Origin of the sequence: Marinomonas sp. A3A (assembly GCF_018336955.1) — a bacterium.
Classification (GTDB): domain Bacteria; phylum Pseudomonadota; class Gammaproteobacteria; order Pseudomonadales; family Marinomonadaceae; genus Marinomonas; species Marinomonas lutimaris.
The window spans coordinates 2,570,644-2,628,314 of record NZ_CP025532.1 but is presented as its reverse complement, the minus strand read 5'-3'; the positions used below and the strand labels follow the sequence as shown (position 1 = coordinate 2,628,314).

At 40.4% G+C, this 57,671-nt stretch carries 53 protein-coding genes (1 of these 53 running past the window's edge); 31 read left to right on the top strand and 22 right to left on the bottom strand.

From position 1 onward, the window contains the following. The 4 genes from CYL31_RS12340 to CYL31_RS12330 form a co-directional block, all read left to right on the top strand. Window positions 1-340, top strand: partial view of a non-ribosomal peptide synthetase gene (locus CYL31_RS12340; RefSeq protein WP_212915539.1) — the 3' end only. The gene continues 13,811 nt to the left of window position 1, outside the view; 340 of the gene's 14,151 nt are visible here — the last part of the coding sequence; the start codon falls outside the window, past its left edge; the stop codon is at window positions 338-340. Window positions 341-453: 113 nt separating this feature from the next. After that, complete coding sequence (locus CYL31_RS12335) at window positions 454-645, top strand: transposase (RefSeq protein WP_212915538.1); 192 nt, start codon at window positions 454-456, stop codon at window positions 643-645. A gap of 508 nt (window positions 646-1,153) precedes the next feature. Then, window positions 1,154-1,279, top strand: coding sequence for a hypothetical protein (locus CYL31_RS20910; RefSeq protein WP_502845431.1), 126 nt, complete (start codon window positions 1,154-1,156; stop codon window positions 1,277-1,279). Window positions 1,280-1,467: 188 nt separating this feature from the next. Next, on the top strand, window positions 1,468-2,769 hold the full coding sequence (locus CYL31_RS12330) for an OmpP1/FadL family transporter (RefSeq protein WP_212915537.1): 1,302 nt from the start codon (window positions 1,468-1,470) through the stop codon (window positions 2,767-2,769). 120 nt (window positions 2,770-2,889) lie between these two features. Here CYL31_RS12330 and CYL31_RS12325 read toward each other — a convergent pair whose 3' ends face one another. The 6 genes from CYL31_RS12325 to CYL31_RS12300 all read right to left on the bottom strand — a co-directional run bounded on the left by CYL31_RS12325 (window position 2,890) and on the right by CYL31_RS12300 (window position 10,892). Next, complete coding sequence (locus tag CYL31_RS12325) at window positions 2,890-5,142, bottom strand: sensor domain-containing protein (protein WP_212915536.1); 2,253 nt, start codon at window positions 5,140-5,142, stop codon at window positions 2,890-2,892. A 112-nt stretch (window positions 5,143-5,254) separates the two neighbouring features. Next, entirely contained in the window at window positions 5,255-6,373 is a 1,119-nt protein-coding gene (locus CYL31_RS12320) for a DUF1513 domain-containing protein (RefSeq protein WP_212915535.1), read from the bottom strand. 6 nt (window positions 6,374-6,379) lie between these two features. Further along, window positions 6,380-7,438 (bottom strand): imelysin family protein, encoded by a 1,059-nt coding sequence (locus CYL31_RS12315; RefSeq protein WP_212915534.1) that lies wholly within the window; start codon window positions 7,436-7,438, stop codon window positions 6,380-6,382. Next, window positions 7,438-8,817: a di-heme oxidoreductase family protein gene (locus CYL31_RS12310; protein WP_212915533.1), complete on the bottom strand. Its 1,380-nt coding sequence runs from the start codon at window positions 8,815-8,817 to the stop codon at window positions 7,438-7,440. The genes CYL31_RS12315 and CYL31_RS12310 overlap by 1 nt, the downstream gene beginning before the upstream one ends. 92 nt (window positions 8,818-8,909) lie before the next feature. Further along, entirely contained in the window at window positions 8,910-10,205 is a 1,296-nt protein-coding gene (locus CYL31_RS12305) for an imelysin family protein (protein WP_212915532.1), read from the bottom strand. 102 nt (window positions 10,206-10,307) lie between these two features. Beyond that, window positions 10,308-10,892 carry a hypothetical protein gene (locus tag CYL31_RS12300; protein ID WP_212915531.1) on the bottom strand — a complete coding sequence of 195 codons (585 nt, stop codon included), beginning with the start codon at window positions 10,890-10,892 and terminating at the stop codon, window positions 10,308-10,310. Window positions 10,893-11,237: 345 nt separating this feature from the next. Between CYL31_RS12300 and CYL31_RS12295 the strand changes: the two genes are divergently transcribed. Then, the gene (locus CYL31_RS12295; protein WP_212915530.1) at window positions 11,238-12,416 is read left to right on the top strand and encodes a BaiN/RdsA family NAD(P)/FAD-dependent oxidoreductase; all 1,179 of its coding nucleotides are present in this window, start codon (window positions 11,238-11,240) and stop codon (window positions 12,414-12,416) included. A gap of 54 nt (window positions 12,417-12,470) precedes the next feature. On the opposite strand, the gene CYL31_RS12290 is transcribed toward CYL31_RS12295, so the two are convergent. From CYL31_RS12290 to ltnD, 6 genes are read right to left on the bottom strand one after another with little or no spacing between them, the layout of a single operon-like run. Beyond that, window positions 12,471-13,955: a GntP family permease gene (locus CYL31_RS12290; RefSeq protein WP_212915529.1), complete on the bottom strand. Its 1,485-nt coding sequence runs from the start codon at window positions 13,953-13,955 to the stop codon at window positions 12,471-12,473. Between the two features lie 36 nt (window positions 13,956-13,991). Further along, entirely contained in the window at window positions 13,992-14,939 is a 948-nt protein-coding gene (gene denD / locus CYL31_RS12285; protein WP_212915528.1) for a D-erythronate dehydrogenase, read from the bottom strand. A gap of 33 nt (window positions 14,940-14,972) precedes the next feature. Next, the gene (gene otnI / locus CYL31_RS12280; RefSeq protein WP_072839711.1) at window positions 14,973-15,749 is read right to left on the bottom strand and encodes a 2-oxo-tetronate isomerase; all 777 of its coding nucleotides are present in this window, start codon (window positions 15,747-15,749) and stop codon (window positions 14,973-14,975) included. Beyond that, window positions 15,749-16,381: a 3-oxo-tetronate 4-phosphate decarboxylase gene (otnC, locus tag CYL31_RS12275; protein ID WP_072839712.1), complete on the bottom strand. Its 633-nt coding sequence runs from the start codon at window positions 16,379-16,381 to the stop codon at window positions 15,749-15,751. Before otnC ends, otnI begins: the two co-directional genes overlap by 1 nt. Beyond that, window positions 16,381-17,634 (bottom strand): 3-oxo-tetronate kinase, encoded by a 1,254-nt coding sequence (otnK, locus tag CYL31_RS12270; protein ID WP_212915527.1) that lies wholly within the window; start codon window positions 17,632-17,634, stop codon window positions 16,381-16,383. Before otnK ends, otnC begins: the two co-directional genes overlap by 1 nt. Window position 17,635: 1 nt before the next feature. Next, window positions 17,636-18,538 carry an L-threonate dehydrogenase gene (ltnD, locus tag CYL31_RS12265; RefSeq protein ID WP_212915526.1) on the bottom strand — a complete coding sequence of 301 codons (903 nt, stop codon included), beginning with the start codon at window positions 18,536-18,538 and terminating at the stop codon, window positions 17,636-17,638. Window positions 18,539-18,819: 281 nt separating this feature from the next. On the opposite strand from ltnD, the gene CYL31_RS12260 reads away from it, so the two are divergent. Continuing rightward, window positions 18,820-19,578 carry a DeoR/GlpR family DNA-binding transcription regulator gene (locus CYL31_RS12260; protein WP_012070246.1) on the top strand — a complete coding sequence of 253 codons (759 nt, stop codon included), beginning with the start codon at window positions 18,820-18,822 and terminating at the stop codon, window positions 19,576-19,578. 106 nt (window positions 19,579-19,684) lie between these two features. On the opposite strand, the gene CYL31_RS12255 is transcribed toward CYL31_RS12260, so the two are convergent. The 6 genes from CYL31_RS12255 to CYL31_RS12230 form a co-directional block, all read right to left on the bottom strand. Continuing rightward, window positions 19,685-20,545 (bottom strand): NAD(P)-dependent oxidoreductase, encoded by an 861-nt coding sequence (locus tag CYL31_RS12255; RefSeq protein ID WP_212915525.1) that lies wholly within the window; start codon window positions 20,543-20,545, stop codon window positions 19,685-19,687. 106 nt (window positions 20,546-20,651) lie between these two features. Next, window positions 20,652-21,422: a DUF3307 domain-containing protein gene (locus tag CYL31_RS12250; protein WP_249411775.1), complete on the bottom strand. Its 771-nt coding sequence runs from the start codon at window positions 21,420-21,422 to the stop codon at window positions 20,652-20,654. Next, complete coding sequence (locus tag CYL31_RS12245) at window positions 21,422-22,087, bottom strand: hypothetical protein (RefSeq protein WP_212915523.1); 666 nt, start codon at window positions 22,085-22,087, stop codon at window positions 21,422-21,424. The genes CYL31_RS12250 and CYL31_RS12245 overlap by 1 nt, the downstream gene beginning before the upstream one ends. Before the next feature lie 267 nt (window positions 22,088-22,354). Next, window positions 22,355-22,984, bottom strand: a complete 630-nt coding sequence (locus CYL31_RS12240) for an OmpA family protein (protein WP_212915522.1) — start codon at window positions 22,982-22,984, stop codon at window positions 22,355-22,357. A 119-nt stretch (window positions 22,985-23,103) separates the two neighbouring features. Continuing rightward, complete coding sequence (locus CYL31_RS12235; protein ID WP_212915521.1) at window positions 23,104-23,526, bottom strand: VOC family protein; 423 nt, start codon at window positions 23,524-23,526, stop codon at window positions 23,104-23,106. Between the two features lie 108 nt (window positions 23,527-23,634). Continuing rightward, window positions 23,635-23,952, bottom strand: coding sequence for a hypothetical protein (locus CYL31_RS12230; RefSeq protein WP_212915520.1), 318 nt, complete (start codon window positions 23,950-23,952; stop codon window positions 23,635-23,637). An 85-nt stretch (window positions 23,953-24,037) separates the two neighbouring features. On the opposite strand from CYL31_RS12230, the gene CYL31_RS12225 reads away from it, so the two are divergent. After that, complete coding sequence (locus tag CYL31_RS12225) at window positions 24,038-25,066, top strand: nucleoid-associated protein (protein WP_212915519.1); 1,029 nt, start codon at window positions 24,038-24,040, stop codon at window positions 25,064-25,066. A 50-nt stretch (window positions 25,067-25,116) separates the two neighbouring features. Here the strand turns inward: CYL31_RS12225 and CYL31_RS12220 are convergent, their stop codons facing one another. Further along, window positions 25,117-25,761, bottom strand: coding sequence for an HAD family hydrolase (locus CYL31_RS12220; protein ID WP_212915518.1), 645 nt, complete (start codon window positions 25,759-25,761; stop codon window positions 25,117-25,119). Between the two features lie 150 nt (window positions 25,762-25,911). Continuing rightward, window positions 25,912-26,103 (bottom strand): hypothetical protein, encoded by a 192-nt coding sequence (locus CYL31_RS12215; RefSeq protein ID WP_212915517.1) that lies wholly within the window; start codon window positions 26,101-26,103, stop codon window positions 25,912-25,914. A gap of 165 nt (window positions 26,104-26,268) precedes the next feature. Here CYL31_RS12215 and CYL31_RS12210 point away from each other — a divergent pair, with 165 nt between their 5' ends. After that, complete coding sequence (locus tag CYL31_RS12210; protein ID WP_212915516.1) at window positions 26,269-26,751, top strand: DUF2947 family protein; 483 nt, start codon at window positions 26,269-26,271, stop codon at window positions 26,749-26,751. 58 nt (window positions 26,752-26,809) lie between these two features. Here the strand turns inward: CYL31_RS12210 and CYL31_RS12205 are convergent, their stop codons facing one another. Further along, window positions 26,810-27,520 (bottom strand): tRNA-uridine aminocarboxypropyltransferase, encoded by a 711-nt coding sequence (locus tag CYL31_RS12205; protein ID WP_212915515.1) that lies wholly within the window; start codon window positions 27,518-27,520, stop codon window positions 26,810-26,812. Window positions 27,521-27,589: 69 nt separating this feature from the next. Further along, window positions 27,590-29,164: a serine/threonine-protein kinase gene (locus tag CYL31_RS12200; protein WP_212915514.1), complete on the bottom strand. Its 1,575-nt coding sequence runs from the start codon at window positions 29,162-29,164 to the stop codon at window positions 27,590-27,592. A 468-nt stretch (window positions 29,165-29,632) separates the two neighbouring features. Between CYL31_RS12200 and tagH the strand changes: the two genes are divergently transcribed. From tagH to CYL31_RS12085, 23 genes are all read left to right on the top strand, one after another. Continuing rightward, window positions 29,633-30,973: a type VI secretion system-associated FHA domain protein TagH gene (gene tagH / locus CYL31_RS12195; RefSeq protein WP_212915513.1), complete on the top strand. Its 1,341-nt coding sequence runs from the start codon at window positions 29,633-29,635 to the stop codon at window positions 30,971-30,973. Further along, complete coding sequence (gene tssJ / locus CYL31_RS12190; RefSeq protein ID WP_212915512.1) at window positions 30,939-31,457, top strand: type VI secretion system lipoprotein TssJ; 519 nt, start codon at window positions 30,939-30,941, stop codon at window positions 31,455-31,457. Before tagH ends, tssJ begins: the two co-directional genes overlap by 35 nt. A gap of 11 nt (window positions 31,458-31,468) precedes the next feature. After that, complete coding sequence (tssK, locus tag CYL31_RS12185; protein WP_212915511.1) at window positions 31,469-32,797, top strand: type VI secretion system baseplate subunit TssK; 1,329 nt, start codon at window positions 31,469-31,471, stop codon at window positions 32,795-32,797. Window positions 32,798-32,819: 22 nt separating this feature from the next. Continuing rightward, the gene (gene tssL / locus CYL31_RS12180) at window positions 32,820-34,103 is read left to right on the top strand and encodes a type VI secretion system protein TssL, long form (protein ID WP_212915510.1); all 1,284 of its coding nucleotides are present in this window, start codon (window positions 32,820-32,822) and stop codon (window positions 34,101-34,103) included. Between the two features lie 11 nt (window positions 34,104-34,114). Next, entirely contained in the window at window positions 34,115-37,624 is a 3,510-nt protein-coding gene (gene tssM / locus CYL31_RS12175) for a type VI secretion system membrane subunit TssM (protein WP_212915509.1), read from the top strand. Then, window positions 37,606-38,340: a type VI secretion system-associated protein TagF gene (gene tagF, locus CYL31_RS12170; RefSeq protein ID WP_212915508.1), complete on the top strand. Its 735-nt coding sequence runs from the start codon at window positions 37,606-37,608 to the stop codon at window positions 38,338-38,340. The genes tssM and tagF overlap by 19 nt, the downstream gene beginning before the upstream one ends. Beyond that, entirely contained in the window at window positions 38,327-39,133 is an 807-nt protein-coding gene (locus tag CYL31_RS12165) for a PP2C family protein-serine/threonine phosphatase (RefSeq protein ID WP_212915507.1), read from the top strand. Before tagF ends, CYL31_RS12165 begins: the two co-directional genes overlap by 14 nt. A 225-nt stretch (window positions 39,134-39,358) precedes the next feature. Continuing rightward, window positions 39,359-40,468, top strand: coding sequence for a type VI secretion system protein TssA (gene tssA / locus CYL31_RS12160; protein ID WP_212915506.1), 1,110 nt, complete (start codon window positions 39,359-39,361; stop codon window positions 40,466-40,468). A 14-nt stretch (window positions 40,469-40,482) separates the two neighbouring features. Then, a complete protein-coding gene (tssB, locus tag CYL31_RS12155) occupies window positions 40,483-40,986 on the top strand; it encodes a type VI secretion system contractile sheath small subunit (protein WP_212915505.1) in 504 nt (167 codons plus the stop codon). Beyond that, window positions 40,983-42,473 (top strand): type VI secretion system contractile sheath large subunit, encoded by a 1,491-nt coding sequence (gene tssC, locus CYL31_RS12150; RefSeq protein WP_212915504.1) that lies wholly within the window; start codon window positions 40,983-40,985, stop codon window positions 42,471-42,473. The genes tssB and tssC (CYL31_RS12150) overlap by 4 nt, the downstream gene beginning before the upstream one ends. A gap of 45 nt (window positions 42,474-42,518) precedes the next feature. Further along, window positions 42,519-44,045, top strand: a complete 1,527-nt coding sequence (tssC, locus tag CYL31_RS12145) for a type VI secretion system contractile sheath large subunit (protein ID WP_212915503.1) — start codon at window positions 42,519-42,521, stop codon at window positions 44,043-44,045. Between the two features lie 3 nt (window positions 44,046-44,048). Continuing rightward, complete coding sequence (locus CYL31_RS12140; protein WP_212915502.1) at window positions 44,049-44,840, top strand: type VI secretion system accessory protein TagJ; 792 nt, start codon at window positions 44,049-44,051, stop codon at window positions 44,838-44,840. Between the two features lie 2 nt (window positions 44,841-44,842). Further along, a complete protein-coding gene (gene tssE, locus CYL31_RS12135) occupies window positions 44,843-45,328 on the top strand; it encodes a type VI secretion system baseplate subunit TssE (protein WP_212915501.1) in 486 nt (161 codons plus the stop codon). After that, the gene (gene tssF / locus CYL31_RS12130; protein ID WP_212915500.1) at window positions 45,325-47,151 is read left to right on the top strand and encodes a type VI secretion system baseplate subunit TssF; all 1,827 of its coding nucleotides are present in this window, start codon (window positions 45,325-45,327) and stop codon (window positions 47,149-47,151) included. Before tssE ends, tssF begins: the two co-directional genes overlap by 4 nt. Further along, window positions 47,148-48,134 (top strand): type VI secretion system baseplate subunit TssG, encoded by a 987-nt coding sequence (tssG, locus tag CYL31_RS12125; RefSeq protein ID WP_212915499.1) that lies wholly within the window; start codon window positions 47,148-47,150, stop codon window positions 48,132-48,134. The genes tssF and tssG overlap by 4 nt, the downstream gene beginning before the upstream one ends. Window positions 48,135-48,157: 23 nt before the next feature. Then, window positions 48,158-50,761: a type VI secretion system ATPase TssH gene (gene tssH / locus CYL31_RS12120; RefSeq protein ID WP_212915498.1), complete on the top strand. Its 2,604-nt coding sequence runs from the start codon at window positions 48,158-48,160 to the stop codon at window positions 50,759-50,761. 258 nt (window positions 50,762-51,019) lie between these two features. Beyond that, entirely contained in the window at window positions 51,020-51,499 is a 480-nt protein-coding gene (locus tag CYL31_RS12115; protein WP_212915497.1) for an Hcp family type VI secretion system effector, read from the top strand. A gap of 84 nt (window positions 51,500-51,583) precedes the next feature. After that, the gene (gene tssI / locus CYL31_RS12110) at window positions 51,584-53,437 is read left to right on the top strand and encodes a type VI secretion system tip protein TssI/VgrG (RefSeq protein ID WP_212915496.1); all 1,854 of its coding nucleotides are present in this window, start codon (window positions 51,584-51,586) and stop codon (window positions 53,435-53,437) included. Between the two features lie 15 nt (window positions 53,438-53,452). Then, the gene (locus CYL31_RS12105) at window positions 53,453-53,812 is read left to right on the top strand and encodes a hypothetical protein (RefSeq protein WP_212915495.1); all 360 of its coding nucleotides are present in this window, start codon (window positions 53,453-53,455) and stop codon (window positions 53,810-53,812) included. Between the two features lie 32 nt (window positions 53,813-53,844). Continuing rightward, window positions 53,845-54,132 (top strand): PAAR domain-containing protein, encoded by a 288-nt coding sequence (locus CYL31_RS12100; protein WP_212915494.1) that lies wholly within the window; start codon window positions 53,845-53,847, stop codon window positions 54,130-54,132. A gap of 9 nt (window positions 54,133-54,141) precedes the next feature. Beyond that, entirely contained in the window at window positions 54,142-55,158 is a 1,017-nt protein-coding gene (locus CYL31_RS12095) for a hypothetical protein (protein ID WP_212915493.1), read from the top strand. A gap of 2 nt (window positions 55,159-55,160) precedes the next feature. Continuing rightward, window positions 55,161-56,009 carry a hypothetical protein gene (locus CYL31_RS12090; protein ID WP_212915492.1) on the top strand — a complete coding sequence of 283 codons (849 nt, stop codon included), beginning with the start codon at window positions 55,161-55,163 and terminating at the stop codon, window positions 56,007-56,009. Continuing rightward, window positions 56,009-57,671 (top strand): DUF6531 domain-containing protein (locus CYL31_RS12085; protein ID WP_212915491.1); only part of this gene is annotated, 1,663 nt, incomplete at its 3' end. The genes CYL31_RS12090 and CYL31_RS12085, both read left to right, overlap by 1 nt.

Genomic DNA, 57,671 nt, shown 5'->3' with positions numbered 1-57,671 from the left:
TAAATACGCCTTTGAGACACTGGTCAAACTGCTGGATGAAAGGCAAGACACCTTCTCAGGCGAGGGCGAACAGGACTTACGTTTTATGCAGATGCAGCTCTATATGAATAGTCATAAGCAAATGAGAAAGCATGTATTACAACCAGTACAAGCTTCGCTGCATGTTTTTTGGTCCAGCCAAACTTTGAATGGCTCTATGTATCAAAAAGGAGCTATGAAAGGTGAATGGGATAAATATGGTGATACGAACAAAATAATATTAGAAGGAGATCATGACAGTATTGTAAGAGATAATCGTGTATCAAGTTATTTAATACAGCTTGTAGATATAGCTGTATGAAGTAACGTAATTTCAAAATATTAATAGTTCATAAGCTTGGTGCTTAATCGGTATGGACCCACTTTTGTAGACATCTCATAGCTATATAATAATAGGTAAAAATGAGGTTAATTATGAGTGGAAAACGTTATACCGATGAGTCCAAAATTGAAGCTGTTAAACAAGTCACTGAGCAGGGCTATAAAATTGTAGAAGTGGCTGAGCGACTTGGCGTTAGTTGCAAAAGTATGCACTATTGGATTGCCCGATACAGCAAATCTGAAACGAGTCGAAAAGCGGAAGATTCGGCTTTGTCAGAGATCTAACGGCTCAAAGCTGAACTTAAACGGGTGACCGAACAGAGGGGATATTTTAAAGGAGGACGCCGTGTACTTTCCCGGTGAGTCAAAGAAAAGTACACGTCCATAAAATTACGGCTCAATGATTATTCTATTGTTGTATTGTGTCGAGCGCTGCAAGTCTATAAGAGCGTTTTTTATGCTTGACTAAGTTGTCCAAAAAGTCGACGAGAACAAGAGGATGACTAGCTTGCTATTGCCATTAAACCGCATTGGCTTGAAAGAGGTTGTGTTTATGGCTACCGCAAAATCACCACAGACCTAAAGGGATAAGGTCAGTCTTGTGGGAAGAATCTTGTGCTAAGGGTGATGCGCCGCGAGGGTCTAAAAGCGCTAATAGGCTACAAACGCCACCCTGTTTTTTATCGTGGATCTGAACGTAATACAGCCCCTAATACACTCGATAGAGCGTTTGTTGTCCCAGAACTAGATCAAGTATGGGTGACCTATTTTACGTACATCCGGACAAATTTACGTGACCGTCGTTGTTGATCTATTTTCTAGATTGGTCGTAGGGTGGTCAATGAGATCAAGGGCTACAGCGGAGTCCGTTATTGATGCTTTACTCATACCATTTCCTGAGTTCACTTATTCCAAATAAATTTACAATGTAAGTATGTCTGCGACCCCTCACTATTTTTCCTTTTTAGACTAATATTGTGTAAATAATCTATTGCGCAAGAAATACTTGCTGGTAATATCACCCTATGTGCTTCTATACTTGAAGCGTATAAGTGGTTTAATGATAGAAAATAAAATTTCCAATAAAAATAACAATGGAGCTTATTTATGACTACCTCCTCAAAATTCTTGTTTAAAGCAAGTCTTGTTGCCGCCTCTGTAGCAGCGTCATCAGCTTATTCAGCTGGTTTTGCTTTAAATGATCACAGCGCCACAGCTTCAGGTAAAGCCTTAGCCGGTGTAGCAGCTTCTAATGAAGATATTTCTGCCAGCTTCTGGAACCCTGCGCTCTTTGTAAATGCTAAAGATACAACTGTCTATGTGTCAGGAGCTTATGTCATGCCGAGTATGGATGTGACTGATATTTCTGCTAATAATGCTTCTGCAGCCGGTGGAGCTGCTATTACTGGTTCTACAACAAACAGTGATTCTGTAGATAATACACTTGTACCTTCGTTTTATTTTGCTAAACCTCTTTCAGATAAAACTGTAGCGGGTATTTCTCTGAACGTACCTTTTGGCTTGTCTGGTGATTATGGAGATGACTGGGCTGGGCGTTTTCATGCAACTGAAACATCACTTCAAGATATTGCTTTGAGTTTTGCGCTAGCGCACCGTGTTAATAGTTGGGCATCAGTTGGTGCGAGTGTACAAATACATCGTGCAGAAGTGGTTTTAGGTTCTGCTGTTGGGATTTCTGGTGTAGAGGGTGATGGGCGCATTGAAGCGGATGATACTGGTTATGGTTACAGCTTCGGTGTGGCATTGGAGCCAGTTAAGGGTACACGTTTGGGTTTAGGTTACCGTAGTGAAGTAGATTTCGACTTTAAAGGTGATGTAAAGTATAAAAATGTTGCAACTTTGAATGCTAGTGCACTTACTCCTGGATATGACCTAATTAATACAACAGTATCGGATTCAATTACTCTGCCCTCAGTTCTTACTTTAAGTATAGAGCAAGAATTAACGAAAAAATTGATTTTAGGATTGTCTGCTATTAGAACAGGTTGGGGGTCTATGGATGGTCTGAACATCGATTTTGATAGTGACCAACCAAACTCTGTTCTTTCCTTTGGTTTTGAAGATCAATGGATGTATTCTGCAGGCTTAACCTATACATATTCAGACCAGCTGACTTTGCGTACTGGTGTTGCAATGGATAACTCTCCTGTCACGGATGAATATCGCTCAGCTCGCACACCAGATGGGGATCGTAAGTGGATCTCTGTAGGGGCTACTTATGACTTCAATGATATGACATCGGCTACATTTGCCTTTACCCATGTGATGATAGATGATGTGTCTGTTAGTCGTGATGGAACTGGTGAGGATCGTGCTCGTGGTAATATAGATGCAGACTATAGCTCCTCAGCAAATGTCATCTCTGTTGCAATGAACATGGCGTTCTAACTTATCCCTTTTGAGTGGCAACGCTTTAAAAAACCAGAGTTCAATTCAATTTGATCTCTGGTTTTTTGTATCCTGGGGTAGGTAATTCTTTGAAACTGCTGATGTCTTACTCTATTTGACTTAATACACCATTCGTAGCTCTTTCGCTTTGGCGTTGTCTTTTGCTGTCCAGTCGCTGAGAGGTGATGGCTTAGCGAAATAATAACCTTGCAGTGTTTGGCAGCCTAAGGCGGCTAGTAAATTAGCTTGCTCTTTCGTTTCGATTCCTTCCGCGATTACTCTCATGCCAAGTGATTCAGCAAGCTGTATAGTTGATTTGACAATGTCTACATGGCGTTGGTCATCTGGTAAGGGTGAAACAAAACGACGGTCTATTTTTAGTATGTTAGCAGGGATGTCGACAAGCTGCCCCAGCGAGGCTTGGCCCGTACCGAAGTCATCAATGGCGATTGAGTAGCCATATTGCGATAAACTTCTTAAACGCTTGTGTATGAGAGGGTGTGTCATTACTGGGCTGGTTTCTGTTATTTCTAGTTCCAGCATACTACCTAGCCATGGATTATCAGCAATTAATGTCATCAACAAAGCAAAAAATGCATCATTCATCAGTTCTTGTCCAGCCAAGTTAAAGGCTATTGGTGTATGAATGTGTTCTTTATGCCATTCCGATAGGGTCTCTACGAGTTCGCGTACTAGGTTTTCGGCTAGTAGCGGAAGTAGGCCTAGTTTTTCTGCTATTTTGATAAAGGTTGTAGGAGGAATGAATTTTCCATCGCATTGCCATCTGGCAAGTGCTTCGAAGGAGCGTATTTGTCCATTGGGTGATACTTGTGGTTGTAGCCAGAGTGCGATTTTTTTATTTTTAATGGCAGCGCTGAGTTTCAAGCCAAGCTTGTGTTCTTCAATGAGCTTATGTTCAAGACTATGATTGTAGTACGAGAAGCGATCTGTACTGGTCGAGTACTCCAATGCCATTTCACAGTGTTCTAATAGTTCTTCTGCTGTTTTGCCATCAGTATGGTAGTAAGCGATGCCTACCTGATAGTCCATATTCAATCTACTGCCATCGACGGTTATTTGGCTAGGAAGTACAGAGTGAATGAGAGCTGATAGGTTTTTTTGAATTAAATAGGCTTGCCCTAACGGTACAAAGCAAGAAAATTTTACGCCCCGTAAGCGGCCAATGATAGCGTGTTCAGACAGTTTATTTTGTAATGTTTTTGAGAAATTGAGAATGACTTTATTGGCACTATCTTTTCCGTATTGTTTGTTGAGTAGTTTAAATTGGCTAATACGAATAATGAACATAGCGCCAGTCAAATGACTATCTTGATCGTCAATGCGTTGGTTTACTTGACGACAGAAGTGTCGATGGTTAGGCAAAAGTGTGAGCAAATCAAAATGGGCTAAGCGGCTATTAGTTTGTTGTGTATTTTCAAGCTCTTGCTGTATTGCTTTTAGTTGAGTTGTGTTTTGTAAATGAAGAACATAATAACCATGCTGGGTTAATGATGCTCTGCGTATCTCAATGTGTATGTTTGTTTTTTTCTTTAAAGTGCATTCCGCTATGTTCGATTGCCAAAAAAAGCGACCTGTCTGACCAAGCGGTGACAACCAGTCAGTAATTGTGGAATCAGATATGTGCTTGTTGGGAGAGTTGGTAAGTAACTCGCGAACCAATTGATTGGCTTTAAGGATTTTGCCTCGTTGATCACAAAGTAGGGTTGGCGTCCCTGTGTTCTCAAAGAATTCTTCATACATCGCGTAATTATCGTTTAGCTTGCGATAAAGCAATCTCATATGTGAGGCGTTGTTTTCAAGCGTTTGAATGATTCTTGAGACCGCTAGAGGTAAGCCGATGTTGAGCGTGACGAAAGTCAGCAATTGAAAATAAAAAGACGACGCAATATCTATTTGGTCGTTATTCAGCCCGTCGTTAGTCATTAGATAAAAAGGATAAAGGTTAACAATCATTGCTACTAGAGAGGCTTTGAAGCTGAAGAGTAGGCGAGTAATGAGTGGTAACGAGTATAACGATACTAATGCATATTTTTCTGCATGAAATTCATCGCTGAGTGTGAGTAATAGAAAGCTTGTGGTTATTAGAGTTATAAGAAAAAAAACGGCTGTAGTTTTTGTGTACTTGTCACTGAAGTAAAGTAGGGCACCAAGAAAGCATAGGTACGCACTGTTTATGCCTAAGAAAGAAATCTCGCTGGGTATAAAGAGAGTGTGGATTTCTGAGACAGCAAAAATACAAATTGTCAGCGCGAGTAAAATTCGTAAGGCGCTTTGCTGGAAGGCTTTTTCGTCTCCCCCTGTTGAGGGATCTGAATCTACTAGAAAGTAATTTTTAAGAAAATCAATAAACATTAATAAACTTCATAATGCGAAAAAAATAAGCCGCAGTTATTTGCGGCTTTCAATAGACAGTACCTAAAAATCAAGAATTTGACTACGTTAGTTTATAGTTTTAATTAAAAAATCATGTGTTGATTTGTCGCAAATGATTATCCCAATGTAAGTCTGGGTGTTTTTTAATCAATTTTCTGACGTTTTGTACAGGATTGCTTGTTAGCTGAGAGCCAATGCCGCTGGTTAATAAAAATTCGTGGGCATTGTCTGTAGCAACAAGGCCACAAACATCACGACAATTTTCTACTCCTAAAAAGGTTTTTGACCCCACGTGCCAATAGGCGACCAGCCCGCCTCTAGGTGTACTTATTGCAAGTATTTCACCTGAGTTATCGAAGCAAACGCTGCCGCAGTATTGTTTAAAACGAACTCTCACCTCTTCCGGAATCGGTAAATATTCTAATTCTTCTTGATCAATGCGCGATAAGGCAACCAGTGGAACTTGATCCCACATTGCCCCTTGATATTGAAAACCTAAAGCAACGGTTCCATGCTGGTTTACGTCAAGATGCCGAATGCTTAATTGGTGCAGCTCATCGTTATTGCCAGACTGATTTAAGACACTGCCATCTTTTAGATTCAAGTAAGTAACGTTTGGTTTCATGGTATCCAGATTTAAGATTTTTCGGTCTTCGTCTGGATGAGTCATCAATCCACCATTGGCAATCACTAATACTTGGTCGTTTAAAAGTACGGACTCATGAGGTCCAATACCATTGCTGCTAAAAGATTGAACCACCTGACCACTTGGCCATTCGCGCACAAATATTTTACCTTGTCCTGAAGGATAGTGGTTTTCTTGAGTAATCAAGCGCTTTCCATCAGTAGTGAAGAGAGCGTGCCCATAAAAATGATGGTCTTGAGTTGGCTCTATGCGCATTATATTTTGATGTGTTGATACATCAAAAAAATCCATAAAAAAACCAGGTCTTCGGGCGACAATACCTACAATACTTTGGTTAGGATGAACAACCGGAGCGTGTGCTCTATCTAAGAGCTTTGTGTCCCATATCATCTCTCCCTTCTCATCAAACAGGCCAAAAAAGTGCTCTTGTTTATTGAGAGAATAGGCCGAAGCATAAAGTTTCTTACCTGCATTCTGTTGGGCTAATGTTGCCCAAGATGGTGCAGTAATGATCGCGCCACTCAAAGCGCTACTCATCGTAAGGAAAGACCGTCTTGAAAGCATCTGTAGTTAGTCTCCGTCTCTACTATTAAAGCCAATTTGGAAGCCTAGTTGAGTCACCATGCTGGCGAGATAAGATTGGCTATTAGATATGGACTTCACCAACGGCTTTGCTAGAGCAACACGAGCTTCTTGCGTGTAGTCGGCATGGAAGAAATCACTTGGTAATTGAAGGGCTAATTTAATATTCTGCGTGAGTTGCTCTTCAAACTGTTCAGCTAGTGCAGGATTGGTTTGTTTGGCAATTTCGTATAAAGATGGTGAACCTGCATGATAAATTTCACGATAAGACTGCAAATTCTTTTGTATGGCTCTTAAGGAAAGATCGCTTCGGTAAAATTCGGCAAGTTTTAGGTTTTCACGGCTGTTATAGCCTATCGGGGTTTCGAGCTTGGCGTCTTTAACCGCCGACATGTGTTCGATCCATTGTTGTAAAAACAATTCTAGCGCGACTTTTTCTGGATCAAAGCCAGTACCTTCTTCGTCAAATACCCAATCTTGTGCTTTTCCATCTTGCCATTGTTTGGCTACAGCGTTGGCACTTTCTAGATGATGAGCGGTGACTTTCCCTAGTAATCGGCAGTGCTCAACGGATTGTGTTGGCTCGAAATCAGGATGGTAAAGCAAACTTTCAATTGCTGTTAGTCCACGCACAGCAATACTTGCCGAGGTCCAAAATTTCGGTGCATCCATGACCGCAGGATCGCCTTGTGCTAGCGCTCTTAGCTGACGTTGAGTAACGCCTTTCTTATCTGGCCAATATTCAAAAGCGTAATAACGCATAAAGTAAGTGACAGGGCCAAAGTTCAGCCATTGAACCTGTTGCCAATCTAACACATTGGTTTGAAAGGCCTCTTGCGCGTCATGAAGAGTTGTTTTAGATGGTGAAGCACAGAGTGCATCTGTGCGTTGTTGTAATGTCTTTGATGATTCAGAATAGGATTCATAGCCTTGTTTGACCACGTTGGCTACGATGCCGTTGAGTGGACCTTCCCACTGACCGGCTGAAGCAAGCAGAGGTGTGGAAGCGCTAATGGCTAGGGCAATTAGCTTTGGAAGATATTTCATTAAAGCGACTCCAAAAAGTAGATGAGTTTTTGACGTTGTTCTTTGTTTAGATTCTTATAATATTGTTGACTGCGTTTAGCTTCTCCGCCATGCCAAAGAATGGCTTCTTCGATGGTTTGAGCTCGGCCATCGTGCAAAAAACTCACACGGCCTGACACTTTTTTCGATAGCCCAATTCCCCATAAGGGCGCTGTTCGCCACTCGCTAGGACTTGCGGAAAAGCTTGGAAATCCACTGGCCAGCTCAGGCCCCATATCGTGTAATAGCATGTCTGTAAAAGGGTAAAAAGTACGATTATTTAATACTGCAAAATCTGAATTATTGCCTGTTTTCATTTTGGGAGTGTGGCAGCTAGCGCATCCTCCATCCTCAAAAAAACGTTTACCGTCTAAAAAAGTGCTGCTGGTTAGATTACGCATAGCGGGGGGTGAAGACAATGATACAAAAAGATCGACCAATCTCGCTTGCTGTTTATCTACTTCTAAATTATCTAAATGTGGACTGTTACCATTTGGGCTTTCCATGCAATCGCGTTGAAACGCAGTGCAGTCGCCTGACGGTGACGGGTTAAGCGGCGTCGATAGACCTAAATCGCTATTAAATGCAGACTGATTTTGCGCGCTAACACTTGCCACAGAAGCTTTATAGCCAAAACGGCCAATGACTTTTTCTTTGTCACTGAAAACCCAACTGACGCGACCGCTAATACCATCATTATTTTTATCGTCAGGATCAGCGCCAGACATAATTATTTCGTCCGGAATGTTATCTAATAGTCCCATTCCCACTAATGCTGGTGAAACCAACATGGTAAAACCAGTGCTGTCTTCGAAGTTGCCATAATTAAGCGTTTTCCAATGAAGGTTTGGCTTTCGTAGCTCTACTTGAGTTCCATCCTTTAGTGTTTCAATCTGAGTGCTGTAGGTAAGGTAATAATCGCCTTCAGGCAAAATTCCAGGAGAGCTTTGACCTTGAAACTGATGCCCGTAGCGTTTATCGCCAATGTGAGGGTAGATTTTATTACTCTTGTTGTTGACGATAGGGTAAGACTTTCCAAGCCTAATTAAAAAAGACGGAACGGATGTACCACTTATATTTGCTTCTGGTGCATGGCCGCGTCCATTGTTGACATGACAATTGTTGCACGAGCGAGTATTAAATAACGGGCCTAAGCCGTCGCTGGCAGTCGTTGAAGAGGGTGCTGGTACCCAGAATTTTTGAAAAACACCTTCACCGATATGAAAGTCGAGTTTGTCTTCAACCTTAATACCTGCAAGCGGAGTTGAATAATCACTGGCAATAGCTTTGTTCTGAAAACAAAAAAAGCTGGCGTAAACGCCAGCTACTAGAAAAATACCATTTCTTAAATTTGCTGTCATAAATAGACAAATACCATTAACTGACTAAATGACACATCTTCCTTGGCATCCCATTTGTTAATCTTATAGGTAGCAGATTATTATTCTACTTTCTATTGAAATACCGCACTTGGATTATCTAGACTATCAGATCCTTCAAGAGCAATGCCTTCAAGATTTAGCTCATGAATGACTTCTTCAGTGGTGCGTGTTTCGTTTACCAATGAATCAACAAAGGTTTGTACTAGTTGATTACCTTTTGTGTTATTCATTGCAATGAGAACATCAAAGGTTTGACCTTTTTTCGCAGCATCTACCATTGCTTGAGCAGCGGCTTCTGTTTCATTCAGCTTTTGCTTCATTTCTGTGTCTAATTGTGGATTTTGCTTAGCAACAAGATTAGATAGAGACGCACCTTTTACCCAGCTACCATCAACACGTTTGTATTCACCTAAATACGCATTCTTGATGCCTTTAGCATCATAATAATGTGACCAATGGGTATTGTCAGAGAAACAGTCATGCTCTTCTTCTGGGTCGTGTAGCATCAAACCAAGCTTAGTTCTTTCGCCACCCAGCTCTCCATATGCCAAACTGCCCATACCGGTAAGAATAGTAGAAAGGCCTTGTTCTGGTGATTGTTCTAATAACGCAACGCGTGCAGCGCCGCCTTCTTTCCAATTATTCGCCATTTCTTCTAAATCAGAAATTAACAAATCGGTAGCCGCTACTAAATAATCACGACGGCGATCGCAGTTTCCATTGGTGCAATTGTTTAGGTCAAAATCTGTGGCAGGACGTTCGCCAGCACCAGGATTAGTGCCATTTAGATCTTGGCCCCACAATAAAAATTCAATCGCGTGATAACCGCTAGCAACGTTTGCTTCTACACCATCGGCTTCTTGAAGGTTGTCGGAAATTAGTTCAGGAGTAATGCTGGTTGTATCTACTTTTACGCCGCCGATCATCAAGCTTGTTGACGCGATAACATTCGCAGCATAGAGAGGATTAAGATCGGATTCTGTACCGTAGCTGTCTACCGCAACGTAATCGATCAGACCTTCGTCCAATGGCCAAGCGTTAACTTTGCCTTCCCATTCATCCACAATTGGATTGCCAAAGCGATAGACTTCGCTTTGCTGATAAGGAACGCGAGCTGCAATCCAAGCAGTCCGAGCGGCTTTCAAGTTTGCTTCTGTAGGATTAGCTAAGAATGTATTAATAGAGGAACGAAGTGTTTTTGCAGTTGTTAAAGAGTCACCGTATACAGCTTCGGCAATGTCAGCATAATGAACGACGACGGAATCTGCAGTGATAGCGTTAGATTCTTGTTTTACGGTAGCAGGTCCGCATGCAGTAAGCATCGCACCTGTAACGCAAATTGCGATGGGGGTTAACAATCGTTTCATGTCTGAAGCTCCAATATTATTTTGTGCAAGCATAATATTAGAAATGAAAACGATTATCAATGAATGTCTTTGCACATTTTTTACATTAATAGTGGGGAACTATTAATTCCCGCACTGATATTGAAAAGAATTGCCTGCCGTATTGTGAAGATCATATTCACATGCTTTATCTCTTAAAAGATTCTGCCCTTCCCAAGAAACACTCATACTGATAGGTGATTTGTTCTTATAGCTAGGAATAAATCGATATGCCGCAACGACATCAATACTGCTGTTGGCCCCTAACTGAATTGACTGCCCAATAAGTCGCTGACGAGTTTCGGTGTTGTATAAGGTGTAATCCGTAGTGTATTCCTGATCACCGTTTGCGTGAGAGAAATTTAACCAAATCTTACGGTAGGTTTGTGGCTCAGACGTCGGATTAGTAAAGCGTAATTTTGTATAGATAATTTGAGAACTGGATAAGCTTGTTTGTGCATTTTGGCTGACTTTTACATAAGAAGAGCTTGCTTCCTGCCAAGGCATATTAGTACCAAATGATGCATCAACAATTTGAATGCTTTCTTTTGCAAAATATGCTTCTGCAAATTGAGCAAGGTCTTTTGCTGGTGCGTACAAAGCTAAAGCCATAATGGCTAAAAGTGCAACTTTATGAATAGTATGAGTAGGGCTTAATAGCTTGATCATATCCACTTCCTTAAAATATCTTTACTGTTTATTTATACAGTACTGTATATCCAGACAGTTATTTTGTACAGAGTCTTTTTTAAAAATAGTTTGCATTTCTCAAAAAAATTCTGGGTATTGACGTATATAGGATTTTTTTAAAATATAAAAAATAATGTTTGATTTTATTTAGTGTATTGAATTTTAAGGGGATTTTAATGATTCCCACAGCCTTCTTAACGGTTTCTGTGGACAAGATTTGGCAATTCTATTTTTGCTTTTATTTGATACAAAACGCAGCTCATTCGATGGCAATAAATGTCCCAGACACTATAATGCAGCCACAAATAAGTAATGAGGTAGGTTGTGGATAAAGTTGATGTGATCGTAATTGGTGCCGGAGCGTCTGGTTTAATGTGTGCGGCAACTGCGGGCTACCGAGGTAAAAAGGTGGTGGTGTTGGATCACGCGAATAAAGCAGGCAAAAAGATTCTTATGTCTGGCGGAGGACGTTGTAACTTTACTAACATGGATGCTGCACCAAAGCATTTTTTATCTGACAATCCATATTTTTGCATTTCTGCGCTACGCCGTTTTTCGTCGCAAGACTTTGTTGATCTAGTTGATCGACATGGTCTGGATTATGTAGAGAAGACGCCAGGGCAATTGTTTTGTGAGCACTCTGCAAAAGACCTGCTTGATATATTGCTGACAGAGCTTGAATGGTCTGGTGCAGAGCTAAAGTTAAACACAAAAATTCATAATATTGATTTTCAAGACGGGCAGACCCTTGTTAAAACTAATCAAGGGGACTTTGCTTGTGAATCCCTTGTGGTAGCCACGGGTGGTTTGTCAATTCCAACCATGGGTGCGACAGGCTTTGGTTACGACATCGCTAAACAAGTCGGACACAATATTCTACCAACTCGTGCTAGCTTGGTACCTATTACGGTACAGCCAGATAGAAAAGTACAGCTTGCTGAATTGTCTGGTATTGCTTGCGAGATCTCTGCAACAGCAAGTGGTGTGACTTTCCAAGAGCCAATGTTGTTTACCCATCGCGGTGTCAGTGGCCCATCTATTTTGCAAATAACCAATTTTTGGCAACCGGGCGAAACGCTTGCCATTAATATTGCACCGACCCTATCGTTAGACGACTTACTTGACGTTCGCCAAAGTACTCCGAAAAAAAGCTATGAAGGCTTTTTATCAAACTTATTACCAAAGCGATTAGTAGAGCTGGTCAAAATAGAATTCCCTTGGTTAACCGAGCGAAGCGCACAAACGTCTAACGAACAGATCGACAATCTGTTTCATTATCTTGCCAACTTTGACATCGCTCCTAATGGAACCGAAGGCTATCGCACCGCAGAGGTAACCTTAGGCGGCGTAAATACCAACGAAGTATCCTCGAAAACCTTCGAATCACAAAAGCAACCAGGGCTCTACTTTATAGGTGAAGTACTAGATGTGACGGGTTGGCTTGGAGGTTATAACTTCCAGTGGGCATGGGCGAGCGGGTTTTGTGCAGGGCAGTATGTTTAAAAAAAGGGCCGACATTTCACTGTCGGCCCTTTGATGCTTATTTACTTATATCCATTAAGCTGTCTTGATTTGTGGCTTGCTTTGGCTTTTCACAAACAAGATACAGCCAGCTAATACGAGTAACGGTAATACAGGATCGTAGATGCTTCCTAGACTGCCGAATATTAGGTTCAAGATCATGATAAGTGATCCGCCAATAGCCCAAGCTATCGTTGTTGGAACAGTCCAGATTACCAATTGCTTTTTCACTTCAGTAACGCCCATCAAACGGTTAACAATGTGGAATAGGCTGTCATTAAAGTAACCAGCGAACAAACTCCCCATAGTTGCGGCAGACGCAGCAAACAGCATGTTAACGCCTTGCATTTCTGCTAGTACTGGCGCTGAGATAGAGGCTGCAGTGATCATTGAAACCGTGCCGCTTCCTTGGATGATTCTAACTAAGGTCGCAATAATGAATGGGATCATGATTGGCGATATAGAAAGAGCAACAATTTGGTTAGCAATTTCTGCACCTGCGCCAGATTCACGTAATACGCTGCCTAATGCACCACCTGCGCCTGTTACCAAAAGAATGATGCCACAAGTAGATATGCCTTCTTCTAGTTTCCGGGTTGTTGTCTCTTTATCCAAATAAGGCGTTAGCGTATACACAGCAAGTAATGTACTGATTGAAAGCGCGATAATAGGATTACCAAGGAAGTTAAAAGCAACACCAACGATGCTAGTAGATAAGCCTTCCATACCAAATTGTTTCTCGGCAAGACTCATAAGCGACTTAATCAAAATTAGGACGATTGGAACCACAATCGGCATGATTGATTTAATCAGCGAAGGAAGTTCTTTAGACTCTTTAGAAGCCATGTAATCATCATGGATTTTCTTAAGATCGTCATCAGCGGCTAAAGTTGGTGAAACCGCAAATTCAGGGAAATGCTTTTCCAACCAGCGTGCATACAAAACAATGCCATATACACAAGGAATGGCGATTAACAGACCAAAACCAAGCATAGAAGCCAAGTCGACATTAAAGATACTTGCTACGCCCAATGGGCCTGGTGTTGGTGGAATACAATGATGGGCAACAACCAACCCACCAGCAAGCGCTACTGTTAAGGTTAAGATAGAGCGATCGGATTTTTTTGCTAAAGACTTAGCAATCGGGTACAAAATTATCAGTGCGCTGTCCACAAAAACAGGAATACTGACGATGTAGCCGGTAATGGCTAAAGCCATTTCCTCTTTTTTCTTCCCTAGCCATTTGATGAAGTGGTAGGCAATTGATTCACCGGCACCAGAGGTTTCCAAAATTGCTCCCATCATAACGCCCAAACCGATAACAATACCGATACCGCCTAATGTTCCACCAAATCCTTTGCTTATGGCAGACATGGTTTCATCAACACTCAACCCACCGATTAAACCGGCAATGCATGCTGCAATTAGCATGGCAATTAACACATGAACTCTCGTTCTTAATACTAAAAATATTAAAACGAATACAGCTATTATTAAGCCGATTACAGATATAGGTAGCATGGTTTTATTTCCTTTATTTTTATTAGAGGTTGTTTTTTATTTTACTGATTCTACATATTCACTGAATATCGAATTGAAGTTTTTGTCTTTTATAAAACCTAGAGATAATTCTTTTTCGTTATTAATAGATTTTGGCCAGCTTGAAACGATTTTTTCGATCTTCGAGTCTTTTTCATAAGAAATAAAATCAAGATAAGATTCGTCATGTTCGCTGGAAAGGCACTCAATCATTTCTTTTGGAGATGTTTGTAAGCCCGGTAGATTAATGGTTCTAAATCCATCTAAACGATCTGTATTGATCTGGCTGGCATGAACAATATTTTTAATGACAGTGTTTGGGCTGGATACCCACAGCGGTAGATTTAGATCGACTGGACAGTTGGTTTTCTCATGCTTTAGTGGTTCGCGAATGATGCCACTAACAAAAGAAGATGCTGCTTTATTTGGTGCTCCTGGGCGTATGCAAATGGTAGGTAAGCGCACAGATACAGCATCAACAAAGCCTTTTCGCGCATAGTCATTCACTAATAATTCACAGATGGCTTTTTGAGTGCCATAAGATGAACTAGGTTGCATCGCTGTCATGTAATCGATTTTTTCTGGTAGTTGTCCGCCGAATACAGCAAGAGAACTTGAAAAAACAAATCGAATATTTGTGTTGGCTTCGCGGCAACGATCCAATAAAAGTTGAGTCGCTTTTAAATTAACCAACATACCAAGTTCAAAATCTTCTTCCGCATGGCTTGATACGATTGCCGCAAGATGAAAAACATGAGTTGTTTCTTTATCAATGATCTTTTTAACTTCTTCTGCAGCGGTAATGTCAGCAATAATAGATTGGATTTTGTTACTTGTTATCAAATCTGGATTTAATGAAACTTTATCAACAATTTTAATACTGTTTATTGTAGGGAAGTTTTCCAGTAAATTTTTTAATAGTTCAGTGCCTAAAAAACCAGCTCCGCCAGTAATGACAATATTCATATTTTTATCCTTATACTTTTTATTTTGACTTTTTTATAAATAAGGCTTGACCCAAGCTAAGCCACTTTCTGTGGTGTTTTTTGGATTGTATTCACAGCCAATCCAGCCCTTATATCCAGACTCGTCCAATATGTTGAATAAATGCGGATAGTTGATTTCGCCTTCAGATGGTTCATGTCTTTTAGGGACAGAAGCAATTTGAATATGACCGGTGACATCGGCAAGATCTTGAATTAGGTGGGTTAGATCACCATCCATAATTTGAGCGTGATAGATGTCGAGCTGTAGTTTGACGTTTGGTCGATCTACTTGTCTTATTAGCTCGGCAGCTTCTCTTTGATGAGCAATAAAATAGTTAGGAACATCACGGTTATTCAGTGGCTCAATCATGAGCTCGATACCGTGCGTAGCAAATTCGTCTGCGGCAAAGCGAATGTTATTTATGAATGTGTTGATATGTTCTTCACGGGTGAAGTTTTGATCAACAATGCCAGACATAGCATGTACTTTTTTGCAGTTAAGCGCTTTTGCGTAGGTTAAAGCGGTTTCTACACTTTGTTGGAATTCTTTTTCACGTCCTGGAATCGCTGCAAAGCCTCGTTCACCTGCATCCCAGTTGCCAGGAGGCATGTTAAACAAAGCCTGTTCAAATCCATATTGCTCTAATTTAGACGCTAAGACATCAGCGTCAAAAGCATAAGGAAATAGATATTCAACGGCTTTAAAGCCCGCATTATGTGCTCGTTCAAAGCGTTCTAAGAACGGCACATCGGTAAATAACATGGTTAGATTTGCTGCAAATTTAGCCATTATTTGCCTCTCCCTTTTAGATCAGTTACTTCGTCATCGGTTAAATAACGAGTAGGTTTGTTTGCTAATAAAAAGAACAATTTAGCGGTTTCTTCTAGCTCTTCTGCATTATCAACAGCATCTAAAAAATCGCTACCAGTGATGATTGGCCCATGATTAGCTAACAAAAACGCTCGATATTTGCCCGCCAGTTTTGCAAGGTCTTCAGCAATATGTGGGGAGCCTGGGCGATAGTAAGGGACGACCGGAAGCTCACCGACTCGCATCACGTAGTAAGGCGTAAATGCTTTGATGGCGTTACTAGGATCTAAATTCTCTAGACAAGAAAGTGCCGTTAAATAAGTAGAGTGCAAATGCACGATAGCGTTGCAGTTTGGATCTTTCTCATAAATGGCTAAATGAAAAGCCACTTCTTTAGAAGGTCGTTTACCAGATAGATGGTTACCGTCTTTATCAACGACAGACAGGTCTTCTGCAACTAAGCGACCAAAAGACGACCCCGTCGGCGTCGCTAAAAAATGACCATTAGGTAATTTCAACGATAAATTACCGGCACCACCTGTTGCGTAGCCACGATCGAACATAGAGCGAGCTAAGTCGACCATCTGTTGTCTCAATTCAGCTTCATTCATTAAAAGTACCCCTGAGCCGTGGTGAAAAAGTTCTCGTCGCCAAAATTGCCAGATTTAAGCGCCAGCGATAAATCTTGATTGATGGCTTTTACCCAAGGCACGCCAGGGGCAATTTGAGGACCGATGTGAAAGCTATCGACTTTTAGGCTTTGAGTTACAACGCCTGACGTCTCGCCACCTGCAACAATAAAATTACGTATGCCGAAATCTTGCAGCTTGATAGCCAACAAACTAAAGAGAGTCTCAACTGCTTGACTGGACGCCTCTGCACCGTATTGCTGCTGAATTGTTTTGAGTTTTTCAGCATCCGCCGTGGCATAAACGATAGGTGCCAATGACTCGTTAGCGTGGCTGACAACCCAGTCAAATAACACGTTGACGTAGTTTTCATTGCTCATGCACTGCTCAATATCAAGGGCAAAGAAAGGCGCTTTGGCTTTATAAAGCTCAACTTGCTTGTTGGTCATGACAGAGCATGAGCCTGAAAATATGACGGTTGGTACTTTAGCTGGGTGACCTGCTTGTTTTGCTTGGGTTTGGTCTTGTAAGTGTTCTCCCCAGTTTTTTGCAATACCTGCTGCTAACCCTGAACCGCCAGTTACTAATTTCAATGAGCTAACTGCTTTGCCAATCTCATTAAGGTGTTCCGCTGTAAAAGCATCGACAACGGCGTAACGTTTTCCTTGCGCTTTTAGCTCAGCAAATTCACCAATAATGGCGTCTGCGCCTTGCTCAATACTTTGATAATTAATCAGTCCCGTTTTGCCTTTAGATTGCGCGTCCATCAAATCCATAAGATTAGAATTAGTCATTGGAGTGACTGGGTGGTTACGCATACCTGATTCACTGAGCAACTGACCCAGCACAAAAAGATGGCCGTTAAAAACAGTGCGTCCGTTAACTGGAAGGGCAGGGCAGACAATAGTAAAGTCTTCGCCTAATACATCCAGAAGCGCATCCGTTACTGGACCGATGTTACCTTTAGCTGTGCTATCAAAGGTTGAGCAGTATTTAAAATAGAATTGCTGACAGCCTTGTGCTTGAAGCCATTTCAGAGCCGCAACAGACTGTTCAATCGCTTGTTCGGTCGGGCATGAGCGCGACTTTAGACTCACAACAACTGCGTCTGCATTTATCTCCATATTTGCCGAAGGGATACCGTTCACTTGAATAGTTCGCATGCCATTTTCAACAAGAAAACCTGCAATATCGGTAGCACCAGTAAAGTCGTCAGCAATAACACCTAATAACATATTACTTCTCCACGCCTGGTAAATTGATGCCATCAAAGATCTTGATAACCGCGCTGTCATCTTCTTGGCCGAAACCTGCGTTACTAGCTGAAAGGAACATATTTAAAGCGGTGCTAGATAAAGGAAGAGGGAACTTCAATTCTTTGGCAGTATCTGCAACAAGGTTTAAGTCTTTAACAAAAATATCCACCATAGATTTAGGTGAATAGTCGCCATCGACAACATGTTTCATGCGGTTTTCAAACATCCAAGAGTTGCCTGCGGCATTTGTGACAACGTCATACATAAGATCAAGCGGGATGTTTGCACGAGCAGCAAGCGCCATCGCTTCTGCACCAGCAGCAATATGTACACCAGCGAGCAGTTGATGAATGATTTTAACCGTCGCACCAAGGCCAATCTCTTCGCCAATGTTGTAGACTTTAGCCGCTGTCGCATCTAGGACAGGCTGTAGTTTCTCGAAGGCTTCTACTGATCCGGATGCCATGACTGTCATGTCACCTGTTGCCGCTTTCGCTGCACCGCCAGACACGGGCGCATCGAGCATCAATAATTGGTATTGAGAAAGTTTTTGGTGGATGGCTTTAGCATCTTCAGCGGAAATAGTTGCAGACACCATGACGGCAGTTTGTGGTTTTAGTGCGGTGGCTAAGCCGCTGTCAAAAAGAACAGCGTTTACTTGTTTTGCGTTTACAACAAGCACTAAGACAGCGTCTAATTGCTCGGCAAAATCTAAAGCGCTGCTAGAGACTGCTTTAGCTCCTGCTAGGCTTAGTTCTTCCAAGGCTTTAGGGTTTAAGTCAAAACCATAGACGTCCAATCCTGCGTTAATACAAGACTTGGCCGCGCCCATGCCCATTGAGCCTAGTCCGATCACACCGACGGATTTCGCTTTATTTGTCATACAATACCTACTGAATTATTGTTAGTTTATGTTCAGATTTGTGATTTTATAATTGATTGGAATGATTAAAACGCTTTATTTCACATATTTCAACATTATTTAACACTCAGTCTGAAAGGTTTTTGTGTTTTTTGCCTATGTGCTGTGTTGCTACTGTTATTGAGGGCGTTAAAAATAGTGCTTTCATGCAATGTATAGATACTTTTTCACATAAATTCACATGGCGGTTTTTTTTTGTTAAGCTGCAGTGAAAGTAATTTTGTGAATTGGACGGCGGAAAGATGATTCCAGTAGAGCGGCAAAGAAAGATCCTGACATTATTAAAGAATCAAGAAGTAGTGAGTATTTCAGAGCTGGTTGATTTATTTAATGTGTCTCATATGACTATTCGCCGAGACATTGAAAAACTTGAGGCTATTGGCAAAGTTAGTTCAGTTTCTGGAGGTGTGCAGCTAGCAAGAAACATTCATATTGAGCTCTCGCATGATATTAAAATTACCCAGTTTGCCACTGAGAAAGAGCAAATTGGCAAGTTGGCATCGAGTATCATTGCTCCAAATATGACGATATACCTTGATGCAGGCACCACAACGTTAGAAATTGCTCACCAAATAACCCAAAGAAATGACCTGCTCATTATCACTAATGATTTTGCTATATCGGCTTACTTAATGGCGAATTCGGCTAACGATATTTACCATACAGGCGGAAAAATCGACCGACAGAACCAGTCTACCGTTGGATCAAAAGTAGCTGATTTTTTATTAAGCATGAACATTGATATCGCCTTTATCTCGACCTCGTCTTGGAATTTAAAAGGGCTATCTACGCCGAATGAAGATAAAGTCATTGTTAAGCATGCTATTGCCAAATCATCGAAAACTGTCTGTCTAGTTTCCGACACCTCTAAATATGGGAAAATTGCCGCCTTTCATGCATTGGATATGGAGCGAATTGATACCATTATCACCGACTCAGGTCTGCCAGAAAGTGCGTTCAATGAATTGAGAGATAAAGGTATTGATATTTTAACTGCTTGATTTTTCGGTTACCGCTCTCTAATCAGGAAAAGAAAAATAGGAGAGGGAAGAAAGACTGGCATTTGAATGCCTATCTTTTTCTCTCCCTCTTATCCTTAAACAGTCATTACTTTATCACTTTATAAACCGCGGCAATATCTTCATCCGCAAAGCCTGCTTTTATCGCTTGTTTGAACGCTTCATTGGCAATCGCGGCGGTTGGCACAGGTTGCTCAAGTTGATCGCCTAGGGCAATTGCAAGGCGCAGGTCTTTTTGCATATGTTTAAGCGGAAAGCTGGTGGTGTAGTTCTCATTCAGCAGCATGGCGCCTTTGCCTTTAAACATCGGATTCGACATGGCGCCAGCATCGACTATGTCTAAAATCTGCTGACCATCTAAACCGGCTTTTTGTCCCAAAGACATGCCTTCGCTGAAAATGCTCAGCATTCCGCTCATCATCATATTAACGACTAGCTTCATATTTGCGCCTTGGCCGACGTCGCCAAGGTAGGGCGACATTTTACCCATCACCTCAAACGCGGGCTTAACATCGTCATAAAGGGATTGATCACCCGCGGCGAGAATGATCAAAGTACCATCTTCAGCGGGCTTCTTAGTACCAGAAACCGGCGCTTCCAAAAAGCGTCCGCCCACTTGGCTTATCAAAGCAGCGATTGTTTTTGATGTGCCGTCGTCAACCGTCGACATATCAACATAACCGCGACCAGCGCCAATACCTGCTATAACACCATCCGGACCTTGGCAAAGCGCTAACGCCGCTTCAGGGTCCGACACCATGGCAAAAGTAACATCGCAATTAGCAGCAACGTCTTTCGGCGTCGAGCCTTGGCGAGCGCCTAACGTAATGAGATCCGCGCATTTGTCGGTATTACGGTTCCACACGGTGACATCAAATCCCGCTTTTATTAAATTGGCTGCCATGGCTTTGCCCATGATGCCTAAACCCAAAAAACCAATACGTTTCATAAATTACTCTCTTAATCGGTGTTGTTTTCTATATGTGAATCAGTAGCAGCCGTTTTAGTAGATAAAAATCCCAATATCGCAGCGCTCGTTTTAACCATAGAGATGGTTATGACAGTAGCTTCAAGACAATAAAACCAGTGAATAAAGCAATGCTCACCGAAAACAGTGAGCCAAGCATGACGTATTCGGTGAACTTTCTATCGTGAGCTTCACGTAAATCTCCCATGCGAAAGATGGATTTCGCGGCGAGTACAAAACCAACTGCGGTGTATTGGCCGTTTAGTATAAAGGTCAGCACTAAGACGCGTTCAAGGTAGCCCAAATACTGGCCTGCATTCGGTAAGGATTGTACTTTCTTGTTTTGCGAATCACACACATCGGCTTCCAAGTCCGCCGACCATTTAGACAGAATCTCTCCGATGATGATAGACGCCGGTTTGAGCATCATTAAATAAGCGAGAGCGATGAGCAAAGCTGCGTTGTAATCTATGTCATTGATGAGTGTTTTGAGTTGCTCTATCGCGCTATCAAAGAGATAAAACCATAAAAATAGGATGCTTAGGGCATGAAGTAATTGGTCGATGATAAACCACAAAAAGCCTTGTCCAACTTTCACTTTTGTATAATCGATTAGGCTATGGATAACGGCGAATAATAAGCCGATGAAAAGCGAGCCTAACAAGCTGGTGGCGGTTGCGAAACTAACAATCGCTAAGACAATAGCACCATGAACCAGACCATGATAATACAAAGAGCGCGAACGTCCTTGATGGGTATTTTTGTCTTTCACCCAAGTGTTGGGTTGTAAAAAGAAATCACCAATCACATGCCCCAGTAACAACAAGAGCAACACGGCCAAACCGTCGAACTGAAACATCACGACTTACTCCCTATTAACGTGGCTTCTATGACATCCAAAGTATCTAGTATCAAACTCGCGTTGGCGCGTTGCAACCGTGAGGCTAACGAACGGCGATTAATCCCTGTTTTGGCCGATAAGGCGTCTTGAGTTAATTCAGGGTAGAGCAGACGAGGTAACAAGACCTCAGCCTGTTTCTCACTGAGTCCTGTCATCATAAAATCTAAGTGGCGAATCAATAAATCACGGCTGGGGTTGGCTTCAACTGTGTCTGGCAAAGACAGTTTGAGGCGTTCTTCATCCATGTCTTTTAAAGCGCGCCCAGAGAGTTGAAAAGCTTCGCCTTTGGCGGTTTTTCTCAGCTCAGTTTCGATCTGTTGATACTTGCCAATACCGATAGACACCCGAGCATCCGCGCCTTTTACACACTTCATCAGCGTGAGTCTTAACAATATAGCGCAGCGTAGAGCGTCTTTCGGGTTGGGCACGAACACCTGAAACTCATCGCCACGGAACACATCGCCCTGAGCATTAAACTCATCTTGGAAAATGGCAATGGTTTGCTCAATCTGCTGCAAACATGCTTGATGTTCTGCATCCGACAAAGCACTGGAATTGACAATGTCTCCAGTGACAACACCGCCTGTATTTATGTCATTCGTAACATTATTGAGAGACGTCATCGAATACTCCTCTTTCATCGTAAACCTAACCTAACGGCTTTTCACATAAGGTATCAAAGCATAATTTATTGACCAAAGCTATTTTGGTCAATAAATAATGACCAATAATTATTTGGTCAGTATTTAAGGTTTTGTTAAAGGTGAGTCTGCAAGTTAACTCTGATGCGCTTGGCTTTACAAATTAGGATGTTCCCAACTTCTTTTAAAACAAAAAAAAACCAGCCATTTATCATGACTGGTTTTTAGAATGTTCTATTTACTAAGTGCTTAGTTTCTATTGTTTAGCGCGGTGCTGCCATTTTTGTCTACGCTGTAGATTGTCCAACGTTCGTTGGCAAACTGTTGTTTGGCGAAGACTTCAGCAACAACTCGACGGTTTAGTTTGCGACCGTCTTCTGTGTCGTTGTCAGCGATAGGTCGGGTTGCGCCATAGCCAATGCCTTTTACACGGTCTGCTTGGATTCTAAAGCTGTCTACAAGTACATCGGCAATAGCGGAGGCGCGTTGTTGAGATAAGTCTTGGTTTAGCTCTGCTGAACCTTGGCTGTCTGTGTGGCCTTCAATGACCACTGTGCTTGTAGGATGCTCTTGTAAAAATTTAGCAAGGTCTTTTAGCTCAGAATAAAAGCGCGGTTTTATCTCTGCCTTACCAGTATCAAATAGAATGTTCAGTTCTACAGACAGTAGTTTGGTTGTTTGATTAGGGCAGCCATAGTTGTCTACGGCTGCGCCTTCAGCAGTGTCTGGACAAAGATCTCGCGCATCAATAACGCCATCTCGGTCTGCATCAGCCAGCCGAGACTGCACATTGGAAGCATACAGGCTTTCGGCAGCGGAAAGCTGTCCATAAAGCAATAATGTTCCTGTCAGTGCGATGGTTTTAATGAGAGTCTTCATGACGCTATTGCTACCTTTTAAGTTCTTCGATTCTGTAAGCTTAAGAAATACTTGCCAAGATGACTATTGGATTTTTGTAGCTTTGTTTAATTAAATACTTTTTTTGTAAACTTATGTAACTACCAGCTGCCAGTGTTTTCCATAGACGCCCATGGCTCGGCACTTTCAAGAGATCCATCTTTTTGCAGAAGTTCTATTGAAATACCGTTTGGGTCTTTAATAAAGGCCATATGACCGTCGCGAGGTGGTCTTAAAATGGTTACGCCCATGGATTGTAGCTTTTCACAGACTTGATAAATGTTTTCGACTTCAAAGGCTAGGTGGCCAAATTGGTCGCCGCCTGTGTAGGCGCGATCGCTCCAGTTATGAGTGAGTTCAACTTCTGGTGCGCCTTGTTCTGTGGCGTAGTAGATAAGCGAAAATTGACCTTTTTCACTGTCCATACGTCTTGTTTGAATAAGACCTAGGCCTTCTGTGTAAAACGTATGACTTTCTTCTGGCTTATCTGTTCTTATCATGGCGTGTAAGTATCGAATAGACATGATCGCTCCCTATTTTGATGAAAATATGTGGGAGCATTATTGCAGTATCAGCTTGGTATTTCAAAGCAATAGGCAGAAGACTCTTATTAATCTGAGTGGTAAGCCTTGTTATTCTTCCCAGACCCAACGTAGAGGATCGCCAAAGTCATCGTAGATGATTTTTTTCTTGGGGCGCTTTTTGGCTGGTACTGTTGGTGGGGATTTGCTGTGTTTTCGTTGTTGAATAGCGGCAACAACGTGATTTAATGGCGTGCGATCTTGTTTTGGCTCGTTAAAGCCTATGTGGCTCGTGTTATACTTGCCATCAACTAAACCGGATTCACCCATGTCGACTTGCTGGATCGTTCCGTTTTTCTTGATAAATTGATCTACCAGAGACTCAAGTTCTTTTCGCGTGTCTCTTTTGGTGGTTTTGGGTTTTATCATAGCGTTTTGGTTTGGGAAGATCCTTCATAAAGTGATGGGTTAAAAAATGACCGTAATCGTCCATATTAAACGTAAGAGGTAGCTGGTGTCTATTAGCAACTTAATTGTGCATGAGATTCAAAAACATGAAGGTGAGCGTAAAGCGATACTTATTGCGCGTCCAAATGAGAACCCAGTTGATGGGCAAGCCGAGGCGCTATCTGCTCAGGTAACGAATCTATTTAATCGCTCTGGTATGAATACTGGACGTTTTGTTAACCCTCAGGGAAGTGAGGAGGGTGCCCAATTACCCGCTTTGCTGTTTAAGCATTTTAAAAACGATACTTTTGTCGATTTTGCAGGATTTACCAAAGATTGCGCGGCAGAGTATTTGAAGTATTTAGAGCCTGTTGAAGAAGCCGAAGGTGGTTTGTTGTGGTTTAACCATTACGAGCTTCACGATACGCATTTCTTGTATATAGTGATGTTGAAACGCAAAAAAGGCATTGGCCTTGGTGCGGATCTGAGTTTGTCGCAAATTGAACAAATTGAGATGGAAAAGTTGCACATGTCGTTGCGTATCAATTTGACAGCGTGGCAAGCGGGCGATGAAGGTCGTTATATTTCTTTCCGTTTTGGTCGAGCACCTAAATTTGAGAGTGAATATTTTACTCAGTTTATTGGTTGCGATGAGCCTAAAGTTGCGGCAAAAGAAACGCGTAAGCTGGTGGATTTGACGGCAGCGTTTTGTCAGTCAGAAGGTTTTCCTTCTAAACAGGCGAATGAATTCAAGAAAGTGGTTTCTGAGCATTGTCAGGCGAAAGCGCAAGACCGCGAACCTTTGGCGATTAAAGAGATTGCTTCTCAGGTTGAATCTCGATTTTCTATTGAGCAGGCGAATAAATTTTTAGAAATTGCCGATTCTGATAGCTTCAAAATGGAGAAAGAAATTTTCGTCGAGAAAGCCGCATTGAAAAAACTGACTCGTTTGTCTGGAAGCTCTCGTGCTTTGACGATTAGTTTTGATAGCGAACTGTTAGCTGAATCGATCGTATTTGATGCAGACTCTGGCACGCTTACTATTAAAGACTTGCCGAAGAGTCTGCTTAAACAATTACAGGCTATGTCGAACTAAGTTTTTTGTTATACAAATTTAGTTCAATTAAGTGAAAGTCAGAAGGTTTGTTAAAGTCCCAGCAAGCCTTCTAGTTCTTTCATTGTTTTAAAGCATTCAGTCGCGCCAGCGGCCGCTTGCATTTTTGCGTCAAGAGTCTCACTAAACGCGAGTACCCGCATTCCAGCCGCTCGTCCTGCTGTAATTCCTGCAATAGAATCTTCAATCACTAAACAATCTTTAGGATTAACATTTAATGCTTGCGCGGCTTTTAAGTAAAGATCTGGTGCTGGTTTGCCGTTTTCCACGTCTTCGACACAGAAACGGGTAGAAAAGCGTTCAGATAATTGAATTTTGTCTAGTTTGAAGTTCATTTCTTTGCGGCGTGCATTGGTTGCCATGGCAATTGGTGTGGTGATCTTACTAAGTAAGTCACGTACGCCTTTAATAGGTTCTAGATCAGCTTCGATGATGGCATGAAAGCGCTGTCTGTAATCGTCGTCAAAATTTTCTGGTAGTGGCTTGCCCAGTAGTTTTTCAGCATTGATTAGGTTTTCTTGGTTGGTGAATCCTGTGAATTTTGCGTGTAAGGTCTCGTCATCGAGTTCTAGGCCGCACTCGCTTAACATGGATTTTAAGATGGTATTGGATATGTTTTCTGTGTCGACAATGACGCCATCGCAATCAAAGATTATTGCTTTGTAAGAGTAAGTCATAAAGAAAATATTTTGTTGTGAATGAGTATTGATGATAACGAATTTGGAGGGGAATTAGGAAGGGAGGGGGTTTTATTATTTTTCTCCCCTTAAAAAGATCTATTTACGATACACTAACACCCAATTATTATGGGCTTATTCTTGTGAAGCTTAGTTGCTTGCTTGACCAAGTTGCTGAGGACGAGCGCTTACTTTTTTGATTGCTTTAAAAGTGTTCTTGAAAAAAGTAACAACAGCTTTAACACGGCGAGCGCGTCTTTGACGTCGAGCGTGGTCTTCAACTGTAGTGTCTGCGTAGCCCCATTTTGCTAAAAGTGCTTCGTATTGTTGTTGAGAGTCCATAGTATTCTCCTGATCTGCTAATTAAGAAATGTTGTTTTATTACAACAATGCTAATACTAGTTAAGCTTGACCGATTGAACAAACGATCCTTTTTCACTTGTTAGGTTAGTTTTTTTCATCATTTTATATCTATTACTAGATAAGAAAACATTTAAGGAAACCTCCTTGTACCAATCGTTAGAACAGTTTTCAAAAAATTGGATTTTTAAACGTAATGATCCAAAGATTGAGTCAGAAGACTTGCAAGAGATTCGCTTGCTAAGTGAGCTTCGCGCCAGCCAAATTTGGCGAGATTACATTAGTGATGAGCAAATACATCCAGATCATTTTTCGGATCGAGATTGGTTAAAGAAAGCCAGTACACAAGCCCCAGATGGTAAGTTGCAGTGGGAAAAAGTATGGGATAGTGATCAGGAGTCGTTGCCTGATGGATTGTTGTCACACTTTTCTGCTTGGGGAGATGATACGACCGTATTTTTTTGCTGTCACAATGAGTTGGTCTTTGAACTTTCTTGGGGCATTTTTAAACGCACTTGGAAAGCGTTCTTGTTCTTGGATAATGGCCCTATTTTAGTTGGCAAGAAGAAAAAGCAAGCCGCACAGTTTCACTCTAATGGCTGGGTGAATTTGTTGTTTAGAGAGTCTTAATTGTCTAAGCGGTGATATTTCATTGTTTTGACTAGCTTTCTTTTTTTGTAATTATATTTCACAAATGCTCGTTGTTGCCACGTTTTCGACTGATCAAGCAATGTTCATTGAATGCTTGATAATAGTTAAGTAAAAGCTTGCTGTGTTGTTCGTGCCCTAATGAGTCGAGTAACATAGCAGTGACCTCGGCAGTGGCAAATTGCATTTGATGGCTTGAGTGTCTCACAAGAAATGATCGCTGCGCTTCACTATTTATCTCAAAGTGAGGGATGTCTCTCAACCATTTGCTTTGGTGAAACATTTTACTCGCCTGCTTCCATGTCCCATCCAAAATAATGAAGGTGTGTTTTTCATCACCTTTGTTGCTTGATGGGGCAATGCTTCTTACCTGTCTTTTTTGTTCTTGGGCTGTTTCTGTGTTCGGGAACAATATCGTGCAGTTTCCCTGTCTGCTTTTAATGAGATCTAGTAAGGCTTGTGATGGCGCTGTTCTGCTCCACAAATAGGCGTGCGTGTCATCTGGGAATAAATCTGCGATGAGTCTTCCGCTGTTGGTGGGTTTGTGAATTTCATCACGATGAAAGAGTAGAATGAATTCGATAGGAGAGGCTTGGCTCTCTCTTAAATGACAAAAACAGGCAAATTCTGCCATTAGGCAATGAGAGCAGCGAATGGCATTGGAGCCTCTTGCTATGAAAGGCCTCTTCGACTCCGTTTTGCATTGCTCGCGTAATATGTCGACACAATGTGTGTTTTGCGCAGTTTTCATAAGGCCAGTGCTCTGTTTTGACCGCGCCATTATCGACTTTTTGTTTGAAATGTCTAGGTTGTTATGCTCTCACTGGCTTGTGGTGAATATTTTATTCTTGATGTTCTGCAGTGTTTCTAGTTGGATCGGGGAATTTCCTGCCGACGATTTTTTAAGTACCGACTCAAAATCATTAATTTGCTTTTGAGTCGGTTCGTAAGTGTTTCGGTTGTCAATAAGCTTCAGTCTGTCGATCAAGTTTAAAATGTTATTTTGATCTTTTTCAAAATATCTTTTTTGATTTAGCATGTTATTTAACCTACCTATAATATCTAGGGTAATCGACTGGCGTTCAAGTTGCATGTTGTTATATTGTTCGTTTAATGTTTTTGAGTCTGGGTAATAGCTGAGTGCTTGTTGGTAGAGGTTGTCTATCTCTGTGTAGTTTTTAAGTTTATTTTCAATGTTTTGTACCCTTGAAATTTTATCATCGAAAATTTGGATGATTTCTGTTTGATGTATTTTTAATAAACCTTGTTTTAGAGTATTGAATTGTGGGGGGATTGAATTGAGGTTGTTGAGTGTCTTTGGGGCATTCCATGACATCCAGATATCTACTTGATTGTTCATTGCTATAGCGTTATTTTTTTCGGCTATAATTTGGGATTTTTCAGAGTTTATATTATTGTAAACATAGAAAGTAGAGGTGGTAAAAATAACTGCAATTAGCGTTAATATGCTTGTTTTTTTTAGGTCTTTAGATAGTGTGCGGCTGAGCTTTTGGGGTATGTTTTTTCTGTTTTCTGCTTTTAGGGAGAGGGCTGCCTTTAATGTAAACCAGAATAAATAAGGACTGTTTTTAGGTTTTTTTAATTTACTGTTGTCTGGTAATGTGTTGGACGCTTTTCTGTCATATGGATGTCGGCTACACAGTACTTCGTAGATTATGCAGCCTAGAGAGAAAAAATCATCGGTCACATTGGCGCTATATCCATTTAGTTGCTCAGGGCTTGCATAAGAAGGAGTGTAGCCGCTTACAGCTTCATTGTTGCTTTTTTTAATGAAAGCGTACACGTCATCATTTTGAAGTTGTTTTGCAATTCCAAAATCAAGGATTTTTAGTTCACCTGAGGCTGTAATGATGATGTTAGATGGTTTTAGGTCATTATGAATTACTCCATGGCTATGTGCATAACTCAAGGCATTAAGTAATTGTTTAATGATAGGCTGTGCATTTTTGAATTTTAGCCCTGTTGGTTTATTTCGCTTGATTAGGTGCTCTAGGGTCTCACCATTCACCCATTCCATTACAATGTAATGGGTATTTTCTTCTGTATTAGCCGTAAATATTTTTATTATATTTGGATGCGAAAGCTTTTGTGTTTGTGCTGTTTCTTCTTTGAGTAGCTTTATAGCCTCTAAGGATTGAGAAAACTCTTCTCTTAGTATTTTAATAACAATAGGGTGATCTGTAGATGAGCTTTGTTCTAGAAACGTATCCCTTGCTCTATAGATGTAACTCATCCCGCCTTGTCCGATGAGTTCTTCAACTAAATATCTATCAGATAGTTTTTTCCCTATAAGGCTCTGTTTATCAAAGTTACTAGTGTCTTTTTGCGATGAGTGGGTTGAAATTATTTGTGTTCTATCATCGTTGTTGCTCATCATCCAGTCCTTTAGTTGCAGCAAATATAGTATCTATTAGATTTATAGTGAGCCGAGTTTATGAGAAAGGGCAGGCTCTTTTTCTTAGGCGTCGCATTTTTACAAAAAAAAAGATTTTTAGCAATGCGATCAAAAAATAGGTTTGTATGTATAGTGGATGGTTGCTCTATTGTGTTTGTTTGGTGGGAGGTGGGCGATCTGGAAGTGTTTTTTGTTTTGCTGAGGCCTTTTGTAAGGGCGGGGGCGGCGGTCGTGCGGGCGTAGTGAATTGATATGTGAATTTCAAGCGAAGAGTTAAAAAAATATAGTTGTGTTGTTATGTTGCTGTATCCAGCGAAGCGCACAGGCTGCGCGCTTTTAGCTGTAAAAATACCCTGTTGGTTGTTTGTTTAGTATCACCCTTTTTGTTGAGATAAACAGTAAAGTCATTTATGATTTTTAATAAGTAGATACAAGGAAACTATTAGAATGGAAGTTTTGTTAAAAATTACTAGTTACCATCGCCTTTCTCCAGAGATAGAGGCAACAAAATTAGTTGAAAGCTCTTTAACTTTTGGTCGTTCTCAAGATTGTGGTTGGCACTTGCCGGATCCTGAAAAAGTTATCTCTAATAAGCATGGAGAAATTGTGAATGAAGGTGGTTTGTTCTATGTTCATGATTATTCGACAAATGGGTTGTTTGTAAATCATAGTGTTTCACCTATTGGAAAAGGTGGGAAGCATCAGTTGGTTGATGGTGATGTGTTTAGTGTAGGTGATTTTCAAATTGAAGTTGCACTGCAAGGCAATAAAGGTAACTCTCTTCAAATAGAGGAAGCTGATCTTCCTTTATCAGATCAAAAGCAGGCTGCGTCTGTTCAAAGTGCTTTTCCTGACTCTGCTTCAACTCCGTACCAAGCAGATAATATGCTTGAAGAATCTATGACCGCTCCGATTATGACGCCAGTCTCTGGTGATGATGGTTCTTCAAGCGCTAATCTGATCCCTGAAGATTGGGATGCGTTTGCATTTTCTGATGGCACTAGCCTAGATCCATTCTCAGGTGAGAGGCAAATTGCTCCGCAACCGCAACCGCAACCGCAACCGCAACCGCAACCGCAACCGCAACTGGCATCAACTCGTGAATCTATTTCTCCTCCGATAAGTAAAGGGGAGGGGCGGACGTATGATGTGAAAAAACAAGCGTCACCTACATTAGTTGGTGAGCAGGGCTCTGCGGGGAATCAACAAGCACTTATACAAGCCTTTCTTGAAGGGTTGGGTGTTTCCTCTGTGGTTAGGGCTGAGTTAGAGACAGAGAAGCAATGGTTCGAAATGGGAGTGGGATTGAATTCGTTGTTAATGGGGGTAATAAACTCTCTTAGGCAGCGTGCTAACATGAAGAATCAGATGAAAATTAATAGAACTATGTTTCAGGTTGAGCAAAATAATCCCCTAAAATTTTCAGCGACGATTGATGATGCAATTCAAAATCTGTATACGCGGAAAAGTACGAGTTTTCTTGGTGCTGCATCCTCCATTAAGGAGAGCTTTGATGACTTGCATAGGCATGAGAATGCAACGCTTGCTGCGGCGTCTAGTTCGCTAGAGGCTTTATTGAAGCTTCTTGGGCCTGAGAGTATTAGTAGAAAAGCGGATGAAAATAACTCGTTATTAAAGTTTATGCCTAATAATTCTGGTGCGGCAAGTTGGAAAATTTATCAGGAATTACATCAAGAGTATTCTAAAGAAGTCGATCAAAAGGGGGTTATGGCCCTTTCTGATGAGTTCTTAAATGCTTACGATAATTATATTAATAAACAAGATTAAAAAAGGATTGCCTCAAGTGAAAAAGTTCAAGTTGCCTACTGTGGTTCTAACTGCTCTGGTTTTTTTATTATCGGGCTGCTCTACTGTTAACTATATTGTGCCACCTTCAACAGACCTAAAGTTTAATGTGGCGGAGGATGTGAACCCCGACATAAATGGAAGGCCTTCACCTGTAGTGATAAAAGTTTTTGAATTGAGCTCCAAAGCTGTTTTTGACACACAGGATTTCTTTAGTCTTTATGGGGATGCTGAGAAGGTGTTAGGTCCTGATTTGCTTAAAAAAGATGAGGTTGAGCTTCAGCCTGGTCAGGAATTTAAGTATGAAATGACGTTGGATAAAAATACTCGTTTCATAGGTGTTGTTGTTGCTTATAGAGATATTGATAAAGCAAAATGGAGGGGGGTAGTTGAAGCTGATCCAACTGGCTATGACAGTGTGCGAGTGAATGTAGAGTCTATTGCAACTTACCTCAAAGAGGAATAAAAGGAATTTTTATGAATAATTTTTCTCCTGTTGCCTGGACTGAAGGCATGTTTCTGAGACCTCAGCATTTTCAACAGTCAGACAAGCACTTGGCTAATGTGATAAAGGATCTGCTCGATGCAAATGTCAATAATGCTTGGGGAGTGGTAGATTTAAGTATTGATGTTAGTCTTCTTAATACTGGGCAGTTTTGCTTAGATGGCCTAAAGGCTGTGATGCCTGATCTTACCCCTATTAGTTTTCTGGATAACACCTTAACACCTGATGCGCTCATTGTTGGTAAGGATGTAGTTGATCAGCTTGTCTACTTGGCAATTCCTGCATATAGAAGCAACAGTGTAAATGTGTCTTCAATAGATGATTCTCAGGTTACTCGTTTTAAGTTAGAAGATTTGACTGTTTCGGATGATTGCTTGGGTCGAGAGTCTGAAGAGATTATACAAATTGCTAAATTCAATAGTAGGTTGATGCTTAGCTCTGAAGATGTGTCTGGATATGTTGTCATGCCTATTGCTCGTATAGTAGAGGTGAGTAGTGAGGGGGCAATTCGTTTAGATGGCAAATATATTCCACCGCATTTAAATATTGGAGCTTGTAAGCCTGTATTTGGTATTGTTAGGGAGATCTCAGCTTTAATTAGGCAAAGAGCTGAGAATATTGCTGGGCGACTGTCTCAAGGTTACGCTGGTAGTACGTCTGTTTCTGATTTTATTATGCTGCAAACATTAAATAAGTATGATGCTATATTTAAAAGTTTGTTGTCTGTTGAAAATATTCACCCTTATAGTTTTTATTCCAGATTGATTGAATTGTCAGGTGAGTTGGCGACATTCAGCTCCTCTGATAAATTGGTCCCTGTATTGCCTAAATATGACCATCTTAATTTGATGTTTGTCTTCTCGGAAGTTAATAACTTTTTGTATCAGTCTTTAAGTCAGGTTATTGAGCAGACTGCGACAGAGATTAAGCTTGAGAAAAGTAAGTTCGGTATTTCTTTTGGGGCATTAAAAGATAAAGATTTACTGCGAAGCGGACAGTTTATTTTGGCTGTTAAAGCGAGTGTTCCTCATGAAGAATTGCGTCGTTCGCTTCCATCGCAAATAAAAATAGGTAGTGTTGAGACTATAAGGAATCTAGTTAATAACCAATTGCCTGGTATATCTATTAGTACTCTGCCTACAGCGCCTCGACAAGTCCCGTATCATGCAGGTTACCATTATTTTGAACTAAATAAACATGGTGAGCAGTGGGATGGCTTGTTTAAAAGTGGAGGGGTGGCTTTACATCTCTCAGGCAATTACCCTGATCTACATATTACCCTTTGGGCAGTTAGAGCATAATTATTAATGGGAGTGTGTTTCAGTGGATGAGACTAAAATGAAGCCTAGGCCTGGTCGTCTTGGTCGAGATTCTGGAAATAGTAGCCCTGTCGATGATGCTGCTGCAGATAAAACGCAAATATCGTCAAATGCAATTCCTTTGCAAAAGCAGAGTGGGCCCAAAATTTCTATTTTTAAAAATAGTCTTTTGGAATCGGCTTCGGATTGTTTTTCGCTTGCTATATTTGTAAATCAATCTGAGAATTTATCTGATCTATCAGGTTTTAAGCATCGCTGTACAGATGCCATTAAATCTTTTGAATTTGAGGCTCGTGATGCTGATGTTCCTGATAAAACGATTTTCAATGCGCGCTATTGTCTTTGTGCCTTGCTAGATGAGAGTGTTCTTAACTCGCGTTGGAGTTCAATGGAGTGGGCGAATGAGAGTTTGCTGTCAATTTTTCATAAAGAGACGTTTGGGGGGGAGTATTTTTATACGTTAATTGATGACTCGCTTCGTTATCCTGAACATAATCGTGACTTTTTAGAGCTTCAGTATCATTGCTTGAATTTAGGATTTAAAGGGAAATTTAGGGTTAATAATGCTCAAGATGGTGGTGCGGAGGACTACCGTAATAGAGCTTATAATATTCTCAATCAGCTGGATGGCCCTGTAAAAAATATTTTAACACCTGAGTGGGAGCGAAGGGTTGCCGATGGTGGGGAGCTGAGGCAGCAGGCGCCACTTTGGATTATATTTTCTATTTTGGGTGTAATTGGCTTGGCTCTATATTTCTTTTTAAATGTGCAGCTTAATGATCAACTATCTAAGACAGAGGCTTCTTTGGCGTCAATTTATCCTATTGATCTGCAGAAAACTGTAGATAAAAAAGATAAGCAGCTTTTGATTTTAGAGCAGTTATTACAAACAGAAATTCAAAAAGATATTGTCGCTGTTCAAAAGCAGGCTGATCGGATACGCATCACTATCAATAATGAAAATTTATTTAAATCTGGGGCGGCAACGCTGCTTCCATCAGTAACCCCGGTTTTGCAGAAGTTGGCCTTGAGTCTTGAGGGGACTGAGGGGCGTATTCTTATAACTGGTCATACGGATGATACTCCAATCCAAACAGAAGAATTTCCATCTAATTGGCTGCTTTCTCTTTCGAGGGCTACTCAAGTAGCGAATACAATGGCTAAAAATACAAATCTGAGTGGTCGTCTTTGGCCTGAAGGAAAGGGAGCCGCAGATCCTATTGTTCCTAATAGTGATAGTAAATCCAGGGCAATGAACCGTAGAGTGGAAATTGACTTACTTTTCTAAATGGAGTTGAAATGAGTTTTATAAAAAAGTGTAAAAAACTCTCTTACATATTAACCTCAAGAATCGCGATGCTTATTGTTGGTTTTTTGTGTTTGTGTCTTTTGATTTGGTTTGCAGGTCCACTCCTTGCTATTGCTGGATTTGTCCCGCTTAAAAGTGCTTCGGTGCGTGTAATATTTATATTGTGTATTGTTCTTGGTTTTGCGGTAACAAAGATTTATCAATTGGTTAAGCAGAACAAGAGTAATGCAAACATGGCTGAAGAATTGATTGATGATAGTGTTGATAGCGATGAGGTAAATGAAGAGATCAGTACACTAAAAAATCGAATGTCTGATGCTATCTCGTTATTAAAAGATGTGAAGTTATTTAAAGGGAGAAATATATATCAGTTGCCTTGGTATATTATGATTGGACCACCTGGGGCTGGCAAAACCACTATTATTAACAATTCTGGTTTAGATTATCCTTTGAAAGATAAGCTAGGTGTGGATCTGATTAAAGGGGTTGGTGGTACTCGTAATTGTGATTGGTGGTTTACTAATAAGGCGGTGTTGATAGATACGGCTGGTCGTTATACTACCCAAGATAGTCACGCTAAACACGATTCGAAGGCTTGGCAAGGTTTTCTTGGTCTTTTACGCAAATACAGACCTTTGAGGCCAATTAATGGCGTCATTATTAGTATGGGTGTTTTTGAGTTGATGGAGCAGACTAAGACAGAGCGTAATTTGCATGCCCGAGCAATAAAACAGCGCTTGCAAGAGTTACAAAATCAGCTTGGAATGACTTTTCCTGTGTATGTGATTTTATCTAAAGTGGATCTCATAGAGGGTTTTAGAGATTTTTTTAATGAATTGACAGAAGATGAAAGTGATCAGATTTGGGGTGTTACTTTTCCTATAGATTCTAAGGGCGGTACTCAGATTGATCAGTTTAATAAGGAATTTCATAGTTTAATTTCAAACTTGACTGAGATGTTGAATCGTCGCCTTATTAATGAGAGAGATGAATCTGTAAGGGCTAAAGTATTTGAATTTCCTCATCAACTTAGATTTCTTCAGGAAGTGTCTCATTCGTTCTTAAAGGAGATATTCACGCCAAATGCTTACGAGCAACCGCCGCTTTTTCGTGGAGTCTATTTAACAAGTGCCACTCAAGAGGGAAGTCCTTCAAGTTTTTTGGGGGTGAGTAAAGCAAGCGATGGAGGTTATATTAATCGGTCTAGAAGCTTTTTTATAAAAAAGGTTTTAGAGAGTGTTGTCTTTCCTGAGCAAAATTTAGCAAGTACAAATAAGCATCATGATAAGCAGAATAAGTGGCTGAGAATGGCGGCTGTGTCTGCCGGTTTTGCTGGATTATTAGGGTATGGCTTTTTTGCTTATGGAAATTATTTATCAAATACTAAAATCATTGCAGAAACGGATCTCTTATTGGAGCAATATTTGGAGGTTGATTCAGGTGTTTTTGATACTGATAACCTGGTTGTATTGAATGATCGGCTTAATGAGTTGCGTAATCTTCCAGCTATAAATTCCGATTTAAATAGTAGTGGAGGGTTGGCAGGCGTGGGGCTTGATAAGTTGAGCGAGCTTGAAGAGGCATCAAGAAGTGCTTATGAGCGATCACTTAAAAAGTATCTTGAACCTTATGTGGCTAAAGTTCTTTTAGCTGAAATGAAGGGTAATGCTGAGCATTTAAGCTACCTGTACGAAACCTTGCGAAGCTATTTAATGCTGTATATGCCGGAGCATTTTGATGCTAGTGATGTTGAGGCGTGGTTTGATGCTTACTTTGATCGTAAGCTTCCTGGGGGGAATAATCTAGAGGTTAGGGCGGATTTGCGTGCTCATTTAGCTGCTCTTTTATCGATTAAGTTAGATCAAACTCAGATAGATAACGATGCTGTCCGTGATGCTCGAATTGCTTTAACGAAGCTTCCTGTGGCCGATAGGGCATATCAGCGCTTAAAAGCGGACTACATGAATAGTAGTATTCCTCCTTTTAGGCTGACTGATATTGTAAGTTCTAAAACTGCTAGCGTGTTTGAGTCAGGTGATTCTTCGGGCTCTTCAAATGCAATTCCTGGGTTATATACCTATAATGGCTTTTATGGAATTTTCAGTGTTGAAAAAAGTAAAATGCTTGGTGTTTTGATTTCTAGTAATTGGGTATATGGAAATGATGCGGCAGTGGCGTACGATGTCTCTAAGCAGCAAGTGGAAAAGGAGCTAGAGAGACGTTATTTTCAGGATTATATCTACTATTGGAAGACGTTCTTAGCTAATTTGAAAGTGAGAGAATTTAGTTCTGTTGCTGATGGTGCTGCAATTACTGATGTCTTATCTGGGCCAGAAGCTCCTATGAAGAATATTATATCGGTGGTTCAAAAAAATGTGGCCTTAACAAATGCGCCTGAAAGTCATGTGAGTGGTGCTCTTGGAAAAGTTGCAGGTGTGGCTAATGCAGCCGATGCAGCAATTGCTCAGAAAGCTGAAAGGATCAATAAGTTTTTACCCGATACTAGCCCTCATCAAGCAAATACCAAACTGCCAGGTTATGAAGTTGAAGAGGCATTTAGTGGTATTTTGGGGCTTGATCTAGAGAAGTTGGATGAGGTTCAGTCTAATCTTAAAGAGTTGAATGTATATCTGAATAAAATGAGTCAAAAGGATTCAATGAAGGCTTCCGTTATGGGCTTGTTGAGTGGGAAAGGGCAGCCTGAATTTATTGGTCAGTTATCTTCTAATGGTCTGGTTTTTCCTCTTTCTGGTTGGTTAAAGGCTGTTGCCGATGATGCGTCAGATATTACTACGTCTAATGTAGATCAGGTTATTAATGAGTTATGGCGTAATGAAGTTCTTCCGGAGTGTAGGGCGGCAATAGCAGGACGTTATCCAGTTTACAAGAATGGTAAAGATGAAATTAGTTTAAAAGACTTTACTCACTTCTTTGGCCCCGGCGGTACTATTGATAACTTCTTCCAGGCCTATGTGGCCCCAAATGTAAATATGGGGAGTGCTAGGTGGTCGTTCAAAAAAGATATTGGGGTGAGTCTTTCTTCTTTGACTATGCTTCATGATGCTTATCGTATTCAAGAAGTATTTTTTGAAAATGGTAGTACGGCATTAAATGTTGAATTTGGTATGAAGCCAGAGATGCTTGATCGTGGAGCTTCTAGTATTAAGTTGGACGTTAATGGGCAATCGCTTATTTATCGTCATGGGCCTCAGCGAGTGATTAGTATGTCTTGGCCAGGAGCGGATTCGTTGGCTGGAACGAATATTGAGTTTGCTTTGACAGGAGGTGGTCGCTCAATTAATAAGAGTTATGAGGGTGAGTGGTCGTTCTTTAGGATGCTTGATGATTTGCAGCGAGACCGCCCTAAGACTAAACAGGATTTAGGTATGCATTTTTCTGTTGAGGGGAATGTGGCAGTTATACGTTTGCTACCGAGTTCTGTAAGGCATCCTTTTTGGAATAGTACATTAGAGAGTTTTTCATGTCCGAGCGTGTTGTGAGTTTTGGTTATCTTGGTAAGTTGCCTAGTATGGGAGACTTTCTTCAGGATAACGTTGATGCGGACTTTCAGGAAATATGGGATCGTTGGTTGCAGGCTGTCCTTTCTGTAAGTAAAGAGCGGATGGGGGATTCTTGGAAGGATAAATTTTTAACGGGCCCTGTTTGGCATTTTGCCATATCTTCTGGAGTAGCTGGGGGGGATTCTAAAATGGGAACTGTGTTGCCAAGCATGGATGCAGTAGGAAGGCCGTATCCTTTTACTCTTGTGGCAAATACAGATATTTTGCCTGTTGAGGTTTTGGAATCTGATGTTTTATCTTTAGAGTATGAGGATGCCGTCCTTGCTGTGTTGGAAGATTCAGTTGATTTGTTTAGCTGGAGAAAGGTGGTTGAAGAGGTGGTAAAGCCTTTAGATGGTGTGTCAAAACACTATAAGTACTTTTCTTCACCGGATGACAACAAAACGGCGCAAGTATTTGAGTTTGCAGGAACTGAACTTGGACAAGGAGTAGTTCAAAATGTCTTGCATGCTCTTTTATATAAGAAATATGGTGGTTATAGTGTTTGGTGGACTCACGGCTCATGTCTTTTGAAGCCGTCGGTTATCGTAACTTCGGGTTTGCCATCAGTTAATCAAGCTGCAGCTATGTTTGATGGTAGGTGGCAGCATTGGCAATGGAATCATATACAGGTTAAGGATAATGATAAAAGCTAATACTAGTTATGCTATTTCGCATAGAGGGGCTGTTAGGCAGCTTAATGAAGACTCATTTACTGAGATAGCTAGTCATAACTTGTGGATTGTTGCTGATGGAATGGGGGGGCATGAGGCGGGAGATTACGCTAGTCAGCTTGTTGTTGATGTCATAAGGTCAAGTGTTCTGACGTATGATTATGAAAATTTGACAGTTGATCATATTGTTACTGCTGTTAAGGCTGCTAATTATGATTTGAAGCAATATAGTAACTACCATTTGGATGGTAGAACGGCAGGTAGTACAGTCGTTGCTTTGTTTATTAAAGATGGAGAGTATTTTGTTGTTTGGGCTGGAGATAGTCGCGCTTATTTGTTTCGTGATGGGGACTTTTCTCAGGTTTCAAATGACCATAGTCAAGTAAGTGAGTTGATTGCAGAGGGGGTTATTAGTAAGGCTGAAGCCAGCTCGCACCCTTTGTCTAATGTTATTACGCGTGCCGTAGGTGTGGCAGATGAGATTAATGTTGATGTAATAAAAGGCAAGCTTAATAGTGAAGATTTGTTTTTATTATGCTCGGATGGCTTAACGGGAGAGTTGGATGACGATGAAATTTGTACGATGCTAGATACTGATAATGTTATTGATACTGGGCTTGCATTGTTGCATTCATCATTGGTACGAGGTGCTAGGGATAATGTCACTTGTATTCTTGTAGTTTATAATGGAGTTGATCGACCTGTTATCGATAGTTATTTCGATTCATCTAATGAAAAAACGGTGCCCTTATTTAGTCGTGTACTAAGTCGTTAGTTTGGTTCTTTTTTCTTAAGGGTGGCGTTTTGTTATTTCACGATAATTCTATTGATTTTTGATGTAATTTGTTATGTTTTTTAGACTGTAAAAAAACGTATATTAAGCAGTTATGCTGCTTTAATATTTTGTGATATTGCTTTGATCTTACTTGCCTTGTAAAGAGCGTCAGGGGCTAGTAAAATAGGCATCAATAATTTAATGCTACTAGAGCAGGACGATGGAATGTTTACACTAGAAGAATTCGTTTCTCCTATCACAGAAGAGCAGTTTGCAGGTATTGATCCTCGCTCTGATATTTCTCCTAATTCCACTTATTACACATTAAAAGATTTAAGGAATCAGCTAAGAGCTGCCGAACGGAATGCTCTAGTTGATGATGAAGGTCTTTCTCTGTTGACTCGTGAATGGTTGCCTCTTTTTGAACAGTGTAAAAATGCCATAAAAAATGAAAGTAAAGATATTGAGTATGTTGCTTGGCTCATTGAGGCCCTGTGTCGGCTAGAAGGCTTTAAAGGGCTTGCTTTGGGTTTTGATATTGCCCATACGCTCATTGAAAATCATTTTTTAGAGATTTTTCCTGCACTGGAGGATGGTGAAGAGCTGTCGGATAAGGTGTCTGCTTTGGTAGGTCTTAATGGTATAGCCCAAGAGGGTGCTCTGATTATGCCAATAAAAAGCATTCCTTTAACCGATGGTGTTAGTCATGGCCCCTTTACTTTTTGGGAGTATCAACAGGCTTACGATATATCAAGAATGCCTGAAGATAAGCGTGAAAAAAAGATAGCTCAAGGTGCTGTGAATTATGAAGATGTTGAGAAAAGCGCTAACGAGAGCAGTGTTGAGTTTTTTGTCAATTTAAAAGCTGATATAGAAAGAGCAATTTATAGCTTTTCCATTCTTAGTGATGTTATGGATAAAGTGACAGGTAGTCCACAGCCAACCTCTAATATAAAACGAGCATTGGACTTGAGTGCGGCTGCAATTGAGCATATTGGGAAAAATAAGTTGGAGCAGGCAGCGGAAAATGTTGCGTCATCGGAACCTGAGCTGCTACCTGAAGAAGAGCAAGTAGATAAATTAGTAACATCAGGACAGCGTTCTGATAATGGGAAAATTGATTCACGGGATAGTGCAATAAAAAAACTATCCGAAATAGCTGTTTATTTTAGAGAAACGGAGCCGCATTCACCGATGTCGTATACGATCGAGCAGGTGATACGCTGGAGTAAGTTGTCTCTTCCTGAGTTGTTAGATGAATTAATTACAGACAAGGATGCTAGATCAGGATATTTTAAACTGTCTGGTATCAAAGTTAGCGAAACTGAAACATAGTAAAAGGAGTTCCAATGAGTGTTCATGACAAGATAAAGAGGGTTCGAAAGCCTCGTGTTCATATTACTTATGATGTAGAAACTGAGGGAGCTTTAGTAAAAAAAGAGCTTCCTTTTGTTGTTGGCGTAATGGGTGATTTTTCTGGTGATAATGTTGATGCCTTGAAACCATTGAAAGATAGACGATTTATTCAGATTGATCGCGATAGCTTCGATGATGTTTTGAAGCGTATGAGCCCAAGTCTTTCAATGAAAGTTGACAATGTGTTGACTGATGACGATAGTCAGTTTGCCGTTGAATTAAACTTTAGCACGATAAGTGATTTTGAGCCTGCGGCAGTTGTTAATCAGGTTGAACCACTACGCAAACTTATGGAAACTCGTAACAAGCTACGAGATCTTATGACTAAGATAGATCGCTCGGAAGAGTTGGAAAATGTCTTGGAAGAGGTCTTGAGTAATACCGCAAGCCTTGAATCAATGGCAAAGGACTTAAGTATTGAGGGGACGGAAAAATGAGCACGGAAGAAGCTTTAAATAGTAATGAAACGGTAGCGGAGCAAAGTGTCTCTCTTCTAGAGCAAGCTATTGGTGCAACTAAACAAACAGAGTCTGGTAGAGCTGAAGAGCTTTTGAAAACGCTGGCAGAGGAAGCCTTAAAAGGTACTGTTCAGTGGAATAAAAACATGACGGTTACTTTTAATGAAGCTATTGATTTGATCGATAGTAAAATATCAAAGCAGCTTAGCGTCATTATGCATACGGATGAGTTCCAGAAGTTAGAAGGTTCTTGGAGAGGGCTTCATCATTTAGTTATGAACTCTGAGACCAGTTCAACGCTTAAGATTCGTGTGTTGAATATGAAGAAAAAAGAGTTGCACAAAGACTTAAGTAAGGCTGTTGAATTTGATCAAAGTCAAACCTTTAAGAAAATTTATGAGTCTGAATTTGGTACTCCAGGCGGCGAGCCATATGGAACAATTGTGGGTGATTATGAATTCACAAATCACCCTGAAGATGTTGAAACACTTGGTTTAATGTCTAATGTTGCAGCTGCTGGTTTTTGTCCGTTTGTTTCAGCTTCCTCTCCTTCTTTATTTGGTTTTGATAACTGGGAAGAGCTTGCTAAGCCTCGTGACCTTGAAAAAGTATTTGAATCTTTAGAGTATACAAAGTGGCGTTCATTCAGAGAAAGTGATGATTCCCGCTTTGTGACGCTGACTATGCCTAGATTCTTGTCTCGTCTACCGTATGGAGCAGCTTCAAAGCCAGTTGAAGAGTTTAACTTTGAAGAATTTGAAATTGAGCCTCAAGCAGGTCGTTCGGTAAATACTGCGAACCATGATTACTGCTGGAGTAATGCTGCTTATGCTATGGCGACAAATATGGCTAAGGCATTCTCGCAGTATGGTTTTTGTACTGCTATACGAGGCGCCGAAGGTGGCGGTAAAGTGGAAGGTTTACCTACTCATATATTTACCAGTGATGATGGTGATCCTGACTTGAAATGTCCAACTGAAATTGGCATAACGGATCGTCGAGAAGCTGAGCTTAGTAAATTAGGTTTTTTGCCTTTATGTCATTATAAAAATACAGATTATGCTGTCTTCTTTGGTGGTCAGAGCTGTCAAAAACCAAAAGTGTACGACACTCCTGATGCGACCGCGAATGCGGCTATTTCAGCAAGACTTCCATATTTAATGGCTACATCTCGCTTTGCGCATTATCTAAAAGTGATGGCGCGAGATAAAATTGGTAGCTTTATGGAAGCTGAAGATGTTGAGGCTTGGTTAAATCGCTGGATCTTGTCTTATGTCAATGCTACAGAAGGCGGTGGACAAGATATTCGTGCTCGTTATCCATTAGCTGATGCTAAAGTTCGCGTTAAGGAAATCCCGGGTCAGCCTGGGGCGTATAATGCTGTTGCGTGGCTTAAGCCTTGGTTGCAAATGGAAGAACTGACATCCTCCTTGCGCTTAGTTGCTAAAATACCTGAAGTGGGTTAGTTGGCGGCACTGATATAAGCGCTAATATTAAGGATGATGCTGTAAATGAGTGTTGAAGAGTTTTCGTTTATAAGTCAAAGCTCAGCTTTTGAAAGAAAAGCTGAGTATAAAATAAGTGAGAGCGACTCCTTATTGGATCGTTTTTTGAATGAGAAAGACCTGTATAAAGCTCTTTTTCTTTGGCTTGAAAGCTCTTCAGACGCTCCCATAAATTGGACGAACGATTCTATTACTTTGTATATCCAGCAGGTAATAACGGATATAGATGCCAAGTTGTGTGAACAAATTAATAAAATAATCCATGAGGATAAATTCAAAAAGCTTGAATCTAGTTGGCGTAGTCTTTTTTGGCTTTTATCTCAAAGCGAGCAAATGGATAATGAAAAAAAAGTTAAAATTAAGCTTTTGAATTGTAGTTGGATGACATTGTCTAGAGATGTGAATAAGGCTATTGATTTTGATCAGAGTGCTTTTTTTAGTTTAGTGTACCAAAACGAATTTGATCACCCAGGAGGCGAGCCTTTTGGTGTTGTTATTGGGGATTATGAGATTTCTAACTCTCATTCAAATGGTTCTTTATATAATGATATTGCCACACTAAAAGAAATTTCGAAGGTCGCAGCCGCAGCATTTTCTCCTTTTGTTTGTTCTAGTGATTCGAGCTTATTTGGGGTTGATGCTTTTTCCGAATTAGGTCATGCATACGATTTATTTTCCCAGTTCGAGCAGCCAGAGTATACCAACTGGAGAAGCTTCAGAAATATGGAGGAATCTCGCTTTGTTGGTTTAACCCTACCTAGAGTTCTTGTTAGAGCGCCATACTTAAATAATGGTAAGCGTTCCGAAAGCTTTTATTTTACAGAGCGTATCCATAACTCAGATAAAGATATGTTATGGGGGAATGCTGCTTTTCCTTTTGTTTCAACTCTTATTAGGGCGTATTGCTCTAGTGGTTGGTTTGGTCATATAAGGGGATTGGATCCCGGTGAAATGTCGAAGGGAATGGTGACGGGGATTGCTAAAGACTTTTTTAAAAATGATTCTTACCAAAAAGAAGGGAAGCCACCAGTAGACTTGATTGTTACTGCTAAGCTTGAGAAGGAGTTGTCTGAGCTGGGTTTTATACCTATATCTTCTGTTACAAATACTGAGCACCTTGTTTTTTATAGTAACGCTTCTACTCAATTGGCGAAAAACTATGGTGCAAACATGGCTAATGTTAACGCTCGATTGTCGTCGATGCTTCAGTATATTCTTTGCGTGTCTAGGTTTGCTCATTATCTGAAGGTCCTTGCTCGTGACCGTATTGGTTCATATGCCACTGCGCAGGCGTGTGAGCGAGATTTACAAGCTTGGATAAATAACTATACGACAGCATCAGATTCAGCATCTGAGCATGTCAGAAGTAAATACCCTCTTAGTAATGCTAAGGTAAAGGTGAGTGAGAGTAAGTCAAGTCCAGGTCACTTCTTTTCTCTTCTTCAGCTTCAGCCTCATTTTCAATTAGATCAAATGGTGTCGAGTATTCAGCTTGTTACAGAGTTAAGTCCACATCATCATATTAAGGAATAATGTATGAAAAAAATATATGAATTCATTAAAGGCGGTAAATTGTCTGAGGCGATGGAATACTGTACATCTTTGCTAAAAGATGAGCCTCTTAACTTTGATATTAGAAGTGCTTATGCTGAGCTACTGTGTATTGATGGTGACCTTGACCGTGCGGATAAGCAACTTGATTTTATGGTGAAGAAGAATCCAGAATTTGCAGTTGGAGCTATTAATTTAAGGCATCTCATTCGTGCAGAGCAGTCTCGACAGGACTTTTATAGTGGGAAAAGTGCGCCGAAGCTTTTTCATGAGGCCGATGAGTTAGATACTCTGTTTCTCGAGATGCACCTTGCAAAGTTGGAAGGTGACTCGGATTTACTTATTGATATGAGTTCTAAACTTGAAGTTTTACGTGCGGCATCATTTAGTGACGATAACCCTCAGAGTATGGTTCGTGATTTGGATGATATTCTTAATCCTTATCTAGAGGTTTTGGGGACTAATGGAGAGTTTTACTTGGCTCGTTTTAGTGAAATTGAATCACTTAAGGTGGAGCCTGTTGATTCTCTTCTTGAGAATATCTGGCTTAGGGTTGAGATGGGTATAAAAGATGGCCCATCAGGAACGGCCCATTTACCTTTGGTTTATGCTCAATCTGGAAATGATGTTGAGAAATTAGGGCAGATTACAGAGTGGGATGAGTTATCTGAAAACGTGGTTGTAGGGAGGGGGATGAAGATGCTCTTTATTAATGAAGAAGCAAGTCTAATATCTGATTTAAGTATTTCTAAAAACAAAGAATTGTCTGTTGATTAATCATGATTGAGAGTAAGCAGCAGCTCCAAGCTTCGGTTTTAGACCGTTTGATTGATGATGATCCTTCAGTTCAAGAGTCTCCATCTCGATCAGAAGGAATAAGTATTTCAGATTTAAGGCGAAATATTCGTCGTGATATTGAAGCATTACTTAATGCGAGGATTCAGTGGCATACTTGGCCTGATCAGTATGAAGAATTATCCACCTCTATTTTATCTTATGGGTTACCTGATTTTTCGAGTATGTCTGTGAGTTCGAGTGAGGGTCGTGATCTGCTGTGTGATATTGTCAAAAAAACAATTGAGAAATTTGAGCCTAGATTTATCGAGGTAGAGGTGTTCACTGATGAAGATCTACCTCTCAACCGAGTGTTAAACTTACGAATCAATGCTTTGCTTTATGCCGACCCTGAGCCTGAGTTTATTAGTTTTAACTCAGAGGTTGAGCCTATAAATTTAGGGATGAAAATTATTGAGGCCTCCTTATGAATGATGAGCTATTAAAATACTATAACAGAGAGCTCTCCTTTATACGAAAAATGGGGAGTGAGTTTTCCGAGAAGTATCCTAAAGTTGCCGGTAGATTAAAACTAAGTGGTGATACTGTTGAGGATCCTCATGTTTCTCGTCTGGTTGAATCTTTTGCTTTTTTGACAGCTAATATAAGACAGAAGCTTGAAGATAGTTTTCCAGAATTGACTGATGCGCTACTTGGTCAAATGTTTCCTGATTATCAGGCGCCAATACCTTCAATGTCTATTATTAAGCTTGAAGCGGAGAACCTCTCAACTACAGGTGTTGTTATACCAGTTGGAACAGAGGTGGAATCTAATGCTGAAGGCATGAAGCAGTGTAAGTTTAAGACTTGCTTTGAAACGAATCTTTGGCCTGTTGAAATTAAACTCGCAAAATTTGAGAACGCACCATTTTCTGCTCCAAAGGCAAAGTGGGAGAAGCCTGCCAAATCAATTTTTCAGCTTGATGTTATGTGTGAATACGACGGTGTTTCTTTATATGAAACCGACTTGAATAACTTAAGGTTTTATATTGGCGGGCAGTGGCATCATGGATTGAAAATATATGAATTATTATTTAAGAACTGCATTGGCGTAGCATTTGATAATGGTGAGGAAGGTATTCGTTACGTATCTAAGGAGCACCTCCAAGCTGTTGGTTTTGGTGAGAATGAGGTTGTTGTTCCTTACTCGCATCGCTCTTCCTCAGGATTTAGATTGCTTGTTGAGAATTTTGTTTTTCCCGAGAAGTTTAGATTCTTTGAGTTGAAAAATATTAGATCAATGCTTCCTAAAAAATCAGGCGCTACAAGTATATATTTTTATATGGATACAGATTCATCTGAACTAGAAAAGCAAATTGATAGTTCTAGCTTTTTGTTGGGATGTACTCCAATCGTTAACCTTTTTGAACAAGAAATTGAGCCTATTCGACCACAACTCAGTGAGTATGAATATAAGCTCGCCCCTAGGTACATGGATGCAGAGATATCGGAAGTTGTTAGTGTCGATGAGGTGATTGTATTTGATGCTAAAGGAAATAGGCAGGTTGTTTCTCCTTTTTATGGGCAAACACATCCTAAATATCAAGGTAGTAATGATTTGTTTTGGCATATCAGGAGAGAGACCGCAATGTGGGCGGGGGGATATGTTGAAGCAGGTACAGAGACATTTTTTTCGTTGGTTGATGCATCATTTGATAACTCTCACTTGGATGAGAATAGTGATAAAACGGTTATTACTATTAGGGCGAAGTGCAGTAATCGTAATTTGCCCGCAAGTTTGCCTTTTGGGGATGATGAGCTGGGTTTAATGATGCCTGAAAAAGGCGATATTATTAAGAAAATACGATGCCTGGTGATGCCTACCCATGCAATTAGGCCAGTTCTTGGTGATGCGACTAGGTGGCAGTTAATTAATCATCTGAACCTTGATTATTTTACCGGTCCTGATGCCTGTGAGCGCTTAAAAGAGGTTTTGAGACTTTATGATTTTAAAGTATCTCCTCAGAGTAAGGCTTTAATTAATAATATATATAAAGTGGTTATCGAGCCATCTACTGCGCGAGTTGTTCAAAAGGGGAGAGTGTGTTTTGCAAGTGGAAGTGATATTGAAATCACCTTTGCTAATGATGACTTCTCAGGTAGTGGAGTATTCTTTTTTGCATCTATTCTCGAGCATTTCTTTGCGCAGTTTGCGGCAATTAATAGCTTTACTAGGGTATCTTTGAGGTTGAAAGAGCAAGAGCAGGTTTATCATCAGTGGCCTGCGAGAGTTGGTGATCGGGTACTATTATGATGAAATTGCTGTCCGAAAACGCTTCACAGTTTGATTTTTATAAAGCGATTTATTTAATTGAGAAGCAATTAGATAGAGAGCAAATGGCTTATAGGAAAGTCGGTTATGACTGTGATCCAGTCAATGAGCTGGTTAGGTTTTCATCAACTCAAAAGTTCGGTTTTCCTGGAGCATCCATCAGTAGAATTGAGCCTGTTGGCGATCCCTCGGTACTACAAAAAATGAAAGTAGATATTTCTTTTATGGGGTTAACTGGTTCTTCAGGTGTGATGCCTCAGTTTTATAGTGAGTTGGTTCTTCAGCGTGTGAAGTATAAAGATACTGCGATGCGTGATTTCTACGATATGTTTAACCATCGATTAATATCTTTATACTATCGATCTTGGAAAAAGTATAAGCATTCACTTAATTTTTCTTCTAAGAGTGGCTATAAAGACAGTCATACTAAAATTTTGTCACTATTAGGTGGAGGTTCTGCAGACTATAATTTATTTTTCTCAGGAATCTTTTCTAGGGCAATAAAAAACACTTCTGACTTGAAAAATATTTTGACTTCATATTTAGGGTGTGAGGTAAAAATTAAGCAGTTAGAAGGGAAATGGCAGAACTTAAAGTCATCTGAACAGACAAGATTATCGAGTCGTACTTCGTTTGATGGACAATATTCCAAGCTAGGTGTTGATGCCTTGTTAGGTAGCAAGATATGGGATATTTCAACATTAATTGAGGTCTGTATATATCCGAATAATGCAGCGCAACTGAAAAAATTACTGCCCAATGCTGAATTGTATAAATTTGTGTGTAGAATTATTAAGGATTATGTGGGTAATGGTGTTCAAGCTAGGATTCTGGTTGAATCGGCTTTTAGTAATTCTGATATTTCTAGATTGAATAAGAAAGATGTAACTCTTGGTGGGAATAGTGTTCTGGCTTTTAGTCGATTGAACTCTAATAAGAGGTTGCACCTTTCTCGTAAAGGATAATTCACTTTAATAAGGAAGAATATATGTCTTCTATGACATTGAATAAACTGGTCGAGAAACTTAGCCCTGAGTGTAAGTTGAGTTTGGAAAAAGCGGTTGCTATTTGTAATAGTCGTAGTCATTTTGTTGTGGAATTAGAACATTGGCTGATTGCTATGTTAGAGAATCAGCTTGATGATGTTCGGTTGATTTTGAGTGCTTTTGATGTTGACGCTGATGTCGTTAAAAATGATTTGAATCGTTCGCTTGAGTCTTTTAAGACTGGTAGTGAATCATCACCAAGCCTTTCCCATCATGTTACTAGTTTACTGCGCCAATCTTGGTTGAGTACAAGTATTGAGTTTACAGATACTCAAATTAGAAGTGCATATGTTATTTACACGTTAATCAAAGATGATGCGCTGTCGAGTTTATTAACGAGATGCAGTAAGCAGTTTAATAAAATAGATCCGGGGCAGTTATTACACGCTTGGCCTGGAATTATGGCTCAATCCCAAGAGTCTAATGTTGTGTCAGGCTCATCTGAGCAGTCGTCTTTGGCATCAGCATCTAAAACGCCTAGTCTTGATCAATTTACTGTGGATTTGACTGCACAAGCTGAAAGTGGGCGAATAGATCCAATTTTAGGTCGAGATTTTGAAATAAGACAAATGATCGATATTTTAACCAGGCGTAGGCAAAATAACCCTATTTTAACTGGCGAAGCTGGGGTAGGTAAAACAGCGGTTGTAGAGGGGTTGGCTCTTAGGATTGCTCAGCAGTCTGTTCCTGATGTCTTAAAAAATGTGCGGATTCATAGCTTGGATCTTGCTTTATTGCAGGCTGGTGCTGGCATGAAAGGTGAGTTTGAGAACCGTCTAAAGACATTAATATCAGAAGTGAAAAGCTCTTCTCGACCAATAGTTATTTTTATTGACGAAGCGCATACAATGATTGGTAGTGGTGGTCAAGCTGGTCAAAATGATGCAGCAAACCTGCTAAAGCCTGCATTGGCAAGAGGGGAGTTAAGAACCATTGCTGCAACAACTTGGGCTGAGTATAAGAAATATTTTGAGAAAGACGCTGCCCTCTCTCGTCGGTTTCAGGTTGTTAAGGTTGAAGAGCCAGATCCTCTAAAGGCTATATCAATGCTTCGTGGCTTAGTGTCTGTCATGGAAAAACATCATAACGTATTTATTTCTGAGCAGGCTCTTGAGAGTGCTGTTAATCTTTCTCATCGCTATATCGTGGGTAGGCAATTACCGGATAAAGCGGTTGGCTTGCTGGATACAGCTTGTGCGAGAGTCGCAATGAGCCAAGCGTCCGTACCTAATTCTATTGAGCAACTAGAAAATAAAATTTATAACATTGATTCTCAAATTAGTATGTTGTTACGTGAGGAGAAGTCAGGTCTCGATCATGCTGAAAAAATTAATGAGCTGCAGGCAGATTCAGTTAAGGCTCTGGATCTTTTGGTGCCTTTGAAAGAGCAGTTTGAAAAAGAAAAAGTGATTGTTTCAAAGTTGTCAGAGGCTTTTAATAAAATAAGTGGCGAAGATGTTCCTGATGTTAGTGTTTTAGAGTCTCTGCAAAAGAGTAAAAATGAGCTGTCGTCCTTTGCGCAAAATATGGTTCATTGGCAGGTTGATGAAGAGGTCATTGCGCAGGTGATTTCGGATTGGACCGGTATTCCTGTTGGAAAAATGCAGCAAGATGAAGTTCTTGGTGTGTTAAAGCTTGCAGATACAATGAAAGAGCGAGTTGTTGGGCAAGATCATGCGCTTGATCTTATTGCAAAAGTTGTTCAAACTTCAAGAGCTCATTTAGCTGATGAGAATAGGCCAAATGGTATATTTATGCTTACTGGACCTAGCGGGGTTGGTAAAACTGAGACTGCGTTAACCTTGGCTCAAGAAGTGTATGGTAGCGAAGAAAATATAACTATTATAAATATGTCTGAGTTTAAAGAGGAGCATAAAGTTTCCTTGTTGCTTGGTTCTCCCCCAGGTTATGTAGGCTATGGTGAAGGTGGTATCTTAACTGAGGCGGTTAGAAGGAAGCCGTATAGTGTGATATTACTTGATGAAATGGAGAAGGCTCACCCTGGGGTTCATGATATTTTTTATCAAGTTTTTGATAAGGGGATGATCAAGGATGGAGAAGGGCGCGATATAGATTTCAAGAATACTATTATCATTATGACGTCAAATGTAGGTACTGATACTACAATGGGACTTTATGAAGATGAGGAGGCTTTGCCAAGTATCAAGGGGTTGCAGAGTGCCTTACAGGATGATTTGTTAGCTGTTTTTAAACCTGCATTTTTAGGGCGTATAAACGTTATACCTTATGTGCCTTTGAGTGATGAAGTGATTTCTCAAATTGCAAACTTCCAGCTTCTTAAAATTAAAAATAGAATTCGTTCTAATTACGATTGTTCTTTTTCTTATGATGATGGTGTGTTGGATCATATTGTCGCTAATTGTCAAAATGCAGGCTCTGGTGCTCGTAATATCCATACTTTATTACAAAACAAGGTGTTGCCTTTACTCTCAGAATTGTTACTAAGCAACATGGTTGAGGATAAAGAGATTAGTAATGTCGTTTTATCTTTAGATAATAATGATTTCTCTGTGGTAGTGAGTTAGTTGTTCTGATTTAGTAAAAAATAAGAATATCGAAAAGTGAGAAATATAGGGTTGTTTCTTCGTAACCCCAACCTTATAATCTTCTCGTCTTAATTAGTTAATGGACGTTTTTGAGACATTGTCTTAACCAGGGAAGGGAATTAAGTACACTCCTTTCGTTGCAATTTAAAAAGATAATGATTTCAAGGGAATTTGGGAAACCAAAGCTATGAGCATCCAGTGTAGGATGTAATAATTCAATATAAGGAGCGTTATCAAATGCAAGCTAATACTTATCTAAAATACGGTTCAATTAAAGGTGAAGCTACAGCTGAATCATTCAAAGATATGATTACAGTGCTTTCTATGGATTGGAACGTTAGTCGTGAAATCTCTTCACATACAGGTACTTCAATGGACCGTGAGTCAAGCGCGACTCGTCTTGGTGATGTAACTATCACTAAACTTCAAGATAAAGCTTCTCCAGATCTATTCAAAGAAGCAACAATCGGTAAAGGTCAGCCTGCAATTTTTCATATCACTAAGCAAGGTGATAAGGTTGAAGAAATTATGAAAATTGAATTGACTGATGCTATGATTTCTAGCTATTCAGTTTCAGTTCAAAATGATCGTCCTTACGAAACAATCACTATCAGCTATACTGAAATGATGATGACTGTTACACCTACAGATGATCAGAATGCTATTTCTGCACCTCTTGTTTATGGTTATAGCGGTGCTAAAGGTCAGCAAATGTAATTTGTTGTCTTGATAAAGGGGCTCTGGGCGAATGCTCAGAGCTTTTTTGTTTTAATTTATTTTTTTTGATGGGTAAGGCAAGGAATGCAAAACGAAACACAAAAAAATAACGTCATACAGATCAACACACCGTTAGGTAAGGATGCTCTTTACTTATCTAGAATTGTTGCTCAAGAGGCAATGTCGGATTTATTTGTCATTTCTGCTTCTGTTTATGCTTTAGGCCGTCAAGTTTCTCACGAGGATTTGTTGGGTAAGCCTGTTAGTATTTTAGTGAAAAGTACTGACAATAAAACTGAGCGCTATTATCACGGTATAGTTAGCGATCTTGTTTCGAAAGGGACAAGAACTGCTGATTTAACTGAGAAAAAGAATTACATTGATTATCAAGCAGTGATTGTTCCTCACGCTGCGTCAATGCGAAACCGCAAAAACAGTCGCATATACCAAAAGAAAACAATCCAAGATATATTTTCGGATTTATATTCACAGCATAACGTTACTTTTAAAGATCAAACAACAAAGACGTATCCAAAGTATGAATACTGTGTTCAGTATCAAGAAACGGATTTTGATTTTATTCAGCGTTTGTTGCAGCAGGAAGGTATATTTTATTTCTTTGAGCACTCTAAGAGTGATCATGTGCTTGTTCTTTCTGATGATGTTACTGCATATACTGAATGTGATGAGTCAGAGGTTGCGTACTCAACAGGGCATTTAAGTACCCCTCATATATCGACCTGGCAAGGTGGTTTAAGTTTAGCTCCAGGGTCTTTTAAACGAATTGGCTATGACTTTAAACAACCCTCTCGATATCCTGATGGTGAACAAAAGAAACCAACGCTACCGACGCAGTCCTTTACAGAGGTGTTTGAGTATACTGGCGAGGACGAAAGTAATGTTCGAGCTGCCAGCTTGGCTTCTCTTCAGCTGGAATCGTTGCAAAGAGACATGAAGCTTAGTAGCGGTAGAAGTGATTGCCGTAGTTTTTTTGTGGGCGGGCTTTTTAGTTTTGCTGAACACGAAGACCCTCGTATGAGTGGTAAAAGCTTCGTTATTACCTCAATGTTGACTACCATCTCTGTTCCTAACCAGTCTGGCGCATCAATTTCAGCTGCTAATATGGTATACATGAATCACTTTGAATGTGTGCCGAAAGATGTCCCTTACCGACCTCTGGCGATTAAAAAGAAACCGGCTATTCACGGTGTTCAAACGGCAATAGTAACGGGTGATAGTGCCGATGAGATCATGGTTGATAAATACGGAAGAGTTAAGGTCCAGTTTGATTGGGATAGAGATGGAAAGAAAGACTCTCAGAGTTCTTGTTGGATTCGTGTTGCTCAAAACTGGGCAGGAAAGAAGTGGGGCGCTTTTTTCTTCCCACGAGTAGGTCAAGAGGTCTTGGTTGATTTTATCAACGGTGATCCGGATCAGCCGATCATTAGTGGTGCCATATATAATGCAGATCTAATGCCCCCCTATGATCTACCTGCACAGAAAACCCAAAGCGGAATAAAGACACGTTCTACTAAAGAAGGTGGAGCTGATAATTTTAATGAGTTGCGCTTTGAGGATAAAAAAGGCAGTGAGCTTGTTTATATGCAAGCTGAAAAAGACCACCAGCTTTATGTCAAAAATGACCGTAATGACAAGGTTGATAACAACGTAACGACTGAGATCGGCAATAATGAAGACCTTAAAGTTAAAGTTAATCGTACTTCTGAGATTGGAGAAAATGATACTTTAAAAGTGGGTAAAAGCTTAAATATTGAAGCTGGAGATGAAATAGTTATTAAAACTGGCTCTGCACAAATTAAGTTGTCTAGTAGCGGAGATATAACTATTGAGGGTAGCAATATCAATATCAAAGGCAGTAATGTGAAAGTAAATGGTAGCGCGATTAGTTTATCGGCAGGAACCATCAAACTCAACTAAGCAGAAGTGTATGATATGGAAATTATAGATAGCACAGCTAGTATTATTATGAAGTCTGGCGTGAAGGAAGGTCTTATAACTTATTGTCGATATGGGCTTCCTCACCTTGTCTGTTTACCTATTCATAGACCTAATGACCCCCTTCTAAGTCCCTCCCTTGCTTATTTAAAAGTAGGGGGGGGGTACTTTGCCGATCAGTTTTTTTCTTCTTTACATCCTCGATTGAATCAGACCAATATCATTTCAAAGTTATATTTCTATGTAACCTTTTCAAGTGTGTCTATATCTGATTTGACGTTAGATACTTTAATAGAAGAGCTTGCTTGTTTTGTTGCATCGGGGAAATTATTAGTCATTCCACTCTACGATCAGTAGATTAAAATCATATTGCTATATAAGGAGGTTGCATGGGAAAGCCAGCGGCAACAATTGGAAGTATGCATGTGTGCCCTAAAACAACTGGCACTGTTCCGCATGTTGGCGGCCCCATTGCTGCAGGGTCTTCGAATGTCTTAATTGGTGGTATTCCAGCGGCAAGGGATGGGGATATGCTTGTGTGTGTTGGGCCGCCGGATAGTATAAAAGGTGGCTCGGGCTCGGTGACTATTAACGGTAAACCTGCAGCTCGACTTGGTGACGGGACTTCGCATAGTGGCAAAATTGTAGTAGGTAATCCTACGGTTCTCATTGGTTAGGCGGCTGATTTGTTATCTGTTTTCGTTAATGACTTTTATAGTCAGATAAAAAAGCTGAATGAGGCTAGGCTAAATCCTTTTTTTTCATATGGTTATTATGCTCAGTGTAAAAAGCAACTGACGGAAGAATGCTGGCTGTCCGTCATTAATAAGAGCAATACTGATGATGTAGATTTACATCATCTTTCTGTATTGCTGGAGTCTGATGTCGATAAAGAGATTCTTGTTGAGGGGGCTGCTTATCTAATTGGTAAAATGGCAGCAGATAGAAAAGCTGAATATATCAATGCCCTTTATTTTTCTAAAGATCTTCGTTCTGTATCAAAAGATATTATTGAGATAACTGGCTCCCATTGTCTTTTGCGTGATCTTGCGACAGATAAGGAGTTATGCCTTTATCAGATGTTGAGTTTATCTAGTGAAGAGTCGATAACGCTTGGTTTGTATGAGCGGTTTCCGTGGTTGGAAACGCCAGAATTGTTATCACGTGATCAGTTGTTGGCTTTTTTTACAGATTTAGTAGATGAGGGGTTGTTAGAAACAAGAGTAATGTCTTTGTTTTTGATGGTGATAACGCCAAGCCAATTAAATATTGTTTGCAATTTTGCTAGTGATATTTTGTCAACAGACGACACGTTGTGCTTATTGATGCGGGGCGGGATGGTTAAACATTCTCCGTTGCTAAATTCTATTCTGACTCAATCTGATGTGTCATCCAAGTTGATTAAAGAGCTTAGAAGTATATTAGGGAGTGATCTTGATAGCATTGTCCCTTTTGATGTCCAGCTTTCTGCTTGGTTAGGCGATCAAGGTTCTTTGGAGTGTTTTCAGCAAGAGTTTGCGTTGAACTGGCCTAAATACGAAGAGAAATTTGCAGGGTTTAGGTTGCTGGGTGGTTTGTCTTTTTCAGGGACGATTGATGTCGCCAATAAGCAATCTATCAGTGTATCAAATGTCTTGCTGGTGATGCTATTTGAACGATATCAGTCACTGTTCTTCACTGAGAAAAAGCTTGGAGCTGCATAGGAATGACAGCCTTTTTACTATCTGTTGATTATGTCTCTTTGCCTCATGCCTCTTCTATAGAAGAGTTGATGATTGGCGATTTTGTAACGAAAGAAAAGTTTTCTGGAGATGAATCATGGCAGTCATTTACTTATGACTGTATCTTGAAGGCCAAATCGTTATTTGTATCTCTAAAAGATTCTAATTTGCCTACTATTTGGCTCATGCCTGCTTGGGTATTTCAGAGTGAGCAAAAAGAGATAGTAATTGAAAGTTTTTATCAGCTTTTTGCTGCAAAGTCTGAATTTGTTTTTTTCCTAGGCTCTAGTGGTATAGATGCCGCTATACAATTTATCTCAGAGCAAGGCATAGATGCTGCAAATGTTATTGCTATCGATGGAGTTTATCTACCAAACTCCAGCTCAGAATATTGTTACCATGGTGTTGGTGGGGTTGTTGCTACATTAGATTTGACTAGTGTAGGTTGGTCGCAGCGCTTTTTTTGCTATGAAGCTAGTATTGATTTCGAGCAACATGATGCGTTTGGGGCGCTTTTTAAGAAAGCGATAGAAGATGTTTCAGTTGATATAGATACTATTTTTTCTCCTGGAAATGGCATTGATGAAGATGGAGACATTTGGCTACATAGTCTGCAATTGCTTGCCCCACATCTTGGTAAAAATATCGAATATATTTTTCCTGTTTATACTTTAGGAAAGTTAGGAGCAGTTAATGGGGTGATGAATCTTTATTCTCTTATTAATAATCCCAATTACAGCAGTCAAAAGCATGCATTAATGATTTCTCAAGAGCAGTCGGTTCATCAAGCTGTTGGGGTATACATATGGAAGAATGAGGAAACGCGACGCTAATGGAAAGTAATTCACTTGAATTGAAAGGAGAGGGATATCACATTTATCTTGTTGGTAAGGGAGGTAAAGTACCTTCTGGGTATCATCAAGTAGTGACGGACACGTCTGAGTCTGCAAATAACAGAACAGACGAAGTGAGCCGTATAATTTCCAAAGAGCCTTCATCACATCTTAATGTTATTCTATTTCTCCAAGCGCTTGGTGTGAAGGGAGCTAAGGATCAAGCGCCATCTTTGACAGCGGCAGCATTAAAGGCCGCATTTATGTCAGAGGTAGTTACTTTCTACATGCAGGATATGAAAATCTCATATTCTGATAATAAAGCAGATGCGGTTAAAGCAAGTAACAAAAAAGGTCCAGAAAAAGCGGTGGGAAAGACAGTGTCCCAATCGCCTGAGACTAATACTGGTGGTGTTTCATCTGATGTTTCTAGTGAAACACCAATAACAGATCAAGAGTGCCGATCAGACCCTGTGTCTATGTTGACAGGGGAAGAGATTCTGCCCTTGATCGATTTCACCTTAAACGGTAGTCGCTCTTTAGTGTGGCGTCGTTTGTATCGATCTTCCCATTCAAATAACAAAACGGCGATGGGTAATGGTTGGCGTCATGATTTTATGGCGTGTTTGACGGAACACTATCTACCACCACCAAAAGTTGGCCCAAAACAAAAGGGAACCTATTGGTTAGAATACCGCGATGAGCATGGCGCTTCTCACCGTTTTGAAAAAGTCAAACCAGGCCAATCTAGCTATCAACTAAGTAGTAAGTTGGCATTGCATTATCAAACCAATGGTAAACAGGTATTAATAACGCCTGATGATCAGCATTTAACATTCAAAGCTGGAAAATCTGCGTGGTTGCTTGAAAAAATCATCAATGATAAAGGTCAGAGCACCCGTTTTCATTATGACGTTAAAGAGCGTTTGGCTCGTATTGAAGTGAACAAAGCGCGTGGCTGCTTACTTAAATATAACGCACAAGGATTGTTGATTGATGTTTTGGCTTATCATGTGAATGATAGCGATCAATTCGTCACATCAGGAAAACCTCTAGCTCACTACGAGTATGACGATACGGGCAACTTGATCGCCGCGATAAACCAATCGGGCGAAAAAGAACGTTATGCTTATAACGCAGCGAACCTCATTACCAAGCGAACCCGCGCCAGTGGTTTTAGTCATCATTTCGAATGGGATAGCTACTCAAACGACGCCAAATGTATTAAGCAGTGGGGCGACAACGACACCTATTGCTATCAATTCGAATATGGTCCTGAAAAAGGCACAACGACGAGTATAGATTCACGAGGCAACCGAGAGCACTTTGTTCATAACGAACAAGGCAAACTCATCGAACATACCGACCCAAACGGTAACCTGCGTCGCTATGTTTACAATCAAAATGGCCAAAAGACACGGGAAATCGATCCACAAGGTAACCAAACTAAGTTGACCTATACGCCATTAGGTCAACTCGAATCTGTGACTACACCGGATGGCAACAAGACTACCTTTGCTTATAACCAGCTGGGTCAGCGAATTCTTACGATACTGCCAGATAAAACGACCTTATCGCGTAAATACAGCGCGTCTGGTTTATTGCAAAGTGAAACACAGCCAGATGGTCGTGTGGCTTTATTTGCTTATGACCATCAGGGAC

Coding starts and splice junctions, on each gene's coding strand:
- CYL31_RS12335 (WP_212915538.1), top strand. CDS start 454: ATGAGTGGAAAACGTTATACCGATGAGTCCAAAATTGAAGCTGTTAAA.
- CYL31_RS12330 (WP_212915537.1), top strand. CDS start 1,468: ATGACTACCTCCTCAAAATTCTTGTTTAAAGCAAGTCTTGTTGCCGCC.
- CYL31_RS12325 (WP_212915536.1), bottom strand. CDS start 5,142: ATGTTTATTGATTTTCTTAAAAATTACTTTCTAGTAGATTCAGATCCC.
- CYL31_RS12320 (WP_212915535.1), bottom strand. CDS start 6,373: ATGCTTTCAAGACGGTCTTTCCTTACGATGAGTAGCGCTTTGAGTGGC.
- CYL31_RS12315 (WP_212915534.1), bottom strand. CDS start 7,438: ATGAAATATCTTCCAAAGCTAATTGCCCTAGCCATTAGCGCTTCCACA.
- CYL31_RS12310 (WP_212915533.1), bottom strand. CDS start 8,817: ATGACAGCAAATTTAAGAAATGGTATTTTTCTAGTAGCTGGCGTTTAC.
- CYL31_RS12305 (WP_212915532.1), bottom strand. CDS start 10,205: ATGAAACGATTGTTAACCCCCATCGCAATTTGCGTTACAGGTGCGATG.
- CYL31_RS12300 (WP_212915531.1), bottom strand. CDS start 10,892: ATGATCAAGCTATTAAGCCCTACTCATACTATTCATAAAGTTGCACTT.
- CYL31_RS12290 (WP_212915529.1), bottom strand. CDS start 13,955: ATGCTACCTATATCTGTAATCGGCTTAATAATAGCTGTATTCGTTTTA.
- denD (WP_212915528.1), bottom strand. CDS start 14,939: ATGAATATTGTCATTACTGGCGGAGCTGGTTTTTTAGGCACTGAACTA.
- otnI (WP_072839711.1), bottom strand. CDS start 15,749: ATGGCTAAATTTGCAGCAAATCTAACCATGTTATTTACCGATGTGCCG.
- otnC (WP_072839712.1), bottom strand. CDS start 16,381: ATGAATGAAGCTGAATTGAGACAACAGATGGTCGACTTAGCTCGCTCT.
- otnK (WP_212915527.1), bottom strand. CDS start 17,634: ATGTTATTAGGTGTTATTGCTGACGACTTTACTGGTGCTACCGATATT.
- ltnD (WP_212915526.1), bottom strand. CDS start 18,538: ATGACAAATAAAGCGAAATCCGTCGGTGTGATCGGACTAGGCTCAATG.
- CYL31_RS12260 (WP_012070246.1), top strand. CDS start 18,820: ATGATTCCAGTAGAGCGGCAAAGAAAGATCCTGACATTATTAAAGAAT.
- CYL31_RS12255 (WP_212915525.1), bottom strand. CDS start 20,545: ATGAAACGTATTGGTTTTTTGGGTTTAGGCATCATGGGCAAAGCCATG.
- CYL31_RS12250 (WP_249411775.1), bottom strand. CDS start 21,422: ATGTTTCAGTTCGACGGTTTGGCCGTGTTGCTCTTGTTGTTACTGGGG.
- CYL31_RS12245 (WP_212915523.1), bottom strand. CDS start 22,087: ATGACGTCTCTCAATAATGTTACGAATGACATAAATACAGGCGGTGTT.
- CYL31_RS12240 (WP_212915522.1), bottom strand. CDS start 22,984: ATGAAGACTCTCATTAAAACCATCGCACTGACAGGAACATTATTGCTT.
- CYL31_RS12235 (WP_212915521.1), bottom strand. CDS start 23,526: ATGTCTATTCGATACTTACACGCCATGATAAGAACAGATAAGCCAGAA.
- CYL31_RS12230 (WP_212915520.1), bottom strand. CDS start 23,952: ATGATAAAACCCAAAACCACCAAAAGAGACACGCGAAAAGAACTTGAG.
- CYL31_RS12220 (WP_212915518.1), bottom strand. CDS start 25,761: ATGACTTACTCTTACAAAGCAATAATCTTTGATTGCGATGGCGTCATT.
- CYL31_RS12215 (WP_212915517.1), bottom strand. CDS start 26,103: ATGGACTCTCAACAACAATACGAAGCACTTTTAGCAAAATGGGGCTAC.
- CYL31_RS12205 (WP_212915515.1), bottom strand. CDS start 27,520: ATGAAAACTGCGCAAAACACACATTGTGTCGACATATTACGCGAGCAA.
- CYL31_RS12200 (WP_212915514.1), bottom strand. CDS start 29,164: ATGAGCAACAACGATGATAGAACACAAATAATTTCAACCCACTCATCG.
- tagH (WP_212915513.1), top strand. CDS start 29,633: ATGGAAGTTTTGTTAAAAATTACTAGTTACCATCGCCTTTCTCCAGAG.
- tssJ (WP_212915512.1), top strand. CDS start 30,939: ATGCTTACGATAATTATATTAATAAACAAGATTAAAAAAGGATTGCCT.
- tssK (WP_212915511.1), top strand. CDS start 31,469: ATGAATAATTTTTCTCCTGTTGCCTGGACTGAAGGCATGTTTCTGAGA.
- tssM (WP_212915509.1), top strand. CDS start 34,115: ATGAGTTTTATAAAAAAGTGTAAAAAACTCTCTTACATATTAACCTCA.
- tagF (WP_212915508.1), top strand. CDS start 37,606: ATGTCCGAGCGTGTTGTGAGTTTTGGTTATCTTGGTAAGTTGCCTAGT.
- CYL31_RS12165 (WP_212915507.1), top strand. CDS start 38,327: ATGATAAAAGCTAATACTAGTTATGCTATTTCGCATAGAGGGGCTGTT.
- tssA (WP_212915506.1), top strand. CDS start 39,359: ATGTTTACACTAGAAGAATTCGTTTCTCCTATCACAGAAGAGCAGTTT.
- tssB (WP_212915505.1), top strand. CDS start 40,483: ATGAGTGTTCATGACAAGATAAAGAGGGTTCGAAAGCCTCGTGTTCAT.
- tssC (WP_212915504.1), top strand. CDS start 40,983: ATGAGCACGGAAGAAGCTTTAAATAGTAATGAAACGGTAGCGGAGCAA.
- tssC (WP_212915503.1), top strand. CDS start 42,519: ATGAGTGTTGAAGAGTTTTCGTTTATAAGTCAAAGCTCAGCTTTTGAA.
- CYL31_RS12140 (WP_212915502.1), top strand. CDS start 44,049: ATGAAAAAAATATATGAATTCATTAAAGGCGGTAAATTGTCTGAGGCG.
- tssE (WP_212915501.1), top strand. CDS start 44,843: ATGATTGAGAGTAAGCAGCAGCTCCAAGCTTCGGTTTTAGACCGTTTG.
- tssF (WP_212915500.1), top strand. CDS start 45,325: ATGAATGATGAGCTATTAAAATACTATAACAGAGAGCTCTCCTTTATA.
- tssG (WP_212915499.1), top strand. CDS start 47,148: ATGATGAAATTGCTGTCCGAAAACGCTTCACAGTTTGATTTTTATAAA.
- tssH (WP_212915498.1), top strand. CDS start 48,158: ATGTCTTCTATGACATTGAATAAACTGGTCGAGAAACTTAGCCCTGAG.
- CYL31_RS12115 (WP_212915497.1), top strand. CDS start 51,020: ATGCAAGCTAATACTTATCTAAAATACGGTTCAATTAAAGGTGAAGCT.
- tssI (WP_212915496.1), top strand. CDS start 51,584: ATGCAAAACGAAACACAAAAAAATAACGTCATACAGATCAACACACCG.
- CYL31_RS12105 (WP_212915495.1), top strand. CDS start 53,453: ATGGAAATTATAGATAGCACAGCTAGTATTATTATGAAGTCTGGCGTG.
- CYL31_RS12100 (WP_212915494.1), top strand. CDS start 53,845: ATGGGAAAGCCAGCGGCAACAATTGGAAGTATGCATGTGTGCCCTAAA.
- CYL31_RS12090 (WP_212915492.1), top strand. CDS start 55,161: ATGACAGCCTTTTTACTATCTGTTGATTATGTCTCTTTGCCTCATGCC.